Origin of the sequence: Streptococcus parasanguinis (assembly GCF_023109675.1) — a bacterium.
Classification (GTDB): Bacteria; Bacillota; Bacilli; order Lactobacillales; family Streptococcaceae; genus Streptococcus; species Streptococcus parasanguinis_I.
Genome location: NZ_JALDUR010000013.1, coordinates 1 through 53970, shown reverse-complemented (window position 1 = coordinate 53970; position 53970 = coordinate 1). Strand labels below are relative to the sequence as shown.

Genomic DNA, 53970 nt, shown 5'->3' with positions numbered 1-53970 from the left:
AAAGGACTTAGTCCTGTGCAATACAGGACTAAATCCTTAACTTAAATTATTTGTCTAACTTTTTGGGGTCAGTACAGATTTTTAAAGCCCTTTGGGCTTTTTAATTTTGCTAAAAAAAGGTAAAATAGAGAGTGATAAAAATGGAGCGAAGAAATCATGAAATTTGTGAAACAATTTGAAAATAAAAAGGTTCTTGTATTAGGTTTGGCGAAGTCAGGCGAGTCAGCTGCCCGTTTGTTGGATCGCTTAGGAGCGATTGTGACCGTCAATGATGGCAAACCTTTTGAAGAAAATCCAGCAGCACAAAGTTTACTGGAAGAAGGGATTAAGGTCGTGACAGGAGGTCACCCTCTGGAATTGTTGGATGAAGACTTTGCAGTCATGGTTAAAAATCCAGGAATCACTTATTCGAACCCAATGGTTGAAAAAGCGCTTGAAAAAGGCATTCCAGTCCTCACTGAAGTGGAATTGGCCTATCTGATTTCGGATGCGCCAATTATTGGGATTACAGGATCAAACGGAAAAACGACGACGACAACCATGATCGGGGAAGTCTTGACGGCTGCCGGTCAAGGTGGTCTATTGTCTGGAAATATCGGTTTTCCAGCTAGTCAAGTTGCACAAACAGCAACAGAAAAGGATGTTCTGGTCATGGAATTGTCTTCTTTCCAATTGATGGGAATTGAAGCCTTCCGTCCAGAGATTGCAGTGATTACCAACCTCATGCCGACCCATATCGACTATCATGGTTCTTTTGAAAATTATGTAGCTGCCAAATGGAATCTTCAAAAGAATATGACAGAAAAAGATGTCATTGTCTTGAACTTCAACCAAGACCTGGCCAAGGAACTGGCTACAAATACCAAGGCAAGGGTCCTTCCATTTTCAACGGTCGAAAAAGTGGATGGGGCTTATTTGGAAGATGGACTTCTCAAGTTTAAGGGAGAAGTTGTTATGCGTGCAGATGAACTGGGTGTTCCAGGTAGCCACAATGTAGAAAATGCCTTGGCAACGATTGCGGTTGCAAAAGTCCGAGGAGTCGAGAATGAGGTCATTAAAGAAACCTTATCGGCCTTTGGAGGAGTGAAACACCGCCTTCAATATGTGGATGAGATTCAAGGTGTCAAATTCTATAATGATAGTAAATCGACCAATATTTTAGCAACACAAAAAGCCCTTTCTGGTTTTGATAACAACAAGGTTATCTTGATTGCAGGAGGACTTGATCGTGGCAATGAATTTGATGAATTGGTACCTCATATTGCGGGCCTAAAGGAAATGGTGATTCTCGGGGAATCAGCTCCACGAGTGAAACGCGCAGCCGATAAAGCAGGTGTTTCATATGTCGATGCGGCAGATGTAGCAGATGCTACAAAGAAAGCCTTCGACTTGGCTAGCCCTGGAGATGTTGTGCTCTTAAGTCCTGCCAATGCCAGCTGGGATATGTATCCGAATTTTGAAGTGCGTGGGGATGAATTCCTTGCTACAGTAAAAGGGTTGAAATAAGATGAAAAAAATAATGTTTACTGGTGGAGGAACCGTGGGACATGTGACCCTTAATCTCCTCTTGATTCCAAAATTTATCGAAGATGGATGGGAAGTTCATTATATTGGGGACAAAAAAGGAATCGAATACCAAGAGATCAAAAAGTCTGGATTAGAGGTACGATTCCATTCGATTGCAACAGGGAAATTGCGTCGCTATTTCTCTTTCCAAAATATGATGGATGTTTTCAAGGTGGCTTGGGGAACGCTCCAATCCATAGCGATCCTGCTCCGTGTGCGTCCACAAGTTCTCTTCTCAAAAGGGGGATTTGTCTCGGTGCCACCAGTGATCGCGGCTCGTCTCACTCGTGTTCCTGTCTATATCCATGAGTCGGATCTCTCGATGGGGTTGGCCAATAAAATTGCTTATAAATTTGCTACCAAGATGTACACGACTTTTGAGCAAGCGCATGGTTTGACAAAGAGTGAGCATATCGGTGCGGTAACCAAGGTCACAGATCATATTCCGCCGACTTCAGAAGTTTTAGAAGAAAAAACAAAAGGTTTCCGAAAAGACTTGCCGACCCTTCTCTTTGTCGGAGGATCCGCCGGTGCGCGTGTCTTTAATGAATTTGTGACAGAGCATCAAGCAGAGCTCTTGCAGCACTACAATATCATCAATTTGACGGGTGATTCAACATTGAATCAGGCTGAGGGTGGCTTGTATCGAGTGGATTATGTAACCGATCAGTATTTACCAATGCTCCAAAAGGCTGATTTAGTGGTGACTAGGGGTGGAGCCAATACCTTATTTGAGCTCTTAGCTATGAACAAACTCCATTTGATTGTACCGCTAGGAAAAGAAGCCAGCCGTGGCGATCAGATTGAAAATGCCCAATATTTTGTGGATAAAGGTTATGCAGAGCAATTGCAGGAAGATCAATTGACGCTCGAAACCTTCAATGAAACCATTCAAGAAATGTTGAAGCAAAGCCAAGTCTACCACCAAGCAATGGAAAAATCGACAGAACTCCTTTCACTAGACGATTTTTATGGCCTGCTTCAAAAAGATATCAGTAAGGGAAAAGATGACGGACGACAATAAAAAAACGCCAACGGATGACAAAATTACAGAATTGTCAGCCTGGCAAAAAAGAAACAAAGAATATTTAGAAAAAAAAGCGCTTGAAAAAGCGGAAGAAGCTGAGACAGAGGAAACTGAAAGCGAAGAAGCAAAAGAAGACGAAGACCTTTCAGAAAAAGAAACAGCTTCTGTCTCAGAGGAAGAATCTGAAGAAATAGAAGAGTCTGAAGAGGAAGATGAATCTGAGGCCAAAGAGGATCCAGATGCGGATGGAGAAAGTTCAGAAGGAGAAGAAGTTGATCCGGCTAAAGAGGAGCTAGATCCTTCAGAGAAACAAGAGAAAAAGCCTTCATTTTTTAAAGGCTTGAAGACGAAAAAACCAAAGAAGGAACCGACAGTGGCAAAACGCCATATCTATCGTGCCCTTCCGGTAATCGGAATCAGCTCGATTGTCGCCCTTCTCTCAATCTATTTTTTAAGTCCCTTGTCCACACAGAAAGTGATTGAATTTTCAGGGAACAAGGCGGTTGATCAGCAACTCTTGTATGAAAAAAGTCGCATCAAAGAAGAAGATTATACTCTGACGACCTTCCTTCATAAATCGGTCTATGAACAAAATATGAAAACGGCTAGTCCGTGGATCAAAGAAGTGCACATGCATTATCAATTCCCAGTGACCTTTAAAGTCAATATCGTGGAACACAAAGTGGTTGCCTATTATGTGACGGGAGAAGACCACTATCCAGTATTGGAAAATGGAGAAGTAGTGGAGACAGTAACTCCAGCTTCGGAATTGCCGTCCTCCTATATTAGCTTAAAATTCTCAGATCGAGAATTAGTTAGACAATTTGTCCAAGAAATGAAGTCTATTTCTTCTTCCATTACGGATAAAATTGTTTCGGTAGATCTGACTCCGAGCAAGGTCACCAAGGATCTGGTGACCATCACTATGAAAAACGATAATAAAATCTTGGTGCCTGTTTCCCAAATTACCCGCAAGCTTCCTTATTATAAGGCGATCAGTAAGCAATTAGACGATGATTCCACCATTGATATGGAGGCTGGAGTATTCAGCTATAGTGAACAATCCATTGCAGCTGCCAAAGAGCAAGCTGAAAAAGGAAAGGCTGAAAGTACAGAAAAGCAAGAAGAACATTCTGAGGAAGCAAGCCAAGAACAGAATCCAGAACAGAATCCAGAAGGAGAGAATTCTTCTGGGAATGAGTAAAGCCCATAAATTATCTCAAATAATTGAAGAAAAAATGTCCATTTTAGGCTTCTTTGTGATATAATGAAGTTTGGATAGTTCCAACTAAAAGGGCTATAAATAGATGTAAAGTGAAAACAAATAAAGAGAGAGGACTGGTGTAATGGCTAGAGACGGCTTTTTTACAGGTTTAGATATCGGTACTAGTTCAATAAAAGTATTGGTGGCAGAACATGTCAATGGAGAAATGAATGTAATTGGAGTCAGCAATGCAAAAAGTGCTGGCGTCAAAGATGGAATTATAGTAGATATCGAAGCTGCTTCAAATGCAATTAAAAATGCAATCAGCCAAGCTGAAGAAAAAGCAGGGATTTCAATCAATCTAGTCAATGTTGGGTTGCCTGCAAACTTACTACAAATCGAAGCAACTCAAGGAATGATTCCAGTCACAAGTGATTCGAAAGAAATCACAGATGCAGATGTTGAAAATGTTGTCAAATCTGCACTCACAAAAAGTATGACACCGGATCGTGAAGTAATCACCTTCATTCCTGAAGAATTCACAGTAGATGGTTTCCAAGGAATCCGCGATCCACGCGGAATGATGGGGATCCGACTTGAAATGCGTGGCCTTCTTTATACAGGACCTCGTACAATCTTGCACAATTTGCGTAAAACCGTTGAACGTGCAGGCTTACAAGTTGAAAACATCATCATTTCACCGCTTGCGATGATCAAAACAGTCTTGAATGAAGGCGAACGTGAATTCGGAGCAACGGTGATCGATATGGGTGGTGGCCAAACAACGGTGGCATCTGTTCGTAGCCAAGAACTTCAATTTACAAATATCTACCAAGAAGGTGGCGATTATGTTACCAAAGATATTTCTAAAGTATTGAAAACTTCTCAAAAATTGGCAGAAGGCTTGAAGTTCAACTATGGTGAAGCCTATGTGCCGTCTGCTGGAAACGAAGTCTTCCATGTAGAAGTCATCGGTGAAGTAGAGCCAGTTGAAGTGACTGAGAAGTACTTAGCTGAAATCATTTCAGCACGTATCAAACACATCTTTGAGCAAATCAAACAAGACCTTGAGAGAAGACATTTGTTGGATCTTCCTGGTGGTATTGTGATCATCGGTGGAGGTGCGATCCTTCCTGGTGTTGAAGAATTGGCTCAAGAAGTCTTTGGTGTAAATGTGAAATTGTTTGTTCCAAATCAAATTGGAATTCGCAATCCAGCTTTTGCCCATGTGATTAGCTTGTCTGAATATGCAGGCAATTTGACAGATGTGGATATTATTGCTCAAACTGCGGTTCATGGAGACGAAGTCTTGCGTCAACAACCGATTCAATTTGATCGTCCAGTGCAATCACAAGTACAACCACAACCTGCTGCTCCAGCACAACCGGTAGTACCTGCATACAATGCTGAGAAGATTGAATCTCCAGTGGATGCTCAAGAAATTCCAGCAGCAAGCAATGATAGCAAACAAGAACCAAAAACTACATTCACAGACCGAATGAAAAATTTGATCGGTAATATGTTTGATTAAGGAGTGTAAGTATTTATGACATTTTCATTTGACACAGCAGCGGCACAAGGTGCAGTAATTAAAGTAATCGGTGTCGGTGGCGGTGGCGGAAACGCCATCAATCGTATGATTGACGAAGGCGTTGCCGGTGTAGAATTCATCGCAGCTAATACAGATGTTCAAGCACTTTCAAGTGCAAAAGCTGAAACAGTTATCCAATTGGGTCCAAAATTGACTCGTGGATTGGGTGCTGGAGGTCAACCTGAAGTTGGTCGTAAGGCAGCTGAAGAAAGCGAAGAAGTGTTAACAGAAGCTTTGCAAGGTGCAGACATGGTCTTCATCACTGCAGGGATGGGTGGAGGATCTGGTACAGGTGCTGCACCAGTCATCGCTCGTATTGCTAAAGCTGTAGGTGCTTTGACAGTAGCCGTTGTGACTCGTCCATTCGGGTTTGAAGGTTCAAAACGTGGCAACTTCGCTATTGAAGGGATCAACGAACTTCGCGAACATGTAGATACATTGTTGATTATTTCTAATAACAACTTGCTTGAAATTGTAGACAAGAAGACACCGCTTCTTGAAGCCTTGAGTGAAGCAGATAACGTTCTTCGTCAAGGTGTTCAAGGGATCACTGACTTGATCACAAGTCCTGGATTGATCAACCTTGACTTTGCAGACGTGAAGACTGTTATGGAAAACAAAGGAAATGCCCTCATGGGTATTGGTGTTGGTAGTGGTGAAGAACGCGTTATCGAAGCGGCTCGTAAAGCCATTTACTCTCCACTTCTTGAAACTACAATTGATGGTGCAGAAGACGTGATCGTCAACGTAACAGGTGGTTTGGATATGACATTGATCGAAGCTGAAGAAGCTTCAGAAATTGTAAACCAAGCTGCAGGTCACGGAGTGAACATCTGGTTGGGTACATCTATTGATGAATCTCTTAAAGATGAAATCCGCGTGACGGTTGTTGCAACTGGTGTCCGTCAAGACAAGGTAGAACGCGTTAGCGGAATTGCTTCCTCACAACGTCCTTATAAAACAGGACCACGTGAACAACGCCCACAAGCTGCACCATTTGACCGTGAATTTGATTTGAAACAAGATGTTGAATTGCCAACAACTCCAAGTCGTCCAGCGGTAGAACCAAACCGTGGCTCAGCCTTTGGTGATTGGGATATTCGTCGTGAGAATATCGTTCGCCAAACTGAACCAACATCAACACATCAAGTTGATCGTTACGTAGATTCATCTTCAGATGATGATGAATTGGAAACACCACCATTCTTCCGGAATCGTTAATCATGAATCTGGTAGGGAATGCGGATCTTGTTCGGCAACAAGTAGAAACAGCAAGAAACAAAGCTAACCGTCAAGATCAAGTTAATGTGATAGCTGTCACCAAGTATGTGGATGTTGCCACAGCAGAAGCACTGGTGAAAACAGGTATCCAACATATCGGTGAAAATCGTGTCGATAAATTCCTAGAAAAGTATCAAGCTCTAAAAGAGTATGACCTCACTTGGCACTTGATTGGGAGCCTCCAACGGCGGAAAGTAAAAGACGTGATTAATCTCGTCGATTACTTTCATGCCTTGGATTCGGTGAATCTGGCTCAAGAAATTCAAAAGCGAGCAGAACACCCGATCAAGTGTTTCCTCCAAGTGAACATTTCTGGTGAAGAAAGTAAGCATGGATTTGCACCCGATGAACTGGATGATGTTTTAGCGGAAATCGCACAGCTGGACAAAATTGAAATTGTTGGTTTAATGACGATGGCTCCTTTTGAGGCTAGTCAAGAAGAGTTGCAGGATATTTTTTCAAAAACTCACCAACTTCAGAAACAACTAGAAAAGAAACAATTAAAAAATATGCCTTTTTCAGAACTAAGTATGGGTATGAGTCGTGACTTTGAAGTAGCCATTGCGAACGGAGCGACTTATGTTAGAATTGGGACATCATTTTTTAAATAGGAAAGAACTATGTCATTAAAAGATAAATTTAACAACTTTATTGACTACTTCACAGAAGACGGTGAAGAAGTAGAAGTTCGCGAGGCAAAAGCAGCTGGGGCGGAAACTCAACCAGTTCCTCAGCCACAGCCGACTCCTCAAGTGACTTCTCCACGTCCACAGATTAGTCAAAGAGAATCAGTAAAACCAAAACCGACTCCTGTCGCACCTGTTACGACTCCAGTGTCTACAGCGGCAGTGAAGGAACCTGTTTCAACAACGAAAAATACATCTGAAAATATTACTCGCTTGCATGAACGTCAACGTGAATTGGCTGCTAATCGTGCAAATACAGATGAAAAGATTACCATTGATGTACGCTATCCCCGCAAATACGAGGAAGCGACTGAAATTGTTGATCTATTACTATCTAATGAGAGTATCTTGATTGACTTCCAATATATGACAGAAGTACAAGCACGTCGTTGTTTAGATTATTTGGATGGGGCTCGTTATGTTTTAGCAGGAAATCTTCGTCGTGTTGCAAGTACCATGTACTTGTTGACTCCAATTAATGTAGTTGTTAACATTGAAGATATCCGCCTTCCAAATGATGTGGAAGTGACAGAATTTGACTATGATATGAAACGTAATCGTTAAGATGGTTATCTTTCAATACTTATCAAATATCATTCAAATCTATTCCATCATTCTTGTCATCTATGCCTTACTATCTTGGTTCCCTGGGGCACCTCAGAGTACTCTTGGACAAATGGTTCACCGCCTAGTTGAACCATTTTTGAGCCTTTTTAGAAAGTTACCATTACAGTTTGGGGGCTTGGATTTTACGGTTCTTGTAGCACTTTTGGTCTTGAACTTGATGAATCAGTTATTAGCCCGCTTGTTCCTACTTTTGATTGGGTAGAAAACGATGGGACAGACAGAGATTTACCAACATTTCAATCGCGAAGATCACGAATTCATTGATCGTTGTATTGAATTGTCTGAAAGAGTGGTGGAACGCTATTCTGTTGAGGTGACGGGCTTTTTAAACCCTCATCAGGTCACTATTTTACGAAATGTCGCGGCAAGCTACCAATTACAGGTCTTTGCTTCCAGCGATGAGCAGAAAATGGAGTATGCCAAGGTTATTGTTGCTCTAGATTATTACCAATTAGATCCAAGTGACTTTGATCTGGCCCTATTGGAAATGGTCTATGCTTCAAAATTTCATCACTTGACCCATTCCCAGGTACTGGGGACCATTGTTCACCAATTAGGTGTGGAACGCAAGTCCTTTGGAGATATTCTAACGAGTGATGGAAAGATCCAAGTATTTGTTGAACAGCGTTTTGTTCCCTATTTCATGGATCACATCCAGAAAATTTCTCGGGTACCTGTTAAGCTGAGGGAAGTTCCTCTCTCTGAACAAATGATCGTAGAGGAAGAAAGCCAGCAGCGAGATATTCTCGTGTCGAGTTATCGGTTAGATAAGGTGATTGCTGGGACCTTCAAGCTTTCACGCTCACAAGCTAGTCAGTTGATTAGTTCTGGTTTAGTGAAAGTTAACTATGCTACTACTTCCAATGTTAGCTATGCTGTAGGTCTGAATGATTTAGTCAGTGTCCGACGCTTTGGGCGTCTTAAAATTGTTTCTGAAAATGGTATTTCAAAGAGTGGAAAATATAAAATAACTGTTGAAGTACTCTTAAGTAAAAAATGAGGAGGAGTTATGGCTCTTACTGCTTTAGAAATTAAAGATAAAACTTTTGGCGTTAAATTTAGAGGGTATGATGCGAACGAAGTAGAAGAATTTCTAGATATCGTTGTTCGCGATTATGAAGATCTTGTTCGTTTAAATCATGATCAAGAAGCAAAAATTCAAGCTCTTGAAGAACGCTTAAACTATTTTGATGAAATGAAAGATTCATTGAGTCAATCTGTTTTGATTGCACAAGATACTGCGGAACGTGTCAAACAAGCCGCTAACGAACGTTCTGAAAATATTGTTCGTCAAGCTGAACAAGATGCACAGCACTTAGTAGATGAAGCAAAACAAAAAGCAAATGAAATCCTTCGTCATGCAACGGATAATGCCAAGAAGGTTGCCGTTGAAACAGAGGAATTGAAGAACAAGACACGCGTCTTCCATCAACGTTTGAAATCAACCATCGAAAGCCAATTGAGCATTATCGATACACCTGAATGGGATGAAATTCTTCGTCCAACAGCTATGTACATTCAAACAAGTGATGAAGCTTTCCGTGAAATTGTGGAGAAAGCTTTGGGTGAATCTGTTCACCATCATCATGCAGAAGATGATAACATTGATTTGACTCGTCAATTCTCTCCAGCTGAAATCGAAGAATTGCAAAAACGCATCGAAGCTGCTAATTTAGAATTGGGTGCAACACAAGCGTTTGAAGGTTTGAATGAAAAAGTTCAATCCGCTTTAGAAGAAGCAGAGCACGCTCGTCATGAAAATGAAGAAGTTGTTGAGGTTGAAGAAACTATTCAACCTGAAGATGATGCAAATCGTGAATCTGTCAATATTTTATAATTTTGTAAAAACAGGTCCATTAATGATAGGTCTAGCGAGCAGATGATGGTGGAAGATCTGCACTCCCTCTTAATGGATGATCCTTTTACAGTATTCGTTCTGAACCATTGAGTAAGAACGGACGTTTCCCTCGTTACGGGATGAGAGGAGAAAGTCGTTTGCGACTTCTCGAACAAAGGTGGTACCACGAGCAATCGTCCTTTTTAGGATGCTCGTGTTTTTTTATAGCTTTTTAAATCAATAAGGAGACACAATGAAACTTAAAGAAACATTGAATCTTGGGAAAACAGCTTTTCCAATGCGGGCTGGGCTTCCAACGAAGGAACCAGTTTGGCAAAAAGAATGGGAAGATGCAAAATTGTATCAACGCCGTCAAGAGTTGAATGAAGGAAAACCGCATTTTACCCTTCATGATGGCCCTCCCTATGCCAACGGAAATATTCACGTAGGGCATGCCATGAACAAGATCTCAAAAGATATCATTGTTCGTTCTAAGTCTATGTCAGGATTTTACGCCCCTTATATTCCAGGTTGGGATACTCATGGTTTGCCAATTGAGCAAGTCTTGGCCAAACAAGGCGTGAAACGTAAAGAAATGGACTTGGTTGAGTATTTGAAACTCTGCCGTGAATATGCGCTTTCTCAAGTAGATAAACAACGCGAAGACTTCAAACGCTTAGGTGTTTCAGGTGATTGGGATCATCCTTATGTAACCTTGACGCCTGACTATGAAGCAGCACAGATCCGAGTCTTTGGTGAAATGGCCAATAAAGGCTATATCTACCGTGGGGCTAAGCCAGTTTACTGGTCTTGGTCTTCTGAATCAGCCCTCGCTGAAGCAGAGATTGAATACCATGATTTGGTATCAACGTCTCTTTACTATGCGAACAAAGTTAAAGATGGTAAGGGTGTCCTAGATACAGACACTTACATCGTTGTCTGGACAACAACTCCATTTACGGTTACAGCTTCTCGTGGATTGACGGTGGGTGCAGAGTTTGATTATGTCGTAGTGAAGCCTGCTGGATCTGACCGCAAGTATGTCGTAGCATCTGAGCTCTTGCCAAGCCTTTCTGAAAAATTCGGTTGGGAAAATGCTGAAGTCCTTGCAACTTACCAAGGAAAAGAATTGAACCATATCGTTACAGAACATCCATGGGATCCTGAAGTGGATGAATTGGTGATCCTTGGTGAGCATGTAACCCTTGATTCAGGTACTGGTATCGTCCATACCGCTCCTGGTTTTGGTGAGGATGACTACAATGTAGGGATTGCCAATGGCCTCGAAGTTGCTGTTACTGTTAACGAACGCGGTATTATGATGGAGAATGCTGGTCCTGATTTTGCAGGTCAATTCTACGACAAGGTTGTTCCAACGGTTATCGAAAAATTTGGCGATTTGCTCCTTGCTCAAGAAGAAATCTCTCACTCCTACCCATTTGACTGGCGGACGAAAAAACCAATCATCTGGCGTGCCGTGCCACAGTGGTTCGCTTCTGTATCAAAATTCCGTCAAGATATCCTAGATGAAATTGAAAAAGTGAAATTCCACTCAGAATGGGGGAAAGTGCGTCTTTATAACATGATTCGTGACCGTGGTGACTGGGTCATCTCTCGTCAACGTGCCTGGGGTGTGCCTCTTCCAATCTTCTATGCAGAAGATGGCACACCAATCATGACAGCTGAAACCATCGAACATGTAGCGCAACTCTTTGAAGAACATGGTTCCATCATCTGGTGGCAACGTGAAGCGAAAGACCTCTTGCCAGAAGGGTTTACGCATCCTGGTTCACCAAATGGCGAATTTACAAAAGAAACAGATATCATGGACGTCTGGTTTGACTCAGGTTCATCATGGAATGGGGTTGTGGTTAATCGTCCAGAACTCAAATACCCAGCTGATCTTTACCTTGAAGGTTCAGACCAATACCGTGGTTGGTTCAACTCATCTCTTATCACATCTGTGGCGAACCATGGTGTCGCACCATACAAACAAATCTTGTCTCAAGGTTTTGCCTTGGATGGTAAAGGTGAGAAGATGTCTAAATCTCTTGGAAATACCATTGCTCCAAGTGATGTTGAAAAGCAATTTGGTGCTGAAATCTTGCGTCTTTGGGTAACTAGTGTAGACTCAAGCAACGATGTACGTATCTCAATGGATATCTTGAGCCAAGTGTCTGAGACTTACCGTAAGATCCGAAATACCCTTCGTTTCTTGATCGCGAATACTTCTGACTTTAACCCGGCTGAGGATACAGTTGCTTACGACGAGCTTCGTTCAGTGGACAAGTACATGACCATTCGCTTTAACCAGCTTGTCAAGACCATCCGTGACGCTTATGAAAACTTTGAGTTCTTGACGATCTACAAGGCGCTTGTTAACTTTATCAACGTTGATTTGTCTGCCTTCTACCTGGATTTTGCCAAGGATGTTGTTTACATCGAAGGAGCTAAATCCCTCGAACGCCGTCAAATGCAAACAGTCTTCTATGATATCCTTGTGAAAATCACGAAACTCTTGACTCCAATTCTTCCTCACACTGCTGAAGAAATCTGGTCTTATCTTGAGTTTGAAGCAGAAGACTTCGTTCAATTGTCAGAATTGCCAGAAGCAGAAACGTTTGCCAACCAAGAAGAAATCTTGGATACCTGGTCAGCCTTCATGGACTTCCGTGGTCAAGCTCAAAAAGCCTTGGAAGAAGCACGGAATGAAAAAGTGATTGGTAAATCACTGGAAGCTCATTTGACAGTTTATCCAAACGAAGTTGTGAAAACACTTCTTGGAGCTGTAGATAGCAATGTTGCTCAACTCTTGATTGTTTCTGAATTGACCATCGCAGAAGGCTCAGCTCCAGAAGGTGCAGTGACCTTTGAAGATGTAGCCTTCACAGTTGAACGTGCCACTGGTGAAGTTTGTGATCGTTGCCGTCGTATCGACCCAACAACGGCTGAACGCCACTATCATGCAACCATCTGTGATCACTGTGCAAGCATCGTCGAAGAGAACTTTGCGGACGCAGTCGCAGAAGGATTTGAAGCTAAATAAAAGCCATTAAAAGAAGTTCCATAAAGGAACTTCTTTTTTAATGGCTAGAATAGTGTAGAGATTCATGAATTAAGGAAATAAAAAAAGTAAGGCAAATTGGCCTTACTTTGTAATTGGAAAGGAAATTTCAATTAGTTTATCGGAGTAGAGGGTTTTAATAGCGGATTGGTCAATGATTTGAAGATCAATCTTACGTTTTAAAAAGAACTCACGAATTTTTTCTACTTCAGTTTCACGAATAGCTCGGTGTTTGTTACTGATCAATAATTCATAGTGTGTTGGGGCCTGTGTAAAAACGACATCGGTATTGCCCGCGGAATAAACCTCGACAAGCAAGGCGTCAGTGCTGGCAAGTTGGCTTTTGACCAGTACAGCATGACTATTTGTGGTATTAATGAGCTTCATATGAGTTCCTCCTAACCTCTATCTTCATTTATTATAGCACTTTTTTATTATTTGTGAAAGAATTCCTTTATTTTTTGTGGGTATTTTTCCACTGTTCAATGCCCCATTTGTGACTGCCACGTTTGAGTTTTTCAATAGCTTCATCTACAGGAAACCAAGCAAGACTGTTAAAATCTTCCAGTGGTTTTTGAGTCTCTGTATAGTCTACCACTTCATAAATATAGGCAGGATTGTAGTAGTAGGTGTCGCGATGACTGGAATAGAAATACTCATCTGCTTGGCCATAGTATTGTCCTAAAACAGCGGTAAAACCTAATTCTTCGATCAGTTCCCGTTTCAGAGCTTGCAAGTGATCTTCACCTGCCTCGATTTCCCCGCCAGGTAAGAACCAAGCCCCATTTGGAGCTTGAACGAGGATGATCTGATCCTTGTCCTTATTGGGAATAACAGCGTAGACACCATAGCGATTGACGTAGGTCACATCTTGTTTTTTTTCACCAAAACTTGGAATGGTCATGGTTTTCTCTTTTCTTATTTTTTCATCATTATATCATATTTTTTAGCAAAAATCTGGAGGGAAAAAAGAAAGAGAGTGGGACAGAAGTCCTAGCCTCTCAATTATTTTTGGATTGTCGAGCAAGACGCAGTGGTTGAGTGGGCTCTACTACGCTGATTTCATCAGCTTTTACAGCCCTACTCAACTGTGCGGAGGTGGGACGACGAAATCGAATTCTAACGAATTACCGATTTCTGTCCCACTCTCTGAATGTACATTTACTGATTATGCTTCTGACTTCTTTTCGGCCGTTTTGTGAACAGCTTTGATACTAATATTCCCATTGCTGGTCATGACGGCTTTGAGTTGTTTCTCACTTGGATGTTCCAGGTAATAATCGGTAATAGCATCTTCGATATGGTCTTGGATGGTACGACGGAGTGGGCGGGCCCCCATTTTTGGATCGTATCCCAGATCGACCAGTTTTTCTTTGACCTTCTCTGTCACATCCAGATGAATCTCATTTTGTGCGAGACGTTGATTGACTTCATCCAGCATGAGGGTAACGATTTGGAGAAGGTTTTCTTTTGATAGAGGTTGGAATTCAATGATGCCATCAAAACGGTTCATGAATTCAGGGCTAAAGAAGTTACCGAGTTCTCCAAGTACAGAGTTGGTTCGACCTTCGCGAGCAGCTCCAAAACCAACATTGGCCTCAGCTTTGCCGGTTCCAGCATTAGAGGTCATGATGATAATAGTATCTTTAAAGCTGACGGTACGACCTTGACCATCTGTCAAACGGCCATCATCCAAGACTTGCAAGAACATGTGCATGACATCTGGATGGGCTTTTTCCACTTCATCCAATAACACGAGGGAGTAAGGATTGCGACGTACCTTTTCTGTTAGTTGTCCGGCTTCATCGTAGCCAACATAGCCCGGAGGAGCTCCGACTAGTTTCGCTACGCTATGTTTTTCCATGTATTCGCTCATATCAAAGCGGATCATATTGTCTGCAGAGCCAAAGAGCTCGATCGCCAATTGTTTAGACAATTCGGTCTTTCCGACACCGGTTGGTCCGACAAAGAGGAAGCTTCCGATTGGTCGATTTGGAGATCCTAGGCCGACACGATTGCGTCGAATGGCTTTCGCGATTTTATCTACTGCATCATCTTGACCGATCACATGAGCTTTCAAATCAGAAGCCAGATTGATCAATTGAGACTGTTCTTTTTCTTTCAAATCACCAACAGGAATATTGGTCTTTTGTTCAACGATGTGTTCAATAGTTTTTTCACTGATGACAGGGGTTTCCTGATCGGTGACATGTTGACCTTGCATTTCCTTGTATTTCGCGATTTGGTCGCGGAAGTAGGCTGCTTTTTCAAAGTCTTCTTCGCGCGTCGCTTGAGCTTTGAGGTTTTCCGCTTCAATCAAGCGCTGGTCGATCACTTTGGGATCCACGAAGTTTAGGGTCAGGTTCATCTTAGATCCCGCTTCATCCAACAAATCAATGGCCTTGTCTGGCAGGAAGCGATCTTGGATATAGCGGTTTGAAAGAATAGCTGCCGCTTCGATGGCCCCGTCTGTATAGTGGACGTGGTGGTAGTCTTCGTATTTTTTCTGGATGCCCTTGAGGATGGTGATGGTTTCTTCAACCGTTGGTTCATCGACCTTAACGGGCTGCATCCGACGTTCCAAGGCCGCATCTTTTTCAATGATACGGTATTCATTGAGGGTAGTAGCCCCAACTAATTGGAGTTCTCCGCGCGCTAAGGCTGGTTTAAGGATATTTCCAGCATCCATATTGCCCTCACCAGCTGATCCTGCGCCAACAATTTCATGGATTTCGTCGATGAACAGAATAACATCTTCGCGTTGACGAATTTCATCCATTAATTTTTGCATGCGTTCTTCGAATTGACCACGAATGCCTGTGCCCTGAACGAGGCTCACGACATCTAGGCGGATGACTTCTTTTCCTTGCAATTTATGAGGAACGTCGCCATCGACGATTTTTTGAGCCAGGCCTTCCACAACAGCAGTTTTTCCGACCCCAGGCTCTCCAATCAGAACCGGATTGTTCTTGGTTCGACGGTTGAGAATTTCGATGACACGGATAATCTCCTCGTCACGGCCAATGACAGGGTCAATATCCCCTTTGCGGGCAATTTCTGTGACATTGATACCGAACTCTTCTAACAGTCCTTTTGGCTTCTGAGGGCGTGCTTGACGAGGGTCTTGACCGCCACCACGGTTATTGTTTTGGCCGTAGCCGCCACCTCCATAACTGCCTCCGGATTGAGTTGGAGGGGTTTGAGGTTCTTGCGGACTTTGGAAGTTTCCAAGGTTATTGAAGAAATCTTCAAAAGGATCTCCAGTGAGTTGGCTCCGTTGGGTCATGCCTTTCAAGAAGCTGTTATTTGGGTCTGTTTTCATAATTTTATAGCAATTTTGACAGAGGTCTACTTGCTGCTGACGTCCATTTACATTTGTATATAAATGGATGGTTGATTCATTTATTTTACAATTTTGACAAAGCATATACATACCTCACAGTAGGTTTTTGATGGTTTCCCATCAAGAGACGAGCCTATTTTTAAAAGGTCAAAAATAGTCAAAGATTTATAGTTTCATTATATCAGTATTCTAGAAGTTTGCAAGAATTTACTACGGAATGTCGCTAAGGATTGAAGAAGAGAGCAAATCAATGGAAAAATGTGAATTTTTATTGGAAGAGCTTTCTCTTTTATGATAAAATAGTAGAGTAGAAAGTAAAGAGGAGAAATAAAATGGAATCACATTTAGTACGGATTATCAACCGTTTGGAGACGATGACAAAAGACGGTGGAAACTTGAAACGTAATTTTGAACGTGACGGTGTTGTTGTCGCTGAAGTAGCATACAACCACAATGAAGAAGAAGGTTCAACCTTTACACTTCGTGATGTTGAAGCGCGTGAAACCTATACATTTGATAGCATTGATTTAATTGCAATGGAAATTTATGAATTGCTTTACTAAGCAGCTGTGTGGATGAGTTTGGGGTGGTCTCAAGCTCATTTTTTGTCCATCTGGCTATAGTTTTCGTCTATAAGAAATTCTAATTAGGAACAGTTAGGTTTGAGAGTGGAAATCTGCTATAATAGAGAGGACTATTTTCATTACTTGACTAGAAAGAGAATTGATATGACGACACTCATTGATGGGAAGGCGCTCGCTACAAAATTACAGGGTGAGATTGCGAAGAAAACAGCACGATTAAAAGAAGAGACAGGGGTTGTGCCTGGTCTCGTTGTCATCGTGGTAGGAGATAATCCAGCCAGCAAAATCTATGTAAGAAATAAAGAGCGTTCTGCTATTGCGGCAGGCTTTCGGAGTGAAGTGAGACGACTTCCTGAAAGCATCAGCCAAGCTGAATTATTAGAAGTGATCGAACACTACAATCAAGATCCCCTTTGGCATGGGATTTTAGTGCAGTTGCCACTGCCTAAGCATATCGATGCGGATGCAGTCCTTTTAGCCATTGATCCGACAAAAGATGTGGATGGCTTTCATCCATTGAATATGGGACGCTTGTGGGCTGGAAATCCGATTATGGTGCCATCGACTCCCGCTGGTATCATGGAGATGTTCAAAGAGTACGGGATTGATCTAGAAGGGAAGCGAGCAGTCGTGATTGGTCGTTCCAATATCGTTGGAAAACCAATGGCGCAGTTGCTCCTCGCCAAAAATGCGACGGTAACCTTGACCCATTCCCGGACCCATCATCTGCCTAAAATTGCTAGAAGAGCAGATATCTTGGTTGTTGCGATCGGTCGTGCCAAATTTGTAACAGCAGACTTCGTGAAAGAAGGCGCCGTTGTTATTGACGTCGGAATGAATCGCGATGAGAATGGCAAATTGTGTGGGGATGTCGATTTTGACTCTGTTGCACCTTTGGCCAGTCATATTACCCCGGTACCAGGAGGGGTTGGGCCTATGACCGTCACCATGCTGATGGAGCAGACCTACGAAGCAGCTGTTCGTGCCTTAAAAAAATGAAAGTGTGAACAAGATGAAGTTTGTATTTGATTTAGATGGAACCCTGTCATTCGATGGTGTCACAATCGATGATGAAATCAAACAGGTCTTATTGAGAGCAGAAGAATTTGGCCATGAAGTTGCCTTTGCTTCTGCACGTTCTTACCGGGACTGCTTGGGTCTTTTAGGGGACCCATTGAGTCAGCAACTCGTGATAGGCTTAAATGGTGGATTGGCCTATCGCCAGGGGCAATTGGTATATGAGGAACAATTGGACAAGGATGTGTATCGGGAAGTCCTTGGCTTTTGCCGCCATTACAATCTACCATTTTTTGTGGATGATACCTTTGATTATAGCGGACAGATTTTGGAAAAGATTCCTTTTGTTGCTAATGTAGATCCCCTCAAGAAAGCCCAGTATCGTTCATTAGAGGAGCTGACAGATCCGATTAAGGTCGTGATCTATATGGGTGGCCATGAGGAGCTCGTGGATGAGATCATCGAGCGGATCGAAAAGACAGATAAGGCCCATATCCGCTATCATGCGCATGAAAAATGCATCTATCTCAATCCAGCAGACACGCATAAAGCGACAACAGTAGAAGAACTCTGTGGAGAGAATTTCGTGGCTTTTGGCAATGATCAAAATGATATCGAGCTCTTTGAAAAAGCTCTTTATGCAGTTCAGATTGGTGATTTTCCAGCCCTTCAGCCTTATGCGGATGATCAATTGGTAGCCAAACAAAATCAACCACAAGCTGTGGCTGCTAAGATCTTGCAAGTCTTCGCAGAATTCAGAGGAAAATAAAAGAAGGAGGGGGAGTCGTAGCTTCTCCTTTTTCGTTAGAAATGAGGAAGGTATGAGAACAGTTCAGAAAGAAGAGATCCAGCGTGTCATTGCAAAGCGAGAGGCAAGATCTTATAAGGGCGATTTTGGTCGCCTGCTCTTGATTGGGGGGACTTACCCCTATGGGGGAGCCATCATTATGGCGGCGCTTGCTGCGGTTCATAGTGGTGCGGGGCTGGTCACTGTCGCAACAGATCCAGATAATCTGACGGCCCTTCATAGCCATCTTCCTGAGGCCATGGGCTTTGATTTGGCAGATCACGAACTCCTTTGTGAGCAGCTCCAAAAAGCCAGCGTGATTCTTGTAGGACCGGGCTTAAAGGAAGCAACAGAAAACCAAGCAATCTTGCACATGATTTTTGAGCAAGTCTCTAGCCAGCAGGTCTTGATATTAGATGGAGGAGCTATTAGTCTTTTAGTAGCTTCTCAGTTTGACTTGCCAAAGGCTCAGTTGGTCTTTACGCCTCATCAAAAAGAATGGGAAAAACTGTCAGGACTTGATCTAGCTAGCCAAACAGAAGAGAAGAGCCGAGAAGCGGTTCAAAGTTTTCCTCAAGGGACTGTCATTGTAGAAAAAGGGCCTCACACCCGCATTTGGACAAGTGGGCAAGAAGAGGGCTATCAGCTAGATGTTGGTGGTCCCTATCAGGCAACAGGGGGGATGGGGGATACCTTGGCAGGGATGATCGCAGGGTTTGCGGGTCAATTTCCACAGGTCAGTCTCTATGAGCGCGTGGTGGTTGCGACCTATCTACATTCAGCCATTGCAGAAGACTTGAGCAAGGAGGCCTATGTGGTTCTACCGACGACCATCAGCCAAGAAATCCCCAAATGGATGAAGAAGTGGAGTGACAATTCAAACGAAAATGTTGAAAATGAAACGTTTTCATGATAGTATGGATGAAAGGAGGTGAGAAAATGAATGAGCAAAAAAAATCGATTACGATGAAAGATGTTGCAGCAGAAGCTGGGGTTAGTGTTGGGACCGTTTCTCGTGTCATCAATAACGAAAAAGGCATTAAAGAGGTGACATTAAAAAAAGTTCAACAAGCGATTGAAAAACTTTCTTATGTGCCAGATGAATATGCGAGAGGATTAAAAACGAATCGTAGTAATATTATCGCTTTACTTATTCCAACCATTTGGCATCCATTCTTTTCTGAGTTTGCATATCATGTAGAAAAGGAATTGTTGAAAAATCAATGTAAATTATTGATTTGTAATGCAGATAAAGATGCTCAAAACGAGATAGAGTACATAAAATTACTTGAAAAAAATAAGGTAGATGGGATCATTGGGATCACCTATTCAGATATCGATAAGTATATCTCCTCTAATTTACCTTTTGTTAGTATTGACCGTCATTTTTCTGAAAATGTCTATTACGTAACCTCTGAAAATTATCATGGTGGTCAACTGGCTTGCCGAGAGTTAGTCAAACGAGGTTGCCAAAATTTAGCTTACATTAGTGGTGTGAACAAACATTTGAATGAAACAACGGAACGCGGAAGGGGGTTTAAAGATGAAGCTAAACGGCAAAATACAAAAATCTGTAGTCTTGAAATGCCAGAACCGTTAGATCAAGCAGAAAGACAAATTAAGTCTTTTTTCGAAGCTCATCCTCAGATTGATGGGATTTTTACAGTAAATGATTTTATGGCTCTACGTGTTATAAAAGTTTTGACGGAGATGGGAAAAACTCCTCTAGAGGACTATCAAATTATTGGTTTTGATGGCTTAAGACCTGCTTTTGATCAACCGTACTTACTTTCGACCATTGTTCAAGAAATAGCTCAGATGGCCCAAGCGGCAGTAGATTTATTACTCAAATTGATTCGACAAGAAAAAATAGAAAAGAATGTGATTAGTTTGCCCGTACATTTCTTTGAAGGGAACACTACAAAAAAATTATAAAAAGTGCTTGACAAATTATGAAAGCGCTGTTATAATTTAGCTATAAAATGAAACGTTTCAAAAAACTCAACTATTTTAGCTTGAGTTAAAAATATAACCAAAAAATGAAACGTTTCAAAAAGGAGGACGCTATGCGTAAAGGTATTAAGTTATCTGTAGTTGCAGCACTATCATTAGGATTGCTTGCAGGATGTGGTGGGGGATCAAAATCCAAAACTGCAAGTTCTTCAAATGAGATTAAAGTCTGGGTTCAGTTCTCAGATGAAACAGCTGAGGGAAAAGCTTGGCAACAAGTTGTTGATAATTTCAATAAATCAAAGAAAACGAAATATAAGGTTGTGACAGAATTTATTCCACGTAGCGGTAGTGGTGGTGGATATGAAGATAAGGTTAATGCCGCTGTTACGACAAATAGTTTACCAGATGTCATTACACTAGATGGTCCTAATACTGCAGCCTATGCAAAATCAAAAGTGATTGCTCCTTTGGATGATTATCTAAAAGACGATAATATGGATGATGTACTGGACAGTATTAAACAACAGGGAACTTATGATGGTAAATTTTATGCATTTGGTTATTCAGAATCCAATGTAGGTGTTTACTATAATAAGAAAATGTTTAAAGAAGCAGGGATTGACGAAGCTAGTTTACCAACCCTAGAAAAACCATGGACATGGTCTGAGTTTAATGCCATTGCTAAGAAATTAAAAGATCATTTTAACAAACCAGCGATTGATTTCCGTTTGAATTCAAACGATGAGATGTTGCCATATGCTTACATGCCTCTTATTTGGTCAAATGGTGGATCTGTTGTGAATTCTAAAGGAACAAAAGCGGAAGGCTACTTCAATAGCAAGGAAAGTGTTGAAGCTGTTCAATTTATTCAAGATCTTGTGAAGGATGGATATACGACAGTTAGTCCTGTTGAAAAAGGTTTTGAAACCGGTGAATATCCTATGGTTCTGAGCGGTTCTTGGACGATTGCAGACCTACAAACAAATTACAAAGATATTGATTTTGGTATTCTTCCTTATCCAGTTTCAGATAAAACGAAGAAATTGGTATCACCTTCAGGTAGTTGGCAATTAGCCGTTACAACAAAATCTGATAAAAAAGAAGCAGCCGCTGAATTTGTTAAGTTTGCTACAAATACTGAATCTAGTGAAATTCTAAGCTTAGGTAACAGTGTTCTTCCAATCAGAAAATCAACAATTAAAAATATTAAGGACAAAGTATCTGAGCCAATGCGTTTCTTGATGGAACAAAATGCTAAAACGGCTCATGCTCGTCCAGTTGTAGTAGCTTATCCACAAGTTTCACGCGCTTTCCAACAAGCAATGCAAGATATCAGCTATTATAAAGATAATCCAGATGTACAAAAAGTATTAGATGCTCGTGCGAAAGAAATGCAAACAGCAATCGACCAATCTTTAAATAAATAGTTGACATTCAAAAAGGTGGAAGGTAAGTTATGGAATGTACCTTCCACCTTATTTTATTTAATAGTTTCATCTTAGGAGACGAACAATGAGCGAAAAAAATAAAGTCGAAACAAAAAAGAAAGAACGCCTTAAAGAAAATATTATGGGCTATAGCTTTTTAGCTCCAGCTTTAATATTACTTTTCATCTTTTTAGTGATACCTGTTGGTATGGTGATCTATTATGCCTTTACAGATTATTACCTATTAACGCCTGAGGATAGAAAATTTGTAGGACTACAAAATTTTATGCGCTTAGCACAAGATCCAATCTTTATAAAAAGCTTCTTGAATACCTTGAAATTTGTAGTTTGGATTATTCCAGTGCAACTTGGTGCGGCTCTCGGGATGGCCTTAATTGTTAATAAGAAACGTAAAGGAAATATGTTCTTTAAGGTAGCATTTTTTGCTCCTGTTGTGATGTCTCTTGTCGTTATTTCTATCCTCTGGTTATACTTGTTAAATCCAAATAATGGTTTGCTCAATGCTCTACTGAATAAAATTGGTATTTCTTCACAACCATTCTTGACAAGTCCAAAACAAGCCATGTATGCTATTGTATTTGTTTCTGCATGGCAGGGTGCAGGTTATCAAATGTTGTTATTCCTTGGAGGAATGCAAAATATTCCACAAGATATTTATGAGGCGGCAGAGTTGGATGGATTTTCAAAATGGGCTCAATTTAGATATATCACGATGCCTTTATTGAAACCAACTGCCTTGTTTGTACTCTTGACAACATTGATTTCAGCATTTAAATTGATTGTACAACCAATGGTTATGACTCAAGGTGGTCCATTGAACTCAACAATCACTATGGTATATTACATTTATCAACAAGGTTTCACTGACCGTCTTGTTGGTTACTCAAGTTCGATTGCCTTAGTATTTACAACATTGATTGGTATGATTAGTCTTGTACAACGGCGAGTTTTGAAGGAGGATGATTAGGATGAAACGTTTAAAACCGACTACTATTTTAGAATATGTTTTATTAATTCTATTAGCAGGCCTCTTTCTATTTCCTATGATCTGGATGGTGGTTTCAGCAATGAAGCCAGAAGCAGATGTGTATAAGAATTTAACAAGTTGGAAAGCATTCTTACCTAGTTTTAATCCAGCTGATTGGTTTAAACCTTACCAAGAAGTTCTTGCCCGTTTTAGTATTCTAACATATCTAGGGAACAGTATTTTTTATGCAGGAACATTTGCACTTGGGTCTATTATAGTAAACGCCTTAGCGGGATTTGCATTTGCAAAAATTAATTTTACAGGTAAAAAAATTCTGTTTGGCTTTTTATTGGCATTGTTAATCATTCCGATGGAAACAGTGTTGATTCCTCAATTTACAATTATTAATTCACTTGGCTTAGTCAATAATCGTTTAGCGGTTATTATCCCTGGATTAGCTAGTGTCTTTAATATTTATCTTTTCCGAAACTTCTTTATTGCCATTCCAGAAGAAATTATCGAATCTGCAAAAATAGATGGTGCAAGTATCTTACGGATCTTTTTCAAGATTATGTTGCCTATGTCGAAACCGGCGGTTGCAACAGTTGGTGTTCTTTCCTTTATTTCTAGTTGGAATGATTATATCTGGCCGTTGATGGTTTTAACCGATTCGTCAAAATTTTCAATGCAGGTGGCGATTACAACCATTAATACAACTCAACCAGTTTATATCAATCAAGTAATGGCTGTTTTGACAATTTCTACGATTCCACTTATTCTAGTATATATCGTAGCACAAAAATATATTATTCAAGGTCTAGGTGGATCTGGTACAGGTATTAAGTAGGTGATCAGTATGAAGGAAAGCATTCGAAAAGCAAATCAGTATATCGATGAAAACAGGGTAAAGGTTAACCAGCAATATAGAGGAGCATTTCATTTGCTACCTCCAATCGGCTGGATGAACGATCCAAATGGCTTTGTTTATTTCCTTGGGGAATACCATTTGTTTTACCAATTCTATCCCTATGATAGTGTTTGGGGTCCCATGCATTGGGGGCATGCCAAATCAAAAGATCTTCTCCATTGGGAAGAACTGCCAGTAGCTTTAGCGCCAAGTGAAAGCTATGATAAGGATGGCTGCTTCTCGGGTAGTGCTATTGTGAAAGATGACAAGCTCTATTTGCTGTATACGGGTCATGTAGACGATGAGGAAAAGCGAGAAGAGACGCAGTGTCTTGCGGTGTCGACAGATGGCATTACCTTTGAAAAGTTGCCTACTAATCCAGTGATCCATGCTCAACATATTGAGGGGATCGCAGATATTGCAGATTTTCGTGATCCTAAAGTATTTGAATACCAAGGAAACTATTACGCTGTCGTTGCTTCTAAGACGCCAGATGACAGAGGTCAAATTCTCCTATTTGCATCAAGTAATCTAGTAGATTGGACCTTTACATCAGTTCTTTTAGAAGGTGAAAAAGGGCAAGGGATTATGTGGGAGTGTCCCGATTTCTTCCCTTTAGATGGCAAATGGGTCTTGATCCTGTCTCCCATTGAAATGGAAAGGCAGCAAGAAAAATACTGGAATTTAAATTCGACGGTTGCCTTTATCGGTGACATGAATTGGGAAACGGGGCGCTTTCATGTCGATTCCTATGATGAAATCGATGGTGGTTTGGATTTCTATGCCCCTCAAACTTGTCAAGGACCAAATGGCGAACGATACATGGTTGCCTGGATGCAAATGTGGCACCGGTCTATCCCCAGTCATGATTTAGCTCATGGGTGGGCAGGTAGTATGACTCTTCCAAGAAAATTGTCTCTGAAAAACGGACGATTGGTTCAGGGGTTACCTGAGTCAGTGAAAGAACACTTTCTTGTAGAGCATGCGTCAGAAACCATTGTTAAGGCCAATCAGATCACGATCCCAGCGAAAGGGAAACAAACCTTGTTTGAACTAAATGCCAAACCGGGTCGCTCCTTTATCCTAGGTTATGGTGATGAAACTGATCCTGATAGTGTCTTGCAATTGAGTTACGACGCCTCTCAAAAACGCTTTAGCTTAAGTCGAGACCAATTTGGGCACCCAATTTCTGGAAAAGAAAATCCAGCATTTCAATCGAGATGGATTCAGTTGGATGCTGAAAAAGATCATCATTTTTCGATCATTCGCGATACCAACTCAATTGAAGTATTCGTTGATGGTAAAACTCTCTCGATGACCTTTTATGAAACGAGTCAAAATCCCGTCTATACCCTCACGGCAGATGAAGGGATCGATTGGGTCGTAAAAACCTATCAAAAATAGGAAATCAATAGCCTCCTAAAGAAAAAAAGACAAGTTCTATGACTTGTCTTTTGTATTAGGAAAGAATGGAAGCGAGGAGTCCTCCCAGAATGAGGATGATAGCACCGCTCAGTCGGTTGGCCATTTGGGCGAAGGCGATCATTTCCATACGATCAGATGCGGAGAGAACAGCGATATTTCCGGTTCCTCCCATCGAGTTATTGATCATACCAGATCCGATAGCAGTCTCGACTGGATACAATCCAACCAGTTTTCCGATCAAAGCAGAAGCAAGCCCCATAGCTAGAACAGAGGTCAAGCTTAGGAGAATGAATTGCCAGGTCATCGCCATAGCTAGAGTTGAAAGGTCAATCAAGGAAAGACCAATCCCAGCTAGGACTGCATGGGTGAGGTTGGTCATAATGACTTGGTTGAACATAACCACACAGTTTTCCAAAGGTTTTGGGACAGCATTGAAAGCTTTCAGGATAAAGACGATGATAATCATGAAGGCATAACTGTGGATTTTTGGAACAAAGGCATTGCAGATGACCCCGATAAGAAAAATACTAAAGGCAAACATCATTCCAACTCCGATTTGGGTCGGATCAAGTATGAGTTTTTCTTTCTTCAATTCATCTTTATTGACGGGAATCAAGACACCGTGACCATTGTAAGGACTGTCTGCAAAGATTTTGACGATCAAAACAGCTCCAATGATGGCAAGGATATTACCAAGTGTGGTAGCGGGTGCCAATTGAGAGAAGATGGCTGCTTGGCTTCCATGGAGATTAGCAGCGTATATCTTTGAAAGAGGCAGGATTCCAGCTCCCATTCCTCCGACCATTTGTGGGAAGGAAACATAGAGAATCGAATGTCCAAATCCTTGTCCCAAAAGGCTTCCAACGATCCCAACAGAGAGAGCCCCAATGACCATGGTGACCAAGGAAACAGGAATAAAGCGAGCAGAAGCTTTTACCAAGAGATTGCGATTCATCCCTAGAATAGCCCCACAAATCAAGGCTGCGATATAAAAATCCAGAAAGCCAAAGGAATCTCCCAAAAAGCCCTTGGTAGCTGTGATGATGTTTGCCGGAATAACATGGAAGGTCGCTAGAAGAGTAGCTCCTAGTAAGGTGAAGACGGATCCTCCACCTAGGTAAGAATTCATAATTGGCAGTTTCTCACCGATAAAGTAGAGAAGATGCCCCATGACGACCAAAAGGAGGGTTAGTCCAAGCATATTGAGTGGGAGTTTCCCCATAGCAATCGTCACCGAAAGAACGATGACGATGAATGCATATAGAGGAAGACTGACACCGGAAATGTTGATTTCATTCAATTTTTTCATGGTTGTTCAGTCAGCTCCTTATTAGTATTTAGGATACCATTTAAGGTCACGTACAGCTTTGGCCATATCTGTTTCTTTAGCTTGTGCAAGCCCTTGTTCTTGAGCTTTCTTGGCAACAGCTTCTGCTACCTTGATAGACACGTCAGCTACATATTGGAATGGTGGAAGGACTGGAGCACCTGGTTGACCTGGATTGACGATGCCTGACAATGAGTGAGCAGCTGCCCCGATCATTTCATCTGTCAACAATTTGGCTTCAGAGGCCAACATACCAAGACCAAGCCCTGGGTAGATCAAAGCGTTATTGGCTTGACCGATTTCGTAGTCCACACCTTTGTAGCTGATGGTTCCTGAAGGGACACCGGTAGCGACAAAGGCTTTACCGTCTGACCATTCAATGACTTGTTGGGCTGTTGCTTCCAATTTCTTGGTTGGGTTAGAAATTGGGAAGATCACTGGGCGTTCAGTGTTTTCACACATGGCTTCAACCACTTCTTTAGTGAAGGCACCTGGGTTTGTAGAAGTTCCGACCAAGATTGTTGGTTTCACTGTTTTGATCACTTCAAGAAGATTGGTCATATCGCCTTTACCTTCGAAGTCAGCACGTTTTTTAGCAAATGGTTTTTGAGCTGGCGTCAAATCTTCCATATCGTCAAACAAAAGACCTTGTTTATCGATCATGAAGAAACGTTTGTAAGCTTCTTCTGGAGAAAGTCCTTCAGCAACCATTTCAGCGTGAACACGGTCTGCGATACCAGCACCAGCAGAACCACCACCATAGCAAAGGTAAACTTGGTCTGTCAATTTTTCACCAGTGATATCCATCGCTCCAAAGATACCACCCAAGACAACGATCCCAGTTCCTTGAATATCATCGTTGAAAGTTGGAATTTCTTTCTTGTAACGGTTCAAGATATCAGCCGCATTTGAACGACCAAAGTCTTCCCAGTGAAGGTACAATTTAGGGAAAAGTTTTCCAGCTGTTTGAACGAATTGATCGATAAAGGCATCGTATTTTTCACCACGAACACGTTCATGACGGTTCCCCAGATACATTGGATTGTTTAACAATTCTTCACGGTTGGTACCAGCATCGATGACAAGAGGCATAACGCAAGCTGGATCAATTCCGGCTGCAGCCGTGTAGACCATGAGTTTTCCGACAGAGATGTCAACCCCTTGGACACCCCAGTCACCAATACCGAGGATTCCTTCTGCGTCAGTTGCAACGATCAAGCGGATATCGTGATCGCCAGCCGCATTTTTCAACGTTTCTTCGATATTTTCTGGGTGGTTAATATCAAGGTAAGCGGCATATTGTGGGTCTACAAATAGTTCAGAATATTGTTCAATGGTGTCTGCGATCACTGGATCATAGACGATTGGGTTGAACTCAACGATGTGATGGTTAAAGAGGTAGTAGAAAAGAGTACGGTTTGTATTGAAAATTTCCATCAAGAAAAGACGTTTTTCAAGGTCTGATGGTTTGCGCAAGAAATGTTGATAAGCTTGTTCAGCTTGTTCTTCGATGCTTTGAACATAGGGAGGAAGAAGACCGATCAGGCCAAGTTCTTTACGTTCTTCCATTGTGAAAGCAGTTCCTTTATTTAAGAAAGGATTGTTTAAAATTTCATGTGATTTCATTGCGAAATACTCCTCATAAATAATTTATCTGTAAGATTTTTTCTCACGCAAGCCATTATAGTCTTCGGTAATTCTTATAGTCAACTTCCCTTGTCCTTATAAAAAAATTTTATAAGTAAGAGTTTTGTGTTAGAATGAAGGAAATGGAAATTGTAGAAATAGAGGGATAGAGATGAATATCCGAGACTTGGAATATTTTTATCAACTGTCGAAATTAAAGTCTTATACAGATGTGGCGCATTATTTTCAAGTGAGTCAACCGACTGTGACTTATGCCATCAAGCGTTTAGAGGATCACTATGCTTGCCAGTTGGTAGAAAAATCGTCTTCAAATCGTGTCTTGCACCTAACTCAGCCGGGGAAGGTTTTAGCCAATCACGCGCGAGAAGTTTTAATCGAAATCGAAAAGACAGAAAAAGCTGTTGAACGCAGTAAAAAGAATCTGTTGCGCATTGGACTACCGCCATTGATCACTAGCGATATCATGAAAAAATTTGGGACACATGATGAAGAGCTTGAGATTTTTCGTCAATCGCAATTGGTGCAATTAGGTTCCAGGGATTTGATGCGATTGTTGGTGCGTGGTGATTTAGATTTTAGTCTATTGGGAAGCTTAGAGCCTATCTCGCACGCGCATTTGACCAGTCAGCTTCTGTATAAAAAAGAATTTTTTGTGATTGTTTCAAAGGATCATCCACTAGCAAATCGCAAGGAAATTTCTTTTAAAGAGGTGTTAGAGGAGACCTTCATTCTGTTAGATGAGCATCATGTCCACATGACGGCTTTTAAACGCTTAAATGCTCGCTTTGATGATTTGGCCCAGTCTACTGTTGTCTTGACCGATTCCAACTTGGTCTTGAGTTTCATCGAAGAAAATTTGGGAATTGGCCTCATGACCGATCTGACTCTCTTTCCAGAATATCCAAATCTTGTCAAAATTCCGCTGGTTGAAGAGGAAAAAACAGTCTTCTATATTAGTTATGCCTATCCAAATGAAGGGGAACCCCAAGCGCTTCTTAGCTCCTTTATTGAACGGTTGGAGAAGTGTGAAAAATAAGGAAGCGGGTGTCAAACAGACAAATAGAAAGTGTCTTGAATAAAATGAGGCTTGTAGAGAAAGGAAATTCATGATTTCGCTTTGTCTGCCAGCCTTTTTTGGTGTTTTTTGGTATAATTAAACTTGATCATATTCTGCAGAAAGGAGTTCCTATGTCCAACTATTTATCCGTATCAAGTTTGACCAAATATTTGAAATTAAAATTTGATAAGGATCCCTATTTGGAAAGGGTTTATCTGACAGGGCAGGTCTCCAATTTCCGAAAACGTCCCAACCACCAGTATTTTTCATTAAAGGATGAAAAAGCGGTTATTCAGGCGACGGTCTGGGCTGGGGTTTATCGAAGCTTTGGTTTTGAGCTAGAAGAAGGCATGAAGATCAACGTCATCGGTCGTATTCAGCTCTATGAGCCAAGTGGGAGTTATTCCATTGTCATTGAAAAGGCTGAACCAGATGGGGTAGGGGCCTTGGCCATCCAATTTGAGCAACTCAAGAAAAAGTTGACCGAAGAAGGTCTCTTTCAGGATCGGTGGAAGCAAGCTCTGCCACAATTTTCAAGAAAGATCGGGGTCATCACCAGTCAAAGTGGGGCCGTGATTCGCGATATTATCACAACGGTGAGCCGACGCTTCCCTGGTGTAGAGATTGTGCTCTACCCGACCAAGGTTCAGGGTGAAGGCGCATCTAGTGAGGTGGTTGCTAATATTCAAAGGGCCAACCAACGGGATGATTTGGATGTCTTGATTATCGGTCGTGGGGGTGGTTCGATTGAAGACCTCTGGGCCTTTAATGAAGAAGCAGTGGTGCGAGCCATTTTTGAATCGCGGATTCCGATTATCTCCAGTGTTGGACATGAGACAGATACGACTCTAGCCGATTTTGTAGCAGACCGACGAGCTGCTACTCCGACAGCCGCTGCTGAATTGGCTACTCCAGTAACCAAATTGGATCTCTTGTCCCATTTACAAAAGCAGGAAAATCGTATGGCAACAGCTATGTCCAATCGCTTGGCCTATAATCGTGAACGCTTGGCCAAATTAAGTCAATCGGTTATTTTTAGACAGCCTGAAAGACTCTATGATGGCTACCTGCAAAAGATTGACCAGTTGCAATTGCGCTTGAAACAAGGGATGCGTGATACTTATGGACAAGGGGCCAATCAGCTGCAAGGTCTGCGTCATCGCCTAGAAGCTATGTCTCCTTTTCATCGCATCGAGCGCTACCAAGATCGCCTGCTCCAAGATAAGAGAATCTTAACCAACCGAATGGAACAAGTCCTAAAAGAGCAAAAGATCAAAGTGCAAGGCTTATCAGAAGCCCTCTTGATGCTCGATACCAGTCGGATTATTGCGCGTGGCTATGCCATGGTTAAGCAAGACGATCAGGTTCTAGATTCGGTTGCGAACGTAACAGAAGGGGACCCGCTGTCACTCATCATGAGAGATGGCCAGTTAGAAGTAGAGGTAAAACATGTCGAAAGAAAAGAAATTTGAAGAAAACTTAGCAGATTTGGAAGCCATTGTCCAAAAATTGGAAAGTGGTGATGTGGCTTTAGAAGAAGCTATTACAGAATTCCAAAAAGGAATGAAGTTGTCAAAAGAATTGCAAGATACCTTGGATCAAGCAGAGAAAACCTTGGTCAAGGTCATGCAAGCAGATGGTACTGAAGCGGATCTAGCATGAGACAAGAAGAAAAACGAAATAGAGTAGAGCAAGCAGTTCGCTCTTTTTATGAGGCGAAAGCCGTCGCCCCCCATTTAGTGGAGTCGGTCCTGTATTCGATCCAGGCAGGCGGAAAACGCCTGCGCCCCTTGCTCCTTCTAGAATTATTAGAGGCCTTTGGACAGGAATTGACGGAGGCTCACTTTCAAGTGGCAGGAGCTTTAGAGATGATCCATACAGGAAGCCTTATTCACGATGATCTGCCTGCCATGGACAATGATGATTACCGTCGGGGGCAATTGACCAATCATAAGAAATTCGGAGAAGACCTGGCGATTTTAGCAGGGGATGCGCTTTTTCTCGATCCCTTTGGGATGATTGCTGCGAGTGCCCTTTCAGATGCGGTCAAGGTCTCTTTGATCCTTGAATTGTCAGATGCTTCCGGTAGTCGTGGAATGGTAGCTGGCCAAGTCCTTGATATGGAGGGAGAACACAAACAGCTCACGCTAGCAGAGTTGCAAACCATCCATGCCAATAAGACAGGACGCCTCCTTGCCTATCCTTTTATCGCAGCAGGTTTGATTTTAGAGTTGCAAGCAGACTTTGCTCAGCTCTTAGAAAAAATTGGGAAAAAATTAGGCCTGGCTTTTCAAGTACGGGATGATATTTTGGATCTGGTCGCTGATTTTGAAGCTTTGGGGAAGACCCCTCAAAAGGACTTAGTGGCTGAAAAATCGACCTATCCAGCCCTGTTGGGATTGGAAGAATCAAAAGCTTTGCTGACAAGTGAATTAGACGCTTGCGAGGACTTGTTGGATCAGATTACAGCTGCTTGTGACTTTGATCCGCGAGCGATCAAGAAATTAATAGAAGGATTACGAATAGATGGCTAAGGAAAGAGTGGATGTATTAGCCTATAAACAAGGCCTATTTGATACCCGCGAACAAGCCAAAAGAGGGGTGATGGCAGGTCTTGTCGTTGCCGTTATCAATGGTGAGCGCTTCGATAAACCGGGTGAAAAAATTGATGAAGCAACCGAGTTGAAATTAAAAGGCGAAAAGCTCAAATATGTCAGCCGGGGCGGTCTTAAATTAGAAAAAGCCCTGAACCAATTCGGTTTATCTGTAGAGGATAAAATTGCGATTGATATTGGAGCTTCTACAGGTGGCTTTACAGATGTCATGCTGCAAAACGGAGCCAGCCAGGTCTTTTCGGTGGATGTCGGGACCAATCAGTTGGCCTGGAAATTGCGCAATGATCCTCGGGTGGTCTCGATGGAACAGTTCAATTTCCGCTATGCCGAGCCAGATGATTTTGAAGCGACACCGAGCTTTGCGAGTATCGATGTCAGCTTTATTTCCTTGGACTTGATTCTGCCAGCCCTTCACCGGATTTTGGCAGATAATGGACAAGTCGTGGCCTTGGTGAAACCTCAGTTTGAGGCAGGACGCGAACAGATCGGGAAAAATGGGATCATTAAGGATCCTAAGATTCATTTAGCCGTTCTTGAAAAGGTCGCTGCTTTTGCAGGGACACATGGCTTTGCGGTAATGGGAGTAGATTATTCCCCTATCCAAGGAGGCCATGGCAACATCGAATTTTTGATGTATCTAGAAAAAAAAGAAGAGAAAACAAAGCCAACTACAGAGCAGCTGGAGGCTGTTGTGGAGCTGGCACACAAGGAATTTAAACATGAAGAGTAAGAATATTAGATTAGAAAAAATTCGCCGCTTCATTCGCGATCATGAAGTGGGGACGCAAGAAGAGATCGTCGAACATTTAAAAGAAGAAGGCATCTCAGCAACCCAAGCGACGGTATCACGGGATATCAAAGAATTGGGCATCGTAAAACGCCCTCTAAAAGACATGACCTATGTCTATGAATTGCCACGTAAGCACCACCAAGGGATCGGGATGATTGAAAGCAATATCTTGTCTCATCGTCGCATGGGAGAATATGTCAATTTCACTATGGTTCCAGGGACTGCTCCTTTAGTCAAACGTCGCTTGCGGGAGATTTATAAGGAGCATATCTTTAGTATTGTTGCAGATGATGATACGATCTTACTGATCGCCTATTCCGCACCAGAAGCAGAGAATATCCTCAAATCAATCTTTGGGTGGTAAGAGCCTATGCTATTAGAAATTTCGATTAAGAACTTTGCCATTATCGAAGAGATTTCCTTAAATTTTGAAAAGGGAATGACGGTACTGACAGGGGAAACAGGTGCTGGTAAATCCATCATCATCGATGCCATGAACATGATGCTGGGAAGCCGCGCAACGACGGATGTCATCCGACACGGAGCCCCAAAAGCGGAAATCGAAGGGCTCTTTACCGTTGAGAGTAATCGCCACTTGACGGCTCTCTTTGAAGAGCAAGGACTAGAGTGGACCGATGAATTGATCATTCGCCGAGAGATCTTGCAAAATGGACGAAGTGTCAGCCGGATCAATGGTCAGATGGTGAATTTGTCTGTTTTAAAGGCGGTCGGGCAACATTTGGTGGATATCCATGGCCAGCATGATCAGGAAGAGCTGATGCGGCCCCAATTGCATATCGCTATGCTAGATGAATTTGGAGATGCAGCCTTTTTCCAAACCAAAGACGCTTATCGTCAGACCTTTGAAGATTACAAACGCCTGCGCAAACAAGTGGTGGAACTCCAGCGCAATCAGCAGGAAAACAAGGCCCGCATTGAGATGTTGGAGTTTCAAATTGCAGAGATTGAGGCAGCTGCCTTGGAAGTGGATGAGGACCTGCGTCTGGAGCAAGAACGCCAACGCCTGCTCAATCACAAGATGATTGCAGATACCCTAACCAATGCCTATACCATGCTGGATGCAGAAGAATTTTCGAGCCTCTCCAATGTGCGCTCAGCCATGAATGATCTGGAAAGCATTGAAGAATATGATCCCAGCTACAAAGAGCTCTCAGGCCAGTTATCGGAAACCTTCTATGCCCTTGAGGATATTACCAAGCGCTTAGAAGATGTGGTCGATGGTCTGGAGTTTGATGGCAATCGCCTCATGCAGGTGGAATCACGACTGGATTTGATCCACTCGATCACGCGCAAGTATGGTGGCCAAGTCAAGGATGTCTTGGAATACCTGGCGCAAATCACCAAAGAATATAGCCTCCTCACCGGAAGTGACCTCTCGTCTGAGGACTTGGAAAAAGAACTCAAACGTCTAGAAAAGAGCTTGGTCACCTTGGCTCAAGACTTGAGTGATCAGCGGCATGCCCTAGCCCAAGCCTTGGAAAATGAAATCCAGCAAGAATTGGCAGATCTCTACATGGACAAGGCGCGCTTCCAAGTGCGTTTTAGCAAGGCTAAGTTTAATCGTGAGGGAAATGAAGCTGTCGAATTTTACATTTCGACCAACCCAGGTGAGGACTTTAAACCCCTTGTCAAGGTAGCATCCGGCGGAGAATTGTCACGCTTGATGTTGGCTATTAAGTCGGCTTTTTCTCGAAAAGAAGGAAAAACTAGTATCGTCTTTGACGAGGTGGATACAGGGGTCTCTGGTCGCGTGGCTCAAGCCATCGCAGCGAAAATTCATAAGATTGGTCAAAATGGCCAAGTGCTTGCCATTTCTCACCTGCCTCAAGTCATCGCTGCAGCAGATTATCAATTCTATATTGAGAAAATCAGTGATGAACACTCAACTGTCTCTACTGTGCGTTTGCTCAATAGAGAAGAACGAATCGAAGAAATTGCCAAGATGCTGGCAGGAGAGGATCTAACGGAAGCTGCCCGTCAACAAGCAGAGCAACTTCTCAAGCGTTAAGAGAAAGAAGGTTTGAAACAATGTCAAGATACTTTGTAGTCGGAGATATTCACGGAAAAGCACAAATGCTAGAAGAGCTCATGACAGAGTGGGATGGAAAAGCTCAATTGGTCTTTTTAGGGGATTTGATAGATCGAGGCGAAAATGGCAAACGATCAATTGAAATCGTAAAGGACTACGTAGACCATCACGGAGCGGTTTGCCTTTCCGGGAATCACGAGTACATGTTTTTAGCCTGGTTGGACAATCCAGAAGAGCGTTATGATCACTACCGAAGAAATGGTGGCGATACGACCATCAACTCTCTGTTAGGCCGGCCGCTCGATGCTCCTGTAGATGGGATTGCGGATGCGCAAGCAGTAGAAAATGTCGTTCCTGACTTGGTGGCCTTCATCCGCAGTTTGCCCTTTGACTACGAGACAGAAACCTATTACTTTGTTCACGCTGGTGTGGATCTAACCCTTGAAAATTGGCGAGAAACCAGTGATTACCAAAAGGTCTGGATCCGAAAACCATTCCATGAAGCGGAGAATCATACAGGCAAATGTATCGTCTTTGGCCATACACCAGTCTATGGACTGCTCAATGAGCCAGTCGGCACCGAAAATCTTTGGATTTCAGATCAGAAAATGGGCGTCGATGGGGGCGCTGTCTTTGGTGGAGTCCTCCATGGATTGCTCTTGGATGATCAAGGCATTGTCCATGACCATGTCCTTCATAATACAGGTTTTTCTGCCGCAGACGACTGAGGAGGCAGGAATGGATATCTTTCACTGCAAAACCCCGTGTTTTTTGATATAATGAAAGCAGAACATTCTAGGAAGAGTATAGGAATATATGGCAAATATTAAAATAGTTACAGACTCATCTATTACAATTGAGCCTGAAGTGGTTGAAGAATATGGCATTACGATTGTGCCGCTTTCTGTTATGGTGGATGGAGTCCTTTATTCTGACAGTGAGTTGGGTGAAGGGGACTTCTTGCGCTTAATGCAGTCTAGCAAAAATCTTCCAAAGACCAGCCAACCACCCGTTGGAGTTTTTGCGGAAATTTATGAAAAGTTAGCAGCAGACGGAGCTCATATCGTTTCGATTCATATGTCTCATGCCTTGTCAGGAACAGTAGAGGCGGCACGTCAAGGAGCAACCTTGTCAGGAGCAGAAGTGACTGTGATTGATAGTGGCTTTACAGACCAAGCCATGAAGTTCCAAGTCGTTGAAGCAGCCAAGTTGGCCAAAGAAGGAGCTGATTTAGACACTGTCTTGGCTCGCATCGAAGAAGTCAAAGAAAAGACAGAGTTGTATATCGGTGTTTCTACCTTGGAAAATCTGGTTAAAGGTGGGCGCATTGGCCGTGTTACAGGACTTTTGAGCTCCCTTCTCAATATCCGTGTCGTGATGCAAATGAAGGACCATCAGTTAGAACCAATCGTCAAAGGGCGCGGTAACAAGACCTTTAAGAAATGGTTGGATGAATTGGTAGAGAATCTTTCCCATAGTAAGGTGGCTGAGATCGGGATTTCTTACGCAGGGGCACCAGAGTGGGCCAATGAAATGAAGGCTCAGTTGCAATCGTTCGTTGAAAATGCTATCCCAGTTCTCGAGACTGGATCGATTATCCAAACCCATACAGGTGAGAATGCATTTGCAGTTTTGGTGCGCTACGAATAAGCTGAATAAATGTTTGAAAAAACAGGTTTAGTACTTGACCTAAAGGCTTTTTTTAGATATTATAGTACTGTTAAGGCGTAAAGCCTAAAAAAATTTGGAGGATTTGTTAAATGGCTAACAAACAAGATTTGATCGCAAAAGTGGCAGAAGCTACAGAATTGACTAAAAAAGATTCAGCAGCAGCTGTTGATGCTGTATTCGCAGCAGTTTCAGAATACCTTTCAAAAGGTGAAAAAGTTCAATTGATCGGTTTCGGTAACTTCGAAGTTCGTGAACGTGCAGCTCGTAAAGGTCGCAACCCACAAACTGGTAAAGAAATCAAAATCGCAGCTTCTAAAGTTCCAGCATTCAAAGCTGGTAAAGCTCTTAAAGAAGCAGTTAAATAATTGCATTTTGAAAAGCCATCCTAGATTTCTAGGATGGTTTTTTTGTTGGACAGCTCTATAGGATAAGGGTATAATAGGAAAAAAGAAGGAGAGAGAAAAGACCATGCGATTCATTTTAGGCCTCTTTGCCTTGTTGTTTATCCGACCTATTTTGTATCTATTGAAAGGGCTGTGGTTCGTACTGGAATTTTGCTTTATGATCCTCGTGGTCAAAATGATCCTAGGAACCGTGCGCTGGATGACCAGTTGGATCGGTTGAGAGTAGATGAATCTATTTCAGGCTCGTGAATCAATGTCCCCCGGACATAAACTCGCTTTTCGGTTTTCAGGCTCATGAAAAAAATGTCCACTGGACATTTTTTTTAATTAAAAGCATTCTAAATAGTGATTTATTTTGAAACATGCTATAATAGGGGTAACGAATCGATTAAATCATATTGGAAAGGGGGGATCATAGTGAACGCATTGCATCGTCATGAAGAAGAGCGCGTGGAAGAAGTCTTGCAAAATTTGCGTGCCAAGGGTATTCGGATTACTGATACCCGCAGAGCAGTTCTTTCCTATTTAGTGGCGAGTCATGAACATCCAAGCGCTGAGAAGATCTATCGCGATTTATTGCCTCAGTTTCCAAGCATGAGTCTAGCAACTGTCTACAACAATATCAAGGTTTTGATTGATGAGGGGGTTGTTTCTGAGATCAAGGTTCGCAATGATACCACGACCTATTTTGATTTCATGGGGCATGACCATTTGAATGTGGTGTGTGAAAAATGTGGTCGTATCGCAGATGTGGATATCGAAGTCCCAGATCTTCGTGAAGAAGCAGCCAGTCAAAGTGGCTACCAGATCACCAAAACCCAGATGACGGTCTATGGCATTTGCCCCGACTGTCAGAAAAATTAATGTGAGAGAAACCAGAGCCGTCAGGCTCTTTTTTGATGCAATGAGAATATACCTATATTTTAACTAGGAGAAAAATAGGGAAAATCATGATATAATATACTTTCACGATCAAACAAAAGGAGAACGAGATGAAAAAGCTAGAGAATTTTTCTTGGAAAATGTGGCACGTTTATACCTTGATTGCTGTGGCTGTATTTTTTATTGGTAGCCTTTGTTCATTCTTTTACGTAAAAGATGCAGACTATATTGTTCATGAGCGAAATTATATTTATGTTGGAAAAGGGCAACGGTTGACGAACTATGAAAAAGTAAAGGGACTAGATACAGGATTCCCAATTTTAGCTCTTTCATTAAAAAATACAGATGAAGATGGTTATGATGATCAAATTGCTGTCGGACATAACTATATAGCCTTTCAAGATTCTAAGCTGGGTAATGTTAATCAAAATGAAAAAGATTCGGAAGAATATTTTAAAATTCGTTATTATCTGATTGGAGAAGAAAAAGGAGAGGGGCATACCATTGATGTCTTTAAAATTATTCAGAAACTGGGTTATAAAACGATTTATGGAAACATGGAGTCAACCATGTACTCTGATGGGAAGGACGAGTATGTCAGGGTGAAAGTGACAGATAAGGAATCCATCTATTTTAATCTTAGGACGCAAAAGGAGAGTAAAAAACGTCCGAAGAAAACGATACAATATGGTTATAAAGGCATCTATAGGGCCCTGTCTAATCCAGATTTCATTACGAAGAACTTCGATGAAGAGGAAAGCAACACGAAAATTTCTTGGCCATGGGTTCACTATAAACAGCCAAAGAAGAAAATGACTACCACAAACGATAGTAGTTATTCAACTTCAGACAGTAGTGAAGAAAAACCTGAAGATAGCAAACTTCTTTCAATATTAAAAAAATATGGATTTCTCCTTGTTTTAGAAGAAGACAGAAATTTATCTAGTAGCCAGTCATTAGTGTCGAAGCTATTTCCGGATGCAACTCACTTTGTTTGGTTTATTGATGATGACTATACAAGGGATGGTCATAACGAATATATCCACAATATTGAGGAATTAATCCAAGTAGTTGATGAAGAGAAAGTTGAGAAAGTATATGGAAATGAAGAATGAAAAACTAAAAAGCTGTCTCGTTCTAGTTGGCTTTTTGGCTCTTATCAGTATTTGTTTTTATAGAAATTTGGAAACAAACATCAAAGGACTCTATAAAAGCAATCATTATCCAGGTGAGATAAAGATCACCAGTCTTTCCCTATCTACTCAAGATAAATTGGGAATAGATGTCAATTATGTTTATTCTGAGAAGGTCAATGGAAAAGTCATTTCTATTCCATTAAAGAGACGAATGAAGGTTGAACAATTTGTTATTCCATATTATCCTTATTTGGGTAAAGAAGGTCGTTATGGAATGACTGGGGATTCGATTGGAATGTATGCTGAGGAGTATAGTGTATATGGTCCAATTCTTGAAAAAGCACTCGAGCTCAATCCTGACAGTAAGAAATTGGAACAGGAAATTCAAAATAAAATCAATCAAAACTCTACGTTAAAAGGCTCTAAAATCACTTTGAAATTTACAACTTTCAGTCAATTATCAAATTATTATAGAGTTAGATGGCTCGGTGAATATGAGAAAGAATCAATGAAGAAGAATCGTACCGTACTTGGAGGCTGGTATCAATTTCCAGTAGAGGATGCATTAGAATATAATGCCTTGTATGTTCAAATTTCGCTACCAAAAGGTGTCGATAAAGAAAGTATACATCTGAAGGATGAGTTGAATACACTTTTACAAAAAACGAGCTTACCAAATGGGATTTATGCTCTTGATACCTCAACTGAACTACCCACAGCTCGAGCTATGATTTTTAATGGAAAGGTTAAAGAAAGGGATTAAACATGTCAGAAATACAAAAGGATACTGGACTTAGTCTAGCTTGGGAACTTGGATTGTATATTTTCCTAATTTTTTCATTTCTAGCTTTGCCATTTTACAATGATCTAGCTATTTCAAATCCAAATAATTCACAAATTTTTCTCTTTCTGGACAATAACCCTGTGTTTGGGGGTGAAGCGTTTGAGGATCTTGTAAATTTTTATTTTATCATTTTACTTTTACTATTAGTAACCTTACCTATCCTTGCTTTTTTCATTCATAATTTCTTTGAAAAAAAGGGATACCCATTTTTAGCTAGTTTACAGTCTTTGTTGATTCATGTATCTTGTGTAGTAATGTTCGTTTATGCGGTGTTTTCTTTGTCAGTTCAGAAAGATCACTATAGCTTTAGCTCAGGTTTCTATGTCTGCTTACTCATTTATTTGTTTCATATTTATAGCAACTTACGTGATATAAAAAAGATGATTGAATATCGAAATTCTGCTACCAAAACAGCTAATGAGGCAGAAATCTTATCAAAAGAATAGTTCTATATTGTGAATGTTTGTTGAAGACAAAAAGAAGCAAGCTATTTTCAAACCAGAGCCGTCAGGCTCTTTTTTGTATGGTAAAACCACACTAGGATAGTGAAGGAAAAATAGGAGAAATCATGATATAATATACTTTTGAAATCAAACAATAGGAGAACGAGATGAAGAAGCTGGAGAATTTTTCTTGGAAAATATGGCATATTCTTTCCCTAGTTGCCGTGACCGTTCTAATGGTTGGCGGTATTTGGAGCTTCCTTTACCTAAAAGAAGCAGTACATGTTGTGAGTGATAGAAATTATGATTATGTTGGTAGAGGACAACGGTTATTGGAAAATCGAATCATTAGTGAAGAGGCCACCGGAATTCCAATATTGGCTTATAGTTTTAAGAAAGAAGATAAAAATAATGCCCCATATTATACTATCGGATCCCAATATATAGCCCTTCAAGATTCTAAACTAATCAGTGGCGAAGATAAGAAAAAAGACGCAAATGAATATTTTAGAATTCGATATTATGAATTGGGTCAAGAGAAAGGAGAAGGTCATACCATTGATGTTTTAAAACTCGTTCAAAAAATGGGTTACGACTCGATTGAAGGAAACATGCGAAGTAGCATGTTTACAGATGGAAAAGATGAGTATGTAGCTTTCAATGTTACAAAAAATAATCTCCTATTTGTGAATCTGAACAAGGGAGAAATCGCAGAGACAGATCCAAAAATGATTGTTGATTATGGTTACAGTGGATTTTATCAAATATTGCCTGCACCCAAATTTGAGACAAAAAAATACAGTCTTGATAGAAATAAAATAGATGTAGGAGGATGTTGGATAGATTATGAATATGATGATGAAGATGAAAAAGTAGAAACTTCCTCAAGTTCTACGGAGAGATTAGATCGCAATGGTGTGAAGGTGAAGGATAGTAAACTCTTAACCCTACTAAAAAAATATCGCCATCTCTTGATTTTAAAACAAAACCTCACTATGGAGGAGGAAAAAACTGTCATCAAGAGTTTGTTTCCTGATGCAGATCATTTCAGTTGGTCTATTAGCGCTCCTTATACAAAGAGTGGGCAGAAAGAAATCGTTCGGAATGCTGAAGAATTTAAAAAGATTATAAAGGAGGAAAGAGTTGAAGAAGAGTTGGAACGTGAATTTGAAAAAACATTTCAAGAAGGGCCAGACGACGATTAGTGATCGGTCAAAAGCCTTTCTAGTGGTTATCTGCTTCCTACTGTTTCTAGGATTCTATTTTTATAGAAATTTAGACGCTAACCTAAAAGGTTTCTATGATAGTAGAAGTTTCCGAGGAGATATACAGATTACAGGTTTCTCTTGGACTCGGCCCAATGCTGGTCCGGATGTGAATTTTATCTATTCTGAAACGGTTGAAGGGAAAAAGATTTCAATTCCCCTGAAAAAATCAGTCAGATTTAAACACTTGGTGATGCCGTATTCTAATAAGATTGATTTAGCTGAAAACCTAGGAATAGAAAATACCTATGATGATTTTGATAGAGCCTATTTGCCCATTATAGAGAAGGGGTTTGAATTCAGTACTGAGCGAATCGAGCTTGAAGCAGAATTAGATAAAAAAATTAACGAGTATAGTGCTTTTAGCGGCTCTTGGATTGAAATAAGTTTATCCCCCGTTAAGAAACGAGGTAACAATTATTTCAGTTTGATGAAGCAATATGAGAATAGCATTCCTAATTCTGAGTTAAAAATTCTAGGGGGATGGTATGATGTCTCGTATAGTAGTTTTATCGAATCAGGAGACATCTATGTTAAAATAATCTCCCCTGAAAATATAAGTCGATTTAAAGAATCAGAGTATGATTTTAAATCAGTTTTGAAGGATTACTTGGTAATTAAGTCTCTGCCAGATGGGTGGTATGGCCTGTTCGATGATGGGAAACAAGTATCTGAGACTGTTGAAATTCGGAATGGAAAGGTTAGGGGGTGAAAGGAGACATGGTAAAAGGAAAAATAAAATTTAATCATCAGTTATGGCGTCAACTTGGCTTATTTACGGTCTATGTTTTGACCCAATTGATGTCACCGTTTTATATATATCAAAAAATAGGGGAGAATGATTCGGCACGGTTTACGATTTTCCTAGGTGAACATTCTCTCTACAATGCCAAAGAGTTCGAAGGTCTTCTTAATTCCTATTTCACCATTTCACTAGTGATTCTTTTCGTATTACCAGTACTTGCTATTTTTTTAAAATATCTTCTAGATAAAACAGGCTATCCTTTGCTGGCGCATCTTCAATCACTGTTAATTTTTGTAGCCTGTAGCATTATTTTAATCTTTACCATGTTTTCTATGACTGTTCAAATAGACCTCCTACGGTTGGAATGGGGATTTTACTTGTGTCAGGCCTTCTATTGGATTTTTATCCTCAGAGAGTGGTGGAATGTTAGTGGGATTGTTTATAGACGAAATCATCCTTTAGAAGATGAAAGAGCAGAAGAGAAGGAGCAATCGGCAGAATAAACCTATTTCTACATAAGAATAAACATTCCTCAATTTCAAACCAGAGCCGTTAGGCTCTTTTTTGTGAGAAATTGCACTTTTCTATGGTCGCCACTAGATTTTTTACTGAAAATCTAGTAGAATAAAATAGATAAACGAGGGAAACCTCGGAGAATAAAAAGGAGATCCATCTAATGGTAAAATTGGTTTTTGCTCGCCACGGTGAGTCTGAATGGAACAAAGCTAACCTTTTCACTGGTTGGGCTGATGTTGATTTGTCTGAAAAAGGTACACAACAAGCGATCGACGCTGGTAAATTGATCAAAGAAGCTGGTATCGAATTTGACCAAGCTTATACTTCAGTATTGAAACGTGCGATCAAAACTACTAACTTGGCTCTTGAAGCTTCTGACCAATTGTGGGTTCCAGTTGAAAAATCATGGCGCTTGAACGAACGTCACTACGGTGGTTTGACTGGTAAAAACAAAGCAGAAGCTGCTGAACAATTTGGTGATGAACAAGTTCACATTTGGCGTCGTTCTTACGATGTATTGCCTCCTGCAATGGACCGTGATGATGAACACTCAGCACACACTGACCGTCGTTATGCTTCACTTGACGATTCAGTGATTCCAGATGCTGAAAACTTGAAAGTTACTTTGGAACGTGCCCTTCCATTCTGGGAAGATAAAATCGCTCCAGCTCTTAAAGACGGTAAAAACGTATTCGTAGGAGCACATGGTAACTCAATCCGTGCCCTTGTAAAACACATCAAACAATTGTCAGACGACGAAATCATGGATGTGGAAATCCCTAACTTCCCACCATTGGTATTCGAATTTGACGAAAAATTGAACGTTGTAAAAGAATATTATCTTGGTAAGTAAGATAACATAATTTGTTATCCATAAAAAAAAGCTGACTTCGGTCAGCTTTTTTGCTTGTCTTCCTTAGATCCTAGCTTGTCTTGGGTTTTCAGGGACTCCTAAAAATGTTATAATAGAGTGTTACTAAATTGGGTTCCATTAGCCCTGAAAGGAAAAGAAAATGACAAAATCATTCTACATCACAACCCCTATCTATTACCCATCTGGTAAATTGCATATTGGTTCAGCTTATACAACAATCGCCTGTGACGTCTTGGCACGTTACAAACGTATGATGAACTATGATGTTTTCTACCTGACTGGTCTTGATGAGCACGGTCAAAAGATCCAGCAAAAAGCAGAAGAAGCTGGGATTACGCCGCAAGCTTATGTAGATGGGATGGCCGTTGGAGTGAAAGAACTCTGGCAATTACTCGATATCTCATACGATAAATTCATCCGTACGACAGACGATTACCATGAAAAAGTGGTGGCTCAGGTCTTTGAACGCTTGCTTGCGCAAGACGACATCTACCTGGGTGAGTACTCTGGCTGGTATTCAGTCTCTGATGAAGAGTTCTTTACAGAAAGCCAATTGGCTGAAGTATTCCGTGATGAGAATGGCAAGGTCATCGGTGGGGTAGCCCCATCAGGCCACGAAGTAGAATGGGTCTCCGAAGAATCTTACTTCCTTCGCCTCAGCAAATACCAAGACCGTTTGGTTGAATTTTTCAAATCCCAACCTGATTTCATCACGCCAGACGGCCGTCTCAATGAAATGTTGAAAAACTTCATCGAGCCAGGTTTGGAAGATTTGGCGGTATCTCGGACAACCTTTACTTGGGGAGTTCCAGTTCCATCTAATCCAAAACACGTGGTCTATGTATGGATTGATGCCCTTCTCAACTACGTGACAGCTCTTGGTTATGGTCAAGAAGATCATGAAAACTTTGACAAATTCTGGAACGGAACCGTCTTCCACATGGTTGGAAAAGACATCCTTCGTTTCCACTCGATCTACTGGCCGATCCTTCTCATGATGTTGGATATCAAATTGCCAGAACGTTTGATTGCCCATGGTTGGTTTGTCATGAAAGACGGTAAGATGTCTAAGTCTAAAGGAAATGTCATCTACCCAGAAATGTTGGTGGAACGCTTTGGCTTGGATCCACTTCGTTACTACCTCATGCGCAGTTTGCCAGTTGGTTCAGATGGGACCTTCACACCAGAAGACTACGTGGCTCGCATCAACTATGAATTGGCCAATGACCTTGGAAACCTCCTCAACCGGACGGTAGCCATGATCAATAAATACTTTGGTGGTCAAGTTCCAGCTTATGTCGAAAATGTCACAGTATTTGATGCCGATTTGGCTAAGGTAGTTGAAGAAAACATCGCTGAATACCACAAGCAAATGAACGCGGTTGATTACCCACGCGCTTTGGAAGCCGTATGGAACATCATCTCTCGGACCAACAAGTACATCGATGAGACAGCTCCTTGGGTCCTCGCTAAAGAAGATGGGGACAAGGAACAATTGGCAGCGGTCATGGCTCACTTGGCAGCTAGTCTTCGTGTCGTGGCTCATTTGATCCAACCATTCATGATGAACACTTCAAATGCCATCATGGAACAACTTGGCTTGGGCTTGGACTTCGATCTTGAAAACTTGACCCTAGCTGGCTTCCCAGAAAATGTTACAGTGGTTGCCAAAGGAACTCCAATCTTCCCACGTCTCGACATGGATGAAGAAATTGCCTACATCCAATCTCAAATGACTGCTGGAAAACCACAAGAAAAAGAATGGATTCCAGAAGAAGTGGAACTCAAGTCTGAAAAAGACGAGATTAAATTTGAAGACTTTGACAAGGTTGAAATCCGTGTAGCAGAGGTCAAAGAAGTGGAACGTGTCGAAGGCTCAGACAAGTTGCTTCGCTTCCGCTTAGATGCAGGAGATGGCGAAGACCGTCAAATCCTTTCTGGTATCTCGAAATTCTATCCAAATGAACAAGAATTGGTCGGCAAGAAACTCCAAATCGTGGCCAACCTCAAACCACGTAAGATGATGAAGAAATATGTCAGCCAAGGCATGATTCTTTCCGCAGAATACGGAGATCAATTAACAGTCTTAACTGTTGATCCATCTGTACCAAATGGAAGCATCATTGGGTAAATGATAGAGAAAGAAAAAATCATCTAAAAAACTTTCCTTAGGTGAGTACGGACGTCAGCGAACTTCGAAGAAGTTCCATGACTTAGTTTTGGACCTAAGGTTCCAAAACTCCCGAGTGCTAGAAACACAATTGTTTCTAGCACTTTTCTCACGGCGGAAAGTTTCAGTAGATGATTGAATAATTCTAACGAATAAATTTTTTGATTTTTATAAAATTAATTTGATTTGTAAGGAAGAACAAATTGTCTACGCTCTCAAGCACTCCCGCGGGAGTGCTTTTGTTGTGTCGGTAAGGAAGGTCTCCCATTATATATTTAAATACTTGTCCTATTCATCTGGCCGGTATTCTAGGATATCTCCGGGCTGGCAGTCGAGTTCTTTGCAGATGGCTTCAAGGGTGGTGAAGCGGATGGCTTTGGCCTTGCCGGTCTTGAGAATGGAGAGGTTAGCTGTCGTGATGCCGATTTTGTCGGCTAGCTCATTGGATTTCATTTTCCGCTTGGCCAGCATGACATCTAGATTGACGATAATCATGGCACCCTCCTTAAATGGTTAGCTCATTTTCTTCAGCAATCTCAATACCTCTCTCTAAAATCTTGCCAGAGACCCAGACGATTGGAACGGCAAGGAGAAGCCCTGTGTTAAAGGTAAATTGGAAAGTGAAGGGAAGGAGATAAGCATTTCCACTGGTTTCAAGTGTGCCAGACATAAAGGACAAGACCAAGAGAATCTTCCAAGCTCGGTTGCAAAGATCAATGTTAGAGTGAGAAAAGATCTTTTCTTGGTAGAGATTTTGGAGGAAGCTGCGAATGGTGATGAGAAGGTAAATATAGATAGCGCTTGAGGCTAGTGGGAAGAGCAGCTGCCAGAGAGGTTGTGGATGTTTGGGAAAGAGCTGGATGCCATTCGCATCAAAGGACAAGCGACCTGATTGAATGAGATCTTTGAAAAGGCCCATGCGGGAAAGCAGATGGATGACCAATGCAGCCACGGTCATAAAGCCACAGAAGTAAATGAAAGCCGTTAAGACTTCAATGACATTTTTTAAGGTTTTTGAGTTTTTCATCGCAAGCCTCCTTGAAGTTTATTTATTTTTCACTTATAGTATACTCCTTATAAAAAATTAGTCAATAAAAAAGTATCGAAAAACGATAAAAAAATAACGATAAACAAAATGTTGTTTTTGAAAAACAGGTATTCTCTGCTAAAACTAGTTGGTTTAAGCCGGGGAAACCACTACATAGAGGGGAATTTTACTATACTTTCGATTTAGGGTATACTAGTGTAAAGATCTTATTCCATGGAGGTAGTAAAATGAATCTTAAGTGGAAGAAAAAATACCTGGGGCCGATTTTGGGGCTGGTCGGAGCAGTTGTTCTGATCGGTGGAGTCTATCTCTACTCTAGCTCCAACATCCAACCAGACCATCAAAAGGAATTTAACCAGACTAGCAAGAAGGTCACCAAGCCAAAGGAAAAAGCCATTGACTTGAGTGGTGACTATGTCTCTAATGAACGGGATGAAGCCAAAATCGAGAAAAAAGGCAAGGCCTGGAAGATCGATTACCAAACAGCTGACGGCAAGGTATCTGCTGAATTTAGCACGGATTGGAAGGTCGAAGGGTCTAATAAAGTTTCGACAGGCAAGATGAAAAAGTCCGATGGCAATACAGACTTTACAGTCACTGTTCGTGTCTTTAAATACAAGACAGATAAGAAGCCTTTGATCACGGTCACCATGTCTGACAAAAATCCCGACCACGAGATGGTCTTTGCCAATCGGGAGGATTTTTTCAAATCGACAGATCCAAATGATGTCGTCCTTGATGGCAATCTCTCACCGTTTGAAGGTGCTTATTCCAATGATACCTATGAAAAGGAAATCGCAGATTCCGGTTTTAAACTTTATGGCTATACTCCAGAAGAATACTACCAAAACAAGACCAATGCCTTTCCAAGTATTGTAAATGGGGAGACTGGCTGGACTTTCTGGAGTGGAGGCACTCGGGCAAGTTACTTGTTCAATAAAGAAAAAGAGCCCAAGAAGCGAAAAGGCTATTATGAAGTTTATTTCACAGGGGCAAATGCGACTGCGATCCAAGGGCAGGAGCAAACCTTGTACTTGATCCCAGCGGGTGTGACAGGTCCTGACGGAGTAGCTTCCCAAGAACGTCGGATTCTCTTTGGTGACGTGGCCTACCGTGATTACCATCTAGAGTGGTGGAAAGCTTACCCACAACCGAAAAAAGAGAAAGACTTGGATATTGCGGCTATTAACGGAGGAGACTTCTCAAGCTTAGCTGGAACCTGGCGCAATGGCAAGGGGGCTGAGATCGTCATCCAAGCAGATGGGAAAGTCAAGGGCCAAGGTAGCCTCAAGGCCGTTGCGGACTCAGATAAGAAGAGCAAGATCCCTTATGTTGAAATAAAGATGGGTGAGACCGGTGCGGCGATTGGACTGCTGAAAATTGGCTTCCAAAATCCAGATGGAGACCAGTCTGACACCAGCAAGCCACGTCTGGTGCTCACTCAATCTGCAGGTAACTACCCAGCTGATCAATATTTCTACCGTCAATAAAAAAGGAGATTAAACCATGGGCTATCACATCAACTATAAGTGGGCGAGTCTTGGAACAGGCGTTATTGCCAATGAATTGGCGCAAGCCCTTGAAGCGCTTGGTGGGAAACTCTATTCCGTTGCCAATCGTACCTATGACAAGGGGGTAGCCTTCGCTGAGAAATACGGGATCGAAAAGGTTTATAAAGAGATTGATGAAGTCTTTGAAGACCCTGAAGTGGATATCATCTATATCTCAACGCCTCACAATACTCATATCCAGTATCTTCGTAAGGCCCTCGCAGCTGGCAAGCACGTGCTCTGCGAAAAGTCCATCACCCTCAACAGTGAGGAATTGGCAGAAGCGATAAAGCTTGCTGAAGAAAACCATGTCAAACTAGCAGAAGCCATGACCATTTTCCATATGCCTATTTATCGGAAACTCTCTGAAATTGTAGCAAGTGGCAAGCTGGGACCCCTTAAGGTTATCCAGATGAACTTCGGTTCCTATAAGGAATACGACATGACCAACCGCTTTTTCAATCGCAATCTGGCAGGTGGAGCTCTACTGGACATCGGTGTCTATGCCCTGTCTTTCGTACGTTGGTTTATGACGTCACAGCCGACAGAGATGGTTTCACAGGTCAAGCTGGCACCGACTGGTGTCGATGAGCAAGCGGGGATCCTTCTTACGAATCGTGAAGGGGAAATGGCAACGGTGACGCTGAGTCTTCACGCCAAACAACCGAAACGTGGGACGATCGCTTATGACAAGGGCTATATCGAACTCTACGAATACCCGCGTGGGCAAAAAGCGGTCATCACCTATACGGAAGATGGATCACAAGAAGTGATCGAAGCAGGAGAAACCGCTAAAGCCCTCCAGTATGAAGTCCTTGATATGGAAGCAGCAGTCGCAGGAAGGGAAAATCATCTCTACCTAAACTACAGCCGTGATGTCATGGACCTCATGACTCAACTCCGCAAAGACTGGGGCTTGGTTTACCCAGAAGAAGAATAGGAGTCGGAAAAGAGGCTGGGACAAAAGTCCTAGCCTCTCAATTATTTTTGGATTGTCGAGCAAGACGCAGTGGTTGAGTGGGCTCTACTACGCTTATTTCATCAGCTTTTACAGCCCTACTCAATTGTGCGGAGGTGGGACGATGAAATCGAATTCTAACGAATTACCGATTTATGTCCCACTCTCTTTTTTTACTGCAAGGAAGGCTCGTGTGGTCTAGGAAACGGTTAGTCTCTAACATTAAAAGGAAAAAAATGTAAAAAAGGCTTGACAAAGCAAATGATTAGCAGTATTATTAACTAGTTAATTAACCGATTAATAAACTAGTTAACGAAAATGAAAAAGAGGTGAAGGATGAATAGGAGAAGAATGAAGGTTCTGGGACTCTTGTTCCTCGGTTTCTTTCTGCTGACAGCTTGTGGAAGTCAAGGAAATGCAGGCAAGCCCCCTTCTAAAAAAGGTCTTAAAATTGTCACGAGTTTTTATCCTATCTATGCCCTGGTCAAGGAAATCTCTGGCGATCAAAATGACATCTGGATGGTTCAGTCAGGTGCAGGGATCCATGATTATGAACCCTCAACCAAGGAAGTGGCCCAGATTTATGATGCGGATGTATTTGTCTATCATTCTCAGACCCTGGAATCTTGGGCCGGTCGCTTAGATCCCAATCTTCAAGGTTCCAAGTTGCGAGTGATCGAAGGTAGCAAAGGAATGACCCTTGATAAGGTGGCTGGATTAGAGGATGTCGAAGCTGGTCAGGGAAAAGAAGCCAAGCATTTATATGATCCGCATACTTGGTTGGATCCTGTAAAAATCGCAGAGGAAGGAAAGATCATTGCCCAGCGCTTGGGAGAGATCGATCCAAAGAACAAGGAGCGCTATCAGGCCAATGCTCAAAAGCTTGAAAAGCGCTGTGAGGAACTGGTAGCCCACTACCAGCCTCTCTTTGACAAGGCCAAACAAAAGACTTTTGTGACCCAGCATACGGCCTTTTCTTATCTGGCCAAACGCTTTGGTCTCAAGCAGTTAGGGATTGCTGGGATTTCCCCAGAGCAAGAACCGACCGCTCGGCAATTGGCCGAGATCCAGCAGTTTGTCAAAGACTACAAGGTGAAAACGATCTTTGTGGAAAAGCACACGTCGTCAAAGGTGGCAGATAGTATCGCTAAGGCAACAGGGGCGCGTGTCAAGGTCTTGGATCCACTGGAAGCCGATCCACAAAACGATAAGGATCTATTAGAAAATTTAGAAGAAAATATGGCGACTTTAGCCAAGGAATTAGAGGAGTAAATCAAGAATGAAGAAAAAGGGAACGATTGGAATTGTAGCGACCTTGGGGCTAGGACTCTGTGCCTATGCGCTCAGTCAGCAACCACAAGTCAAGGATGAGAAAAAGAATCAGATTCAGTATTTGCAAGCGGACAAGAAATCGTCATCGTCTGCCTCAAGTAAAAAGGAAGACAGCATCGAAGCGGTCAATGCCAAGGAAAAGACCCAGGCAGAGCAGATTGTCATCAAGATTACAGATGAAGGCTTTGTCACTTCTCATGGAGATCATTTTCATTACTACAGCGGCAAGGTCCCATTTGATGCCATCTTTAGTGAAGAGTTGATTTTGCGGGATCCAACTTATCAGCTGCAAGAAGCAGATATCGTGAGCAAGGTCAAGGATGGCTATATCATCAAACGCGCTGGGAAATACTATCTCTACTTAAAGGATGCCCAACATACGGTTAATGTGCGCTCGATCGAAGAGATCGCCCAACAACAAAAGGGAGGCGCAAAAGAAGAAGGGGAGACGGGATCGGTGCAAGCGAGCTCCTCGCATAAGGCAGGCAAGACCCGTGACTTCCGTCAACCTAGTCAAGCGCTGAAAGAAGGTAAGACTCTTGAGATGCTGACGGCTAAGAACCATACAGGTGGTGGCTACCGTACGGACGATGGTTATGTCTTTAGCCCTGGAGATGTCATTTCAGATACAGGGGACGGCTTTATTGTACCCCATGGCGGCCATTTCCATTATATTCCAAAGAGTGCCTTATCTGCTGGAGAGTTAGCAGCAGCCCTCTCCGTCTTAGGTGGTCAAGCCGGCCATCAGGCTGGGAACTCACGCCTAGCTAGAGCAAGTACAGAACAAGGACAAGGAACTTCAGATCAAGCCTCTCCAAGTATAGGGAAGCAAGCAAGCAACCAGCTGTCAGCCGGTCCAACTAATACACAGACAACCCCAACGACGTCTAAACCAACTGCCTCCAAACCGAGTCCAAGCCTGAGCAACTTGATCGAAGAATTGCAGAAAACACCTATGACTTCTCGTCATGTGGAGTCTGATGGTTCTGTCTTTGATCCAAGCAAGATTACCAAGTGGACCGATCAAGGGATTGTCTACCCTCATGGGGATCATTTCCACTTTATCCCATACAGCTCCCTATCTCCTTTAGAGCGTGAGTTGGCGCGGCAATTCCAACTGCTTCGGGCCCAAGGTGCTACTACACCTGCTGAAATAAGTCCAAACCGGCCTTCAAGTCCAAGTACAAAACCAATTGACCATGAGCACGAGCATGAACATGGAGATAGTCACGAGCATGAACATGGGGATAGTCATGGGGATAGTCACGAGCATGAACATGGGGACAGTCATGATCACGAGCACGAAGAGGAGCACGATCATGGTTTCCATGCAGACATGGTCATCAGTAAGGACGAGGACGGTTACATGGTCGCTCATGGCAACCACGCTCATTATTTCTATAAAAAGGACCTCTCTCCTCAAGAGATTGCAGCAGCAGAGGCAACTCTAGCTGGTAAGAAAGAAGAGGACAAGGGTCAGCCCCTGACAGATGACGTTGCGACCTATTCTCGCGATGCCTCAGATGAGGAAAAGATCCAGTACATCAGTAAGACCTATGGTGTCCCTCGTGAGGCCATTAAGATTTCCAATGGTTTCTTTGTCTTTAACAATCCAGACCAAGAATACGATCCGACCCACATCCATCCTTATGCCGTTCGGAAGGAACATGTCCGGATCCCACTTGAAACTGGCAATCCTGAACTAGACTTTATCAATGAACTCTATGCAACAGCGCTTCGTTCGGGGATTTCTCCTTATAGCCTCCAGATTGAAAATGGTCAGTTTGTCATCCCGCATGGCGATCACAACCACTACATCAAGGTCCGCTCAGCAGGACTAGCAGACTACTTAGCCCACCGTCTTCCAACCATCCAATCTCCTTACAAAAAAGGAGACTTGGACAAGAAAGTCGTAGAGGACAAGGTCAACCAGCTCTTAGCAGAAAGCCGCAGCCTCTATGCTTCTGATCCATTGCAACAAAGACGGATTGAGCTCATCTTGGGCCACTTCTTGGAAAACGTCAAGAGTTTCCCAAGCAACTCGACGGAAGGCTACCTAGCCAGTCTCAAACAGGTTGATGCGCAGTACATTCATGCGACCCAAGCGGTCAAACCAAAAGAAGAGACAGCCTTGGATCGTCGTTACCAAGAGTTGCTGGAACAAGTGCGCTTGCTAGACACAGAAGCCTTCCAATTGAAGAAGGAAGAGTTGGTCTCTCAACTGCAGGAAGCCTATGCTACCAAGGACAGCAAGCGTCTAGAGCAGGAAGGGAAGCTATTAGAAGCTGTTCAGGAGATGCAAGATCGGACGGGTGTGACATCGGTCGATTACCTCAAGTATTTCTACCAAAGCTTGAGCGATGCGCGCTTGACACCAGAACTCCGCACTAAGGCAGCAGATCTAGCCTTGAAGCTCTACCGAGCTCAAGCCTTTGAAGAAGCTTGGGATTCCAAATCTCACTTTATGGAGCTCTACCAAACTAAGCAAGCTATTGACCAGCTCTTCTCCCAAGAAAAAGGCCAAACCTATCCTATTGAAAAAACAGTTTTGGATCAAAAAGGAAGTCAAACCCCATCCTACAACGTAGCGGTTTATGATTTCCTCAAAGGCTTGTATGGAGAGTTGGATAAGGCAACAGAAGCCCGTCAACAGAACAAGATTTTGACAGCTCTCTTAGAGCAAATCCAGTCGCTCTTGCCACAAGTCGAAGACCAAGGCAAACGAACGGCTTTTGAAACAGGCTTGGCTCAACTTGGAAAAGAATCTGATCCAAACAAGGCTATTACAAGTGGGGAAGCACTTCTACGCGAAATCAGTGATAGCATTGAAAAGCAAAAACAAAAGCAAACGGAAGAGCCTCAAATTGGGGATGTCGCTCTTTATCAACAGCTCTATAACCAATTGATGGCCCTACACCAACAATTGGTGGAAAAGGGAGCTAGTGATGCTGTATTTGATCGCTTAGAAGCTCTCTTTGACCAATTGTCTAATCCAAAGAGTGATAAAGCAGCCTTACTACAAGCCATCCAAGCCTTCCAGGCAGAATTGGCAGCTGCGCCATCTGCAAGCGAAGCGGGCAAACCAGCTACCACAGCTGAAACGCCTGTCGCTACAGAAACTCCGGTAGAAAAAGAAGTAGCAGCTTCAGAAGGAAGCAAGCCTGCCACAACTGAGACAGAAACAGAGCCTGCAAGCACAGCTGTAACAGAAGCAAGCACACCAGATGCTCCATCTCCTCAGAACCAATAGAAAATAGAAAAGAGAGTGGGACAGAAATCGGTAATTCGTTAGAATTCGATTTCGTCGTCCCACCTCCGCACAGTTGAGTAGG

50 protein-coding genes and 1 pseudogene are annotated in these 53970 nt (G+C 42.1%); 44 read left to right on the top strand and 7 right to left on the bottom strand.

Translation table 11 applies throughout. From position 1 onward, the window contains the following. Positions 1–156: 156 nt before the first annotated feature. From murD to ileS, 11 genes are all read left to right on the top strand, one after another. Positions 157–1506, top strand: coding sequence for a UDP-N-acetylmuramoyl-L-alanine--D-glutamate ligase (gene murD, locus M1G14_RS08945; protein ID WP_049483050.1), 1350 nt, complete (start codon positions 157–159; stop codon positions 1504–1506). Position 1507: 1 nt separating this feature from the next. Next, on the top strand, positions 1508–2590 hold the full coding sequence (locus M1G14_RS08940; RefSeq protein WP_247926524.1) for a UDP-N-acetylglucosamine--N-acetylmuramyl-(pentapeptide) pyrophosphoryl-undecaprenol N-acetylglucosamine transferase: 1083 nt from the start codon (positions 1508–1510) through the stop codon (positions 2588–2590). Next, positions 2574–3797 (top strand): cell division protein FtsQ/DivIB, encoded by a 1224-nt coding sequence (locus M1G14_RS08935; protein WP_061591335.1) that lies wholly within the window; start codon positions 2574–2576, stop codon positions 3795–3797. The genes M1G14_RS08940 and M1G14_RS08935 overlap by 17 nt, the downstream gene beginning before the upstream one ends. 142 nt (positions 3798–3939) lie before the next feature. Then, positions 3940–5328 (top strand): cell division protein FtsA, encoded by a 1389-nt coding sequence (gene ftsA, locus M1G14_RS08930; RefSeq protein ID WP_049523017.1) that lies wholly within the window; start codon positions 3940–3942, stop codon positions 5326–5328. A 15-nt stretch (positions 5329–5343) separates the two neighbouring features. Further along, positions 5344–6609, top strand: a complete 1266-nt coding sequence (gene ftsZ, locus M1G14_RS08925) for a cell division protein FtsZ (RefSeq protein ID WP_003005955.1) — start codon at positions 5344–5346, stop codon at positions 6607–6609. 2 nt (positions 6610–6611) lie between these two features. Then, positions 6612–7280: a YggS family pyridoxal phosphate-dependent enzyme gene (locus tag M1G14_RS08920; RefSeq protein ID WP_049523018.1), complete on the top strand. Its 669-nt coding sequence runs from the start codon at positions 6612–6614 to the stop codon at positions 7278–7280. A 9-nt stretch (positions 7281–7289) separates the two neighbouring features. After that, positions 7290–7919, top strand: coding sequence for a cell division protein SepF (locus M1G14_RS08915; protein ID WP_049523019.1), 630 nt, complete (start codon positions 7290–7292; stop codon positions 7917–7919). 1 nt (position 7920) lies between these two features. Beyond that, complete coding sequence (locus tag M1G14_RS08910) at positions 7921–8184, top strand: YggT family protein (protein ID WP_003011858.1); 264 nt, start codon at positions 7921–7923, stop codon at positions 8182–8184. A gap of 6 nt (positions 8185–8190) precedes the next feature. Next, entirely contained in the window at positions 8191–8982 is a 792-nt protein-coding gene (locus M1G14_RS08905; protein WP_049523020.1) for a YlmH family RNA-binding protein, read from the top strand. A 9-nt stretch (positions 8983–8991) separates the two neighbouring features. Then, entirely contained in the window at positions 8992–9819 is an 828-nt protein-coding gene (locus tag M1G14_RS08900) for a DivIVA domain-containing protein (RefSeq protein WP_049514223.1), read from the top strand. A gap of 253 nt (positions 9820–10072) precedes the next feature. Continuing rightward, positions 10073–12865 carry an isoleucine--tRNA ligase gene (gene ileS / locus M1G14_RS08895; protein WP_247926523.1) on the top strand — a complete coding sequence of 931 codons (2793 nt, stop codon included), beginning with the start codon at positions 10073–10075 and terminating at the stop codon, positions 12863–12865. Positions 12866–12967: 102 nt separating this feature from the next. Here the strand turns inward: ileS and M1G14_RS08890 are convergent, their stop codons facing one another. The 3 genes from M1G14_RS08890 to M1G14_RS08880 form a co-directional block, all read right to left on the bottom strand. Then, positions 12968–13270 carry a DUF1827 family protein gene (locus M1G14_RS08890; protein ID WP_049485812.1) on the bottom strand — a complete coding sequence of 101 codons (303 nt, stop codon included), beginning with the start codon at positions 13268–13270 and terminating at the stop codon, positions 12968–12970. Positions 13271–13337: 67 nt separating this feature from the next. Continuing rightward, positions 13338–13787, bottom strand: coding sequence for an NUDIX hydrolase (locus tag M1G14_RS08885; protein ID WP_049485811.1), 450 nt, complete (start codon positions 13785–13787; stop codon positions 13338–13340). A 264-nt stretch (positions 13788–14051) separates the two neighbouring features. Beyond that, the gene (locus M1G14_RS08880; RefSeq protein ID WP_049498371.1) at positions 14052–16310 is read right to left on the bottom strand and encodes an ATP-dependent Clp protease ATP-binding subunit; all 2259 of its coding nucleotides are present in this window, start codon (positions 16308–16310) and stop codon (positions 14052–14054) included. Positions 16311–16558: 248 nt separating this feature from the next. Here M1G14_RS08880 and M1G14_RS08875 point away from each other — a divergent pair, with 248 nt between their 5' ends. The 9 genes from M1G14_RS08875 to M1G14_RS08835 all read left to right on the top strand — a co-directional run bounded on the left by M1G14_RS08875 (position 16559) and on the right by M1G14_RS08835 (position 25293). Next, positions 16559–16789, top strand: coding sequence for a DUF1797 family protein (locus tag M1G14_RS08875; RefSeq protein WP_003005989.1), 231 nt, complete (start codon positions 16559–16561; stop codon positions 16787–16789). Positions 16790–16954: 165 nt separating this feature from the next. After that, positions 16955–17809: a bifunctional methylenetetrahydrofolate dehydrogenase/methenyltetrahydrofolate cyclohydrolase gene (locus M1G14_RS08870; protein ID WP_049522594.1), complete on the top strand. Its 855-nt coding sequence runs from the start codon at positions 16955–16957 to the stop codon at positions 17807–17809. A gap of 13 nt (positions 17810–17822) precedes the next feature. Further along, complete coding sequence (locus M1G14_RS08865; RefSeq protein ID WP_049487481.1) at positions 17823–18596, top strand: HAD-IIB family hydrolase; 774 nt, start codon at positions 17823–17825, stop codon at positions 18594–18596. 52 nt (positions 18597–18648) lie between these two features. After that, a complete protein-coding gene (locus M1G14_RS08860; RefSeq protein ID WP_049522595.1) occupies positions 18649–19527 on the top strand; it encodes an NAD(P)H-hydrate dehydratase in 879 nt (292 codons plus the stop codon). Between the two features lie 26 nt (positions 19528–19553). After that, a complete protein-coding gene (locus tag M1G14_RS08855) occupies positions 19554–20549 on the top strand; it encodes a LacI family DNA-binding transcriptional regulator (protein ID WP_049486564.1) in 996 nt (331 codons plus the stop codon). Between the two features lie 131 nt (positions 20550–20680). Then, positions 20681–21994 carry an ABC transporter substrate-binding protein gene (locus tag M1G14_RS08850; protein ID WP_041826251.1) on the top strand — a complete coding sequence of 438 codons (1314 nt, stop codon included), beginning with the start codon at positions 20681–20683 and terminating at the stop codon, positions 21992–21994. An 85-nt stretch (positions 21995–22079) separates the two neighbouring features. Continuing rightward, entirely contained in the window at positions 22080–22982 is a 903-nt protein-coding gene (locus M1G14_RS08845; protein ID WP_014712989.1) for a carbohydrate ABC transporter permease, read from the top strand. Between the two features lies 1 nt (position 22983). Further along, the gene (locus M1G14_RS08840; RefSeq protein WP_161800641.1) at positions 22984–23829 is read left to right on the top strand and encodes a carbohydrate ABC transporter permease; all 846 of its coding nucleotides are present in this window, start codon (positions 22984–22986) and stop codon (positions 23827–23829) included. 9 nt (positions 23830–23838) lie between these two features. After that, the gene (locus M1G14_RS08835) at positions 23839–25293 is read left to right on the top strand and encodes a glycoside hydrolase family 32 protein (RefSeq protein ID WP_049522596.1); all 1455 of its coding nucleotides are present in this window, start codon (positions 23839–23841) and stop codon (positions 25291–25293) included. Between the two features lie 55 nt (positions 25294–25348). On the opposite strand, the gene M1G14_RS08830 is transcribed toward M1G14_RS08835, so the two are convergent. Both M1G14_RS08830 and M1G14_RS08825 read right to left on the bottom strand, forming a co-directional pair. Then, positions 25349–26623, bottom strand: a complete 1275-nt coding sequence (locus M1G14_RS08830) for a 2-hydroxycarboxylate transporter family protein (RefSeq protein WP_049522597.1) — start codon at positions 26621–26623, stop codon at positions 25349–25351. 21 nt (positions 26624–26644) lie between these two features. Then, positions 26645–28267 (bottom strand): malolactic enzyme, encoded by a 1623-nt coding sequence (locus M1G14_RS08825; RefSeq protein WP_247926522.1) that lies wholly within the window; start codon positions 28265–28267, stop codon positions 26645–26647. 172 nt (positions 28268–28439) lie between these two features. On the opposite strand from M1G14_RS08825, the gene M1G14_RS08820 reads away from it, so the two are divergent. The 20 genes from M1G14_RS08820 (at position 28440) to metG (ending at position 45711) form a co-directional block, all read left to right on the top strand. Next, positions 28440–29324 (top strand): LysR family transcriptional regulator, encoded by an 885-nt coding sequence (locus M1G14_RS08820; protein WP_049522599.1) that lies wholly within the window; start codon positions 28440–28442, stop codon positions 29322–29324. 152 nt (positions 29325–29476) lie between these two features. Then, positions 29477–30817 (top strand): exodeoxyribonuclease VII large subunit, encoded by a 1341-nt coding sequence (xseA, locus tag M1G14_RS08815; RefSeq protein ID WP_049522600.1) that lies wholly within the window; start codon positions 29477–29479, stop codon positions 30815–30817. Beyond that, entirely contained in the window at positions 30795–31007 is a 213-nt protein-coding gene (locus M1G14_RS08810; protein ID WP_003006013.1) for an exodeoxyribonuclease VII small subunit, read from the top strand. Before xseA ends, M1G14_RS08810 begins: the two co-directional genes overlap by 23 nt. Continuing rightward, positions 31004–31879: a polyprenyl synthetase family protein gene (locus tag M1G14_RS08805; RefSeq protein WP_049498162.1), complete on the top strand. Its 876-nt coding sequence runs from the start codon at positions 31004–31006 to the stop codon at positions 31877–31879. Before M1G14_RS08810 ends, M1G14_RS08805 begins: the two co-directional genes overlap by 4 nt. Beyond that, on the top strand, positions 31872–32690 hold the full coding sequence (locus M1G14_RS08800) for a TlyA family RNA methyltransferase (RefSeq protein ID WP_045759179.1): 819 nt from the start codon (positions 31872–31874) through the stop codon (positions 32688–32690). Before M1G14_RS08805 ends, M1G14_RS08800 begins: the two co-directional genes overlap by 8 nt. Then, positions 32680–33114, top strand: coding sequence for an arginine repressor (locus M1G14_RS08795; RefSeq protein WP_003006022.1), 435 nt, complete (start codon positions 32680–32682; stop codon positions 33112–33114). Before M1G14_RS08800 ends, M1G14_RS08795 begins: the two co-directional genes overlap by 11 nt. A 6-nt stretch (positions 33115–33120) precedes the next feature. After that, on the top strand, positions 33121–34779 hold the full coding sequence (recN, locus tag M1G14_RS08790) for a DNA repair protein RecN (protein ID WP_024055582.1): 1659 nt from the start codon (positions 33121–33123) through the stop codon (positions 34777–34779). 20 nt (positions 34780–34799) lie between these two features. Further along, complete coding sequence (locus M1G14_RS08785; RefSeq protein ID WP_049522601.1) at positions 34800–35528, top strand: metallophosphoesterase; 729 nt, start codon at positions 34800–34802, stop codon at positions 35526–35528. An 88-nt stretch (positions 35529–35616) separates the two neighbouring features. Next, the gene (locus M1G14_RS08780) at positions 35617–36450 is read left to right on the top strand and encodes a DegV family protein (RefSeq protein WP_049522602.1); all 834 of its coding nucleotides are present in this window, start codon (positions 35617–35619) and stop codon (positions 36448–36450) included. Between the two features lie 110 nt (positions 36451–36560). Next, on the top strand, positions 36561–36836 hold the full coding sequence (locus M1G14_RS08775; protein ID WP_003006038.1) for an HU family DNA-binding protein: 276 nt from the start codon (positions 36561–36563) through the stop codon (positions 36834–36836). A 103-nt stretch (positions 36837–36939) separates the two neighbouring features. Continuing rightward, a complete protein-coding gene (locus M1G14_RS08770) occupies positions 36940–37095 on the top strand; it encodes a hypothetical protein (RefSeq protein ID WP_004219735.1) in 156 nt (51 codons plus the stop codon). 197 nt (positions 37096–37292) lie between these two features. Next, complete coding sequence (locus tag M1G14_RS08765) at positions 37293–37739, top strand: Fur family transcriptional regulator (RefSeq protein ID WP_003006041.1); 447 nt, start codon at positions 37293–37295, stop codon at positions 37737–37739. 128 nt (positions 37740–37867) lie between these two features. Beyond that, positions 37868–38872: a hypothetical protein gene (locus tag M1G14_RS08760; RefSeq protein ID WP_049474235.1), complete on the top strand. Its 1005-nt coding sequence runs from the start codon at positions 37868–37870 to the stop codon at positions 38870–38872. After that, positions 38862–39656 (top strand): hypothetical protein, encoded by a 795-nt coding sequence (locus tag M1G14_RS08755; protein WP_152903619.1) that lies wholly within the window; start codon positions 38862–38864, stop codon positions 39654–39656. The genes M1G14_RS08760 and M1G14_RS08755 overlap by 11 nt, the downstream gene beginning before the upstream one ends. 2 nt (positions 39657–39658) lie before the next feature. After that, the gene (locus M1G14_RS08750; protein ID WP_049474237.1) at positions 39659–40183 is read left to right on the top strand and encodes a hypothetical protein; all 525 of its coding nucleotides are present in this window, start codon (positions 39659–39661) and stop codon (positions 40181–40183) included. A 164-nt stretch (positions 40184–40347) separates the two neighbouring features. Then, positions 40348–41385 (top strand): hypothetical protein, encoded by a 1038-nt coding sequence (locus M1G14_RS08745; protein ID WP_049474238.1) that lies wholly within the window; start codon positions 40348–40350, stop codon positions 41383–41385. Continuing rightward, a complete protein-coding gene (locus M1G14_RS08740; RefSeq protein ID WP_049522603.1) occupies positions 41324–42157 on the top strand; it encodes a hypothetical protein in 834 nt (277 codons plus the stop codon). Before M1G14_RS08745 ends, M1G14_RS08740 begins: the two co-directional genes overlap by 62 nt. A gap of 8 nt (positions 42158–42165) precedes the next feature. Then, a complete protein-coding gene (locus tag M1G14_RS08735) occupies positions 42166–42693 on the top strand; it encodes a hypothetical protein (RefSeq protein WP_049506960.1) in 528 nt (175 codons plus the stop codon). 173 nt (positions 42694–42866) lie between these two features. Next, positions 42867–43559: a phosphoglycerate mutase gene (locus M1G14_RS08730; protein ID WP_003012031.1), complete on the top strand. Its 693-nt coding sequence runs from the start codon at positions 42867–42869 to the stop codon at positions 43557–43559. Positions 43560–43719: 160 nt separating this feature from the next. Next, positions 43720–45711 (top strand): methionine--tRNA ligase, encoded by a 1992-nt coding sequence (gene metG, locus M1G14_RS08725; protein ID WP_049474241.1) that lies wholly within the window; start codon positions 43720–43722, stop codon positions 45709–45711. 327 nt (positions 45712–46038) lie between these two features. Here the strand turns inward: metG and M1G14_RS08720 are convergent, their stop codons facing one another. Next, on the bottom strand, positions 46039–46245 hold the full coding sequence (locus M1G14_RS08720; protein ID WP_003006064.1) for a helix-turn-helix domain-containing protein: 207 nt from the start codon (positions 46243–46245) through the stop codon (positions 46039–46041). A 10-nt stretch (positions 46246–46255) separates the two neighbouring features. Next, positions 46256–46777 carry a DUF2975 domain-containing protein gene (locus M1G14_RS08715; RefSeq protein ID WP_049474242.1) on the bottom strand — a complete coding sequence of 174 codons (522 nt, stop codon included), beginning with the start codon at positions 46775–46777 and terminating at the stop codon, positions 46256–46258. Between the two features lie 248 nt (positions 46778–47025). Here M1G14_RS08715 and M1G14_RS08710 point away from each other — a divergent pair, with 248 nt between their 5' ends. From M1G14_RS08710 to M1G14_RS10995, 4 genes and pseudogenes are all read left to right on the top strand, one after another. Next, entirely contained in the window at positions 47026–48288 is a 1263-nt protein-coding gene (locus tag M1G14_RS08710) for a DUF6287 domain-containing protein (RefSeq protein WP_049474243.1), read from the top strand. A gap of 16 nt (positions 48289–48304) precedes the next feature. Beyond that, on the top strand, positions 48305–49288 hold the full coding sequence (locus tag M1G14_RS08705) for a Gfo/Idh/MocA family protein (RefSeq protein WP_023917493.1): 984 nt from the start codon (positions 48305–48307) through the stop codon (positions 49286–49288). Between the two features lie 354 nt (positions 49289–49642). Beyond that, positions 49643–50578, top strand: a complete 936-nt coding sequence (locus M1G14_RS08700; protein ID WP_152903624.1) for a metal ABC transporter solute-binding protein, Zn/Mn family — start codon at positions 49643–49645, stop codon at positions 50576–50578. Positions 50579–50585: 7 nt separating this feature from the next. Next, positions 50586–52562: pseudogene (locus M1G14_RS10995) on the top strand (pneumococcal-type histidine triad protein); the annotation flags it as partial. Positions 52563–53970: the final 1408 nt, after the last annotated feature.

Coding starts and splice junctions, on each gene's coding strand:
- murD (WP_049483050.1), top strand. CDS start 157: ATGAAATTTGTGAAACAATTTGAAAATAAAAAGGTTCTTGTATTAGGT.
- M1G14_RS08940 (WP_247926524.1), top strand. CDS start 1,508: ATGAAAAAAATAATGTTTACTGGTGGAGGAACCGTGGGACATGTGACC.
- M1G14_RS08935 (WP_061591335.1), top strand. CDS start 2,574: ATGACGGACGACAATAAAAAAACGCCAACGGATGACAAAATTACAGAA.
- ftsA (WP_049523017.1), top strand. CDS start 3,940: ATGGCTAGAGACGGCTTTTTTACAGGTTTAGATATCGGTACTAGTTCA.
- ftsZ (WP_003005955.1), top strand. CDS start 5,344: ATGACATTTTCATTTGACACAGCAGCGGCACAAGGTGCAGTAATTAAA.
- M1G14_RS08920 (WP_049523018.1), top strand. CDS start 6,612: ATGAATCTGGTAGGGAATGCGGATCTTGTTCGGCAACAAGTAGAAACA.
- M1G14_RS08915 (WP_049523019.1), top strand. CDS start 7,290: ATGTCATTAAAAGATAAATTTAACAACTTTATTGACTACTTCACAGAA.
- M1G14_RS08910 (WP_003011858.1), top strand. CDS start 7,921: ATGGTTATCTTTCAATACTTATCAAATATCATTCAAATCTATTCCATC.
- M1G14_RS08905 (WP_049523020.1), top strand. CDS start 8,191: ATGGGACAGACAGAGATTTACCAACATTTCAATCGCGAAGATCACGAA.
- M1G14_RS08900 (WP_049514223.1), top strand. CDS start 8,992: ATGGCTCTTACTGCTTTAGAAATTAAAGATAAAACTTTTGGCGTTAAA.
- ileS (WP_247926523.1), top strand. CDS start 10,073: ATGAAACTTAAAGAAACATTGAATCTTGGGAAAACAGCTTTTCCAATG.
- M1G14_RS08890 (WP_049485812.1), bottom strand. CDS start 13,270: ATGAAGCTCATTAATACCACAAATAGTCATGCTGTACTGGTCAAAAGC.
- M1G14_RS08885 (WP_049485811.1), bottom strand. CDS start 13,787: ATGACCATTCCAAGTTTTGGTGAAAAAAAACAAGATGTGACCTACGTC.
- M1G14_RS08880 (WP_049498371.1), bottom strand. CDS start 16,310: ATGCTTTGTCAAAATTGTAAAATAAATGAATCAACCATCCATTTATAT.
- M1G14_RS08875 (WP_003005989.1), top strand. CDS start 16,559: ATGGAATCACATTTAGTACGGATTATCAACCGTTTGGAGACGATGACA.
- M1G14_RS08870 (WP_049522594.1), top strand. CDS start 16,955: ATGACGACACTCATTGATGGGAAGGCGCTCGCTACAAAATTACAGGGT.
- M1G14_RS08865 (WP_049487481.1), top strand. CDS start 17,823: ATGAAGTTTGTATTTGATTTAGATGGAACCCTGTCATTCGATGGTGTC.
- M1G14_RS08860 (WP_049522595.1), top strand. CDS start 18,649: ATGAGAACAGTTCAGAAAGAAGAGATCCAGCGTGTCATTGCAAAGCGA.
- M1G14_RS08855 (WP_049486564.1), top strand. CDS start 19,554: ATGAATGAGCAAAAAAAATCGATTACGATGAAAGATGTTGCAGCAGAA.
- M1G14_RS08850 (WP_041826251.1), top strand. CDS start 20,681: ATGCGTAAAGGTATTAAGTTATCTGTAGTTGCAGCACTATCATTAGGA.
- M1G14_RS08845 (WP_014712989.1), top strand. CDS start 22,080: ATGAGCGAAAAAAATAAAGTCGAAACAAAAAAGAAAGAACGCCTTAAA.
- M1G14_RS08840 (WP_161800641.1), top strand. CDS start 22,984: ATGAAACGTTTAAAACCGACTACTATTTTAGAATATGTTTTATTAATT.
- M1G14_RS08835 (WP_049522596.1), top strand. CDS start 23,839: ATGAAGGAAAGCATTCGAAAAGCAAATCAGTATATCGATGAAAACAGG.
- M1G14_RS08830 (WP_049522597.1), bottom strand. CDS start 26,623: ATGAAAAAATTGAATGAAATCAACATTTCCGGTGTCAGTCTTCCTCTA.
- M1G14_RS08825 (WP_247926522.1), bottom strand. CDS start 28,267: ATGAAATCACATGAAATTTTAAACAATCCTTTCTTAAATAAAGGAACT.
- M1G14_RS08820 (WP_049522599.1), top strand. CDS start 28,440: ATGAATATCCGAGACTTGGAATATTTTTATCAACTGTCGAAATTAAAG.
- xseA (WP_049522600.1), top strand. CDS start 29,477: ATGTCCAACTATTTATCCGTATCAAGTTTGACCAAATATTTGAAATTA.
- M1G14_RS08810 (WP_003006013.1), top strand. CDS start 30,795: ATGTCGAAAGAAAAGAAATTTGAAGAAAACTTAGCAGATTTGGAAGCC.
- M1G14_RS08805 (WP_049498162.1), top strand. CDS start 31,004: ATGAGACAAGAAGAAAAACGAAATAGAGTAGAGCAAGCAGTTCGCTCT.
- M1G14_RS08800 (WP_045759179.1), top strand. CDS start 31,872: ATGGCTAAGGAAAGAGTGGATGTATTAGCCTATAAACAAGGCCTATTT.
- M1G14_RS08795 (WP_003006022.1), top strand. CDS start 32,680: ATGAAGAGTAAGAATATTAGATTAGAAAAAATTCGCCGCTTCATTCGC.
- recN (WP_024055582.1), top strand. CDS start 33,121: ATGCTATTAGAAATTTCGATTAAGAACTTTGCCATTATCGAAGAGATT.
- M1G14_RS08785 (WP_049522601.1), top strand. CDS start 34,800: ATGTCAAGATACTTTGTAGTCGGAGATATTCACGGAAAAGCACAAATG.
- M1G14_RS08780 (WP_049522602.1), top strand. CDS start 35,617: ATGGCAAATATTAAAATAGTTACAGACTCATCTATTACAATTGAGCCT.
- M1G14_RS08775 (WP_003006038.1), top strand. CDS start 36,561: ATGGCTAACAAACAAGATTTGATCGCAAAAGTGGCAGAAGCTACAGAA.
- M1G14_RS08770 (WP_004219735.1), top strand. CDS start 36,940: ATGCGATTCATTTTAGGCCTCTTTGCCTTGTTGTTTATCCGACCTATT.
- M1G14_RS08760 (WP_049474235.1), top strand. CDS start 37,868: ATGAAAAAGCTAGAGAATTTTTCTTGGAAAATGTGGCACGTTTATACC.
- M1G14_RS08755 (WP_152903619.1), top strand. CDS start 38,862: ATGAAGAATGAAAAACTAAAAAGCTGTCTCGTTCTAGTTGGCTTTTTG.
- M1G14_RS08750 (WP_049474237.1), top strand. CDS start 39,659: ATGTCAGAAATACAAAAGGATACTGGACTTAGTCTAGCTTGGGAACTT.
- M1G14_RS08745 (WP_049474238.1), top strand. CDS start 40,348: ATGAAGAAGCTGGAGAATTTTTCTTGGAAAATATGGCATATTCTTTCC.
- M1G14_RS08735 (WP_049506960.1), top strand. CDS start 42,166: ATGGTAAAAGGAAAAATAAAATTTAATCATCAGTTATGGCGTCAACTT.
- M1G14_RS08730 (WP_003012031.1), top strand. CDS start 42,867: ATGGTAAAATTGGTTTTTGCTCGCCACGGTGAGTCTGAATGGAACAAA.
- metG (WP_049474241.1), top strand. CDS start 43,720: ATGACAAAATCATTCTACATCACAACCCCTATCTATTACCCATCTGGT.
- M1G14_RS08720 (WP_003006064.1), bottom strand. CDS start 46,245: ATGATTATCGTCAATCTAGATGTCATGCTGGCCAAGCGGAAAATGAAA.
- M1G14_RS08715 (WP_049474242.1), bottom strand. CDS start 46,777: ATGAAAAACTCAAAAACCTTAAAAAATGTCATTGAAGTCTTAACGGCT.
- M1G14_RS08710 (WP_049474243.1), top strand. CDS start 47,026: ATGAATCTTAAGTGGAAGAAAAAATACCTGGGGCCGATTTTGGGGCTG.
- M1G14_RS08705 (WP_023917493.1), top strand. CDS start 48,305: ATGGGCTATCACATCAACTATAAGTGGGCGAGTCTTGGAACAGGCGTT.
- M1G14_RS08700 (WP_152903624.1), top strand. CDS start 49,643: ATGAATAGGAGAAGAATGAAGGTTCTGGGACTCTTGTTCCTCGGTTTC.